This window comes from Helicobacter labacensis, assembly GCF_003660285.1.
GTDB lineage: Bacteria > Campylobacterota > Campylobacteria > Campylobacterales > Helicobacteraceae > Helicobacter > Helicobacter labacensis.
Window position 1 is genome coordinate 1 of sequence record NZ_QXQQ01000008.1, and the last position, 53,568, is coordinate 53,568.

General features: G+C 43.9%; 45 protein-coding genes and 1 pseudogene. 23 read left to right on the forward strand and 23 right to left on the reverse strand.

All coding sequences use genetic code 11. The annotated features are described in order from the left end of the window. Window positions 1-102: 102 nt before the first annotated feature. Complete coding sequence (locus tag EAO33_RS03730; RefSeq protein ID WP_235853039.1) at window positions 103-447, forward strand: hypothetical protein; 345 nt, start codon at window positions 103-105, stop codon at window positions 445-447. On the opposite strand, the gene EAO33_RS03735 is transcribed toward EAO33_RS03730, so the two are convergent. The 4 genes from EAO33_RS03735 to eno are packed head-to-tail and all read right to left on the reverse strand — an operon-like array spanning window position 444 to window position 4,927. Further along, window positions 444-1,652: an acetate kinase gene (locus EAO33_RS03735; protein ID WP_120945137.1), complete on the reverse strand. Its 1,209-nt coding sequence runs from the start codon at window positions 1,650-1,652 to the stop codon at window positions 444-446. The two genes, EAO33_RS03730 and EAO33_RS03735, sit on opposite strands and share 4 nt — an antisense overlap. Window positions 1,653-1,655: 3 nt before the next feature. Then, a complete protein-coding gene (gene pta / locus EAO33_RS03740) occupies window positions 1,656-3,143 on the reverse strand; it encodes a phosphate acetyltransferase (protein WP_120945139.1) in 1,488 nt (495 codons plus the stop codon). Between the two features lie 36 nt (window positions 3,144-3,179). Then, a complete protein-coding gene (locus EAO33_RS03745; protein WP_120945141.1) occupies window positions 3,180-3,662 on the reverse strand; it encodes a shikimate kinase in 483 nt (160 codons plus the stop codon). Further along, window positions 3,659-4,927 carry a phosphopyruvate hydratase gene (eno, locus tag EAO33_RS03750; protein WP_120945143.1) on the reverse strand — a complete coding sequence of 423 codons (1,269 nt, stop codon included), beginning with the start codon at window positions 4,925-4,927 and terminating at the stop codon, window positions 3,659-3,661. The genes EAO33_RS03745 and eno overlap by 4 nt, the downstream gene beginning before the upstream one ends. A 207-nt stretch (window positions 4,928-5,134) precedes the next feature. Between eno and EAO33_RS03755 the strand changes: the two genes are divergently transcribed. The 7 genes from EAO33_RS03755 to EAO33_RS03785 all read left to right on the forward strand — a co-directional run bounded on the left by EAO33_RS03755 (window position 5,135) and on the right by EAO33_RS03785 (window position 14,562). Beyond that, on the forward strand, window positions 5,135-6,310 hold the full coding sequence (locus EAO33_RS03755) for a thiolase family protein (RefSeq protein WP_120945145.1): 1,176 nt from the start codon (window positions 5,135-5,137) through the stop codon (window positions 6,308-6,310). Between the two features lie 19 nt (window positions 6,311-6,329). Then, window positions 6,330-7,022 carry a CoA transferase subunit A gene (locus EAO33_RS03760; protein ID WP_120945147.1) on the forward strand — a complete coding sequence of 231 codons (693 nt, stop codon included), beginning with the start codon at window positions 6,330-6,332 and terminating at the stop codon, window positions 7,020-7,022. After that, entirely contained in the window at window positions 7,022-7,639 is a 618-nt protein-coding gene (locus EAO33_RS03765) for a 3-oxoacid CoA-transferase subunit B (RefSeq protein ID WP_120945149.1), read from the forward strand. The genes EAO33_RS03760 and EAO33_RS03765 overlap by 1 nt, the downstream gene beginning before the upstream one ends. Window positions 7,640-7,704: 65 nt before the next feature. Continuing rightward, window positions 7,705-9,615, forward strand: a complete 1,911-nt coding sequence (locus EAO33_RS03770; protein ID WP_120945152.1) for a hydantoinase/oxoprolinase family protein — start codon at window positions 7,705-7,707, stop codon at window positions 9,613-9,615. Window positions 9,616-9,624: 9 nt separating this feature from the next. Then, window positions 9,625-10,044, forward strand: a complete 420-nt coding sequence (locus EAO33_RS03775; RefSeq protein WP_120945154.1) for an acetone carboxylase subunit gamma — start codon at window positions 9,625-9,627, stop codon at window positions 10,042-10,044. 9 nt (window positions 10,045-10,053) lie between these two features. Beyond that, window positions 10,054-12,195 (forward strand): hydantoinase/oxoprolinase family protein, encoded by a 2,142-nt coding sequence (locus EAO33_RS03780; RefSeq protein WP_120945156.1) that lies wholly within the window; start codon window positions 10,054-10,056, stop codon window positions 12,193-12,195. Between the two features lie 9 nt (window positions 12,196-12,204). Continuing rightward, complete coding sequence (locus tag EAO33_RS03785; protein WP_120945158.1) at window positions 12,205-14,562, forward strand: hydantoinase B/oxoprolinase family protein; 2,358 nt, start codon at window positions 12,205-12,207, stop codon at window positions 14,560-14,562. A 365-nt stretch (window positions 14,563-14,927) separates the two neighbouring features. Here the strand turns inward: EAO33_RS03785 and EAO33_RS03790 are convergent, their stop codons facing one another. Continuing rightward, complete coding sequence (locus EAO33_RS03790; RefSeq protein WP_120945160.1) at window positions 14,928-16,232, reverse strand: replication initiation protein; 1,305 nt, start codon at window positions 16,230-16,232, stop codon at window positions 14,928-14,930. 1,174 nt (window positions 16,233-17,406) lie between these two features. Between EAO33_RS03790 and EAO33_RS03800 the strand changes: the two genes are divergently transcribed. From EAO33_RS03800 to EAO33_RS03835, 9 genes are all read left to right on the forward strand, one after another. Continuing rightward, window positions 17,407-18,273 carry a Fic family protein gene (locus EAO33_RS03800; RefSeq protein WP_235853040.1) on the forward strand — a complete coding sequence of 289 codons (867 nt, stop codon included), beginning with the start codon at window positions 17,407-17,409 and terminating at the stop codon, window positions 18,271-18,273. Window positions 18,274-18,371: 98 nt separating this feature from the next. After that, window positions 18,372-19,283, forward strand: coding sequence for a HipA domain-containing protein (locus EAO33_RS03805; RefSeq protein ID WP_120945163.1), 912 nt, complete (start codon window positions 18,372-18,374; stop codon window positions 19,281-19,283). Window positions 19,284-19,430: 147 nt separating this feature from the next. Then, window positions 19,431-19,790 carry a hypothetical protein gene (locus tag EAO33_RS03810; RefSeq protein WP_162982198.1) on the forward strand — a complete coding sequence of 120 codons (360 nt, stop codon included), beginning with the start codon at window positions 19,431-19,433 and terminating at the stop codon, window positions 19,788-19,790. A 54-nt stretch (window positions 19,791-19,844) separates the two neighbouring features. Then, entirely contained in the window at window positions 19,845-20,135 is a 291-nt protein-coding gene (locus EAO33_RS03815) for a hypothetical protein (protein ID WP_120945167.1), read from the forward strand. 23 nt (window positions 20,136-20,158) lie between these two features. Beyond that, window positions 20,159-22,792 (forward strand): Z1 domain-containing protein, encoded by a 2,634-nt coding sequence (locus tag EAO33_RS03820; RefSeq protein ID WP_120945169.1) that lies wholly within the window; start codon window positions 20,159-20,161, stop codon window positions 22,790-22,792. Next, entirely contained in the window at window positions 22,779-23,522 is a 744-nt protein-coding gene (locus tag EAO33_RS03825) for a PD-(D/E)XK motif protein (RefSeq protein ID WP_162982199.1), read from the forward strand. The genes EAO33_RS03820 and EAO33_RS03825 overlap by 14 nt, the downstream gene beginning before the upstream one ends. An 8-nt stretch (window positions 23,523-23,530) precedes the next feature. Then, a complete protein-coding gene (locus EAO33_RS09045; protein WP_162982200.1) occupies window positions 23,531-23,680 on the forward strand; it encodes a hypothetical protein in 150 nt (49 codons plus the stop codon). Beyond that, window positions 23,662-24,138 (forward strand): hypothetical protein, encoded by a 477-nt coding sequence (locus EAO33_RS03830; protein WP_407920463.1) that lies wholly within the window; start codon window positions 23,662-23,664, stop codon window positions 24,136-24,138. The genes EAO33_RS09045 and EAO33_RS03830 overlap by 19 nt, the downstream gene beginning before the upstream one ends. Before the next feature lie 61 nt (window positions 24,139-24,199). Then, window positions 24,200-25,282 carry an AIPR family protein gene (locus EAO33_RS03835; RefSeq protein ID WP_268877460.1) on the forward strand — a complete coding sequence of 361 codons (1,083 nt, stop codon included), beginning with the start codon at window positions 24,200-24,202 and terminating at the stop codon, window positions 25,280-25,282. A 139-nt stretch (window positions 25,283-25,421) separates the two neighbouring features. Here EAO33_RS03835 and EAO33_RS03840 read toward each other — a convergent pair whose 3' ends face one another. Then, window positions 25,422-26,108, reverse strand: a complete 687-nt coding sequence (locus tag EAO33_RS03840) for a hypothetical protein (protein WP_205589493.1) — start codon at window positions 26,106-26,108, stop codon at window positions 25,422-25,424. A gap of 339 nt (window positions 26,109-26,447) precedes the next feature. Between EAO33_RS03840 and EAO33_RS03845 the strand changes: the two genes are divergently transcribed. The 5 genes from EAO33_RS03845 (at window position 26,448) to EAO33_RS03860 (ending at window position 33,561) form a co-directional block, all read left to right on the forward strand. Further along, window positions 26,448-27,185, forward strand: a complete 738-nt coding sequence (locus EAO33_RS03845; protein ID WP_235853041.1) for a hypothetical protein — start codon at window positions 26,448-26,450, stop codon at window positions 27,183-27,185. A 309-nt stretch (window positions 27,186-27,494) separates the two neighbouring features. Further along, complete coding sequence (locus EAO33_RS03850) at window positions 27,495-29,147, forward strand: type I restriction-modification system subunit M (RefSeq protein WP_328590014.1); 1,653 nt, start codon at window positions 27,495-27,497, stop codon at window positions 29,145-29,147. Between the two features lie 106 nt (window positions 29,148-29,253). Beyond that, window positions 29,254-29,385, forward strand: coding sequence for a hypothetical protein (locus EAO33_RS09815; protein WP_328590015.1), 132 nt, complete (start codon window positions 29,254-29,256; stop codon window positions 29,383-29,385). After that, the gene (locus tag EAO33_RS03855) at window positions 29,382-30,674 is read left to right on the forward strand and encodes a restriction endonuclease subunit S (protein WP_120945179.1); all 1,293 of its coding nucleotides are present in this window, start codon (window positions 29,382-29,384) and stop codon (window positions 30,672-30,674) included. Before EAO33_RS09815 ends, EAO33_RS03855 begins: the two co-directional genes overlap by 4 nt. Next, the gene (locus tag EAO33_RS03860; protein ID WP_120945182.1) at window positions 30,658-33,561 is read left to right on the forward strand and encodes a type I restriction endonuclease subunit R; all 2,904 of its coding nucleotides are present in this window, start codon (window positions 30,658-30,660) and stop codon (window positions 33,559-33,561) included. Before EAO33_RS03855 ends, EAO33_RS03860 begins: the two co-directional genes overlap by 17 nt. A 158-nt stretch (window positions 33,562-33,719) precedes the next feature. Here EAO33_RS03860 and EAO33_RS03865 read toward each other — a convergent pair whose 3' ends face one another. The 4 genes from EAO33_RS03865 to EAO33_RS09435 form a co-directional block, all read right to left on the reverse strand. After that, window positions 33,720-34,448, reverse strand: coding sequence for a hypothetical protein (locus EAO33_RS03865; protein WP_162982201.1), 729 nt, complete (start codon window positions 34,446-34,448; stop codon window positions 33,720-33,722). Window positions 34,449-35,438: 990 nt separating this feature from the next. After that, the gene (locus EAO33_RS09710) at window positions 35,439-35,570 is read right to left on the reverse strand and encodes a helix-turn-helix domain-containing protein (RefSeq protein ID WP_268877458.1); all 132 of its coding nucleotides are present in this window, start codon (window positions 35,568-35,570) and stop codon (window positions 35,439-35,441) included. Between the two features lie 848 nt (window positions 35,571-36,418). Continuing rightward, a complete protein-coding gene (locus EAO33_RS03885; protein ID WP_120945190.1) occupies window positions 36,419-37,516 on the reverse strand; it encodes a Fic family protein in 1,098 nt (365 codons plus the stop codon). A 1,018-nt stretch (window positions 37,517-38,534) separates the two neighbouring features. After that, the gene (locus EAO33_RS09435) at window positions 38,535-38,693 is read right to left on the reverse strand and encodes a helix-turn-helix domain-containing protein (RefSeq protein WP_235853042.1); all 159 of its coding nucleotides are present in this window, start codon (window positions 38,691-38,693) and stop codon (window positions 38,535-38,537) included. Window positions 38,694-38,840: 147 nt separating this feature from the next. Here EAO33_RS09435 and EAO33_RS03900 point away from each other — a divergent pair, with 147 nt between their 5' ends. Further along, the gene (locus tag EAO33_RS03900) at window positions 38,841-39,695 is read left to right on the forward strand and encodes a coiled-coil domain-containing protein (RefSeq protein WP_120945192.1); all 855 of its coding nucleotides are present in this window, start codon (window positions 38,841-38,843) and stop codon (window positions 39,693-39,695) included. Window positions 39,696-39,949: 254 nt separating this feature from the next. Here EAO33_RS03900 and EAO33_RS03905 read toward each other — a convergent pair whose 3' ends face one another. The 13 genes and pseudogenes from EAO33_RS03905 to EAO33_RS03955 form a co-directional block, all read right to left on the reverse strand. Continuing rightward, on the reverse strand, window positions 39,950-40,168 hold the full coding sequence (locus EAO33_RS03905) for a hypothetical protein (RefSeq protein WP_120945194.1): 219 nt from the start codon (window positions 40,166-40,168) through the stop codon (window positions 39,950-39,952). A gap of 117 nt (window positions 40,169-40,285) precedes the next feature. Next, entirely contained in the window at window positions 40,286-41,461 is a 1,176-nt protein-coding gene (locus tag EAO33_RS09210; RefSeq protein ID WP_205589494.1) for a hypothetical protein, read from the reverse strand. Between the two features lie 953 nt (window positions 41,462-42,414). Next, window positions 42,415-43,320 carry a tetratricopeptide repeat protein gene (locus tag EAO33_RS03915; protein ID WP_120945196.1) on the reverse strand — a complete coding sequence of 302 codons (906 nt, stop codon included), beginning with the start codon at window positions 43,318-43,320 and terminating at the stop codon, window positions 42,415-42,417. An 85-nt stretch (window positions 43,321-43,405) separates the two neighbouring features. After that, window positions 43,406-43,843, reverse strand: a complete 438-nt coding sequence (locus EAO33_RS03920; RefSeq protein ID WP_120945198.1) for a hypothetical protein — start codon at window positions 43,841-43,843, stop codon at window positions 43,406-43,408. 309 nt (window positions 43,844-44,152) lie between these two features. Then, on the reverse strand, window positions 44,153-44,986 hold the full coding sequence (locus tag EAO33_RS03925; protein WP_120945200.1) for a replication initiation protein: 834 nt from the start codon (window positions 44,984-44,986) through the stop codon (window positions 44,153-44,155). Between the two features lie 594 nt (window positions 44,987-45,580). Next, window positions 45,581-46,623 (reverse strand): annotated as a pseudogene (locus tag EAO33_RS03930) (DNA adenine methylase). Then, window positions 46,616-46,963: an AlwI family type II restriction endonuclease gene (locus tag EAO33_RS09440; RefSeq protein WP_235853044.1), complete on the reverse strand. Its 348-nt coding sequence runs from the start codon at window positions 46,961-46,963 to the stop codon at window positions 46,616-46,618. The pseudogene EAO33_RS03930 and the gene EAO33_RS09440 overlap by 8 nt, the downstream one beginning before the upstream one ends. Further along, entirely contained in the window at window positions 46,870-48,189 is a 1,320-nt protein-coding gene (locus tag EAO33_RS03935; RefSeq protein WP_235853045.1) for an AlwI family type II restriction endonuclease, read from the reverse strand. The genes EAO33_RS09440 and EAO33_RS03935 overlap by 94 nt, the downstream gene beginning before the upstream one ends. Then, window positions 48,182-49,024, reverse strand: coding sequence for a DNA adenine methylase (locus EAO33_RS03940; protein ID WP_235853046.1), 843 nt, complete (start codon window positions 49,022-49,024; stop codon window positions 48,182-48,184). Before EAO33_RS03940 ends, EAO33_RS03935 begins: the two co-directional genes overlap by 8 nt. Window positions 49,025-49,299: 275 nt before the next feature. Next, window positions 49,300-50,451 (reverse strand): hypothetical protein, encoded by a 1,152-nt coding sequence (locus EAO33_RS03945; protein ID WP_120945204.1) that lies wholly within the window; start codon window positions 50,449-50,451, stop codon window positions 49,300-49,302. Window positions 50,452-50,478: 27 nt separating this feature from the next. Beyond that, entirely contained in the window at window positions 50,479-52,239 is a 1,761-nt protein-coding gene (locus tag EAO33_RS09215; protein WP_205589495.1) for a coiled-coil domain-containing protein, read from the reverse strand. A 165-nt stretch (window positions 52,240-52,404) separates the two neighbouring features. Beyond that, window positions 52,405-52,560 carry a hypothetical protein gene (locus EAO33_RS09050; protein WP_162982202.1) on the reverse strand — a complete coding sequence of 52 codons (156 nt, stop codon included), beginning with the start codon at window positions 52,558-52,560 and terminating at the stop codon, window positions 52,405-52,407. Between the two features lie 201 nt (window positions 52,561-52,761). Continuing rightward, window positions 52,762-53,325, reverse strand: coding sequence for a hypothetical protein (locus tag EAO33_RS03955; protein ID WP_120945207.1), 564 nt, complete (start codon window positions 53,323-53,325; stop codon window positions 52,762-52,764). Window positions 53,326-53,568 lie beyond the last annotated feature (243 nt).

Consider the following 53,568-nt stretch of genomic DNA (forward strand, 5'->3'; position numbering starts at 1 on the left):
ATGTTTACAAAGCCTATAAGCGGGCTAAAAGAGATTTAGACGCGTTGGCTAGTGATCCCAAATACCAAAATCGCGATGTGTAGTCTTAAGTGCGCCTTATTTGTGTTCTTGTGCAATGTGGGGGGGGCTGGTGGGGTGGCTTATGGCTGGGGGGCTGTGGGTTTACTCAATTTTGAAGGGGCGTTTATAGGCTTTTTACTGGTCTTGCTCACAGGATACCAAAAACTCAAAAACGCCTTGCAAAACCCCACGCAAAAAATCCCTTCTAAATTTGTGCTGGGCATGGAATTGGGCTTGAGCTGGGGCAAGATCGGAGCATACATGTTACTCTTGGGCGCGCTCTTGGCTCTCATGCGCTTTGGACTCTTTGTTCCCCTCCCCTATCTTTTGGGGCTTGGGGTGTGTTTGGGGAGCGCGCTAGGTCTTTGCCTGCTTAAAAAACCCTAGGCTTGTTTGAGCTTTTGGACGATCTGAGAAGTTTGCCTAGCGATCGCCCACTCTTCATTGGTTGGCACGCGCAAAATCTGCACGGCTGTGTTGGGTTGGCTTAGATTCACCACGCCCTTGGGCAAATTTTCATTGAGTTGCGCATCGAGTGCCATGCCAAAGTTCTCTAAATTGGCGCAAACGGCTTTGCGTAGGCGCGCGCAATTTTCCCCCACCCCTCCCGTGAAGATCAACGCATCAATTCTGCCTAGGGCTAATAAGTAAGACCCGATGTATTTGCGGATACGATAGGCATACATTTCAAAGGCAAGTTTGGCTTTTTCATCGCCTTGTTCGATCAACGCCTCCACGCTACGCATATCGCTTTTACCACACAAGCCCTTTAACCCGCTTTCTTTGTTCAACACATCATTAACCTCTTGTAAGCTCTTGCCCTGAATTTGCATGATATAGCCTAGTAAAGCCGGATCCAAATCCCCCGAGCGCGTCCCCATAATGAGCCCCTCTAAGGGAGTCAATCCCATAGAGGTGTCTACACTCTTGCCCTCTTTAATGGCGCACACACTTGCCCCATTGCCTAAGTGCAAAGAGATGGCGTTGAACTGATCGTAGGGGATGTTTAAAAACTTGGCTGCTTCCATCGCCACGAAGTGGTGTGAAGTGCCATGGAAGCCATAGCGGCGCAATTTGTAGGTTTCATAGAGATCATGGGGCAGGGCGTAGGTGAAGGCATGGGGGGGGATGCTTTGGTGGAACGCGGTATCAAAAACAGCCACTTGGGGGATGTGGGGGGCGCGTTTTTTCAGGGCTTGGATCCCCCTTAAGTGCGCAGGATTGTGTAGGGGGGCTAGGAAAGCGAGTTTTTCAATGTGGGCGATCACCCCCTCATCAATCAGTGTGGGTTCAATGAATAAATCCCCCCCATGCACCACGCGATGCCCCACTCCATCTACATGCCCCAAACTCTTTAACACCTCTAGATGTGCCAAAGTGTCCTCTATGTGTTGCAAACCGGCATCGTAGGTAGGGATGTCCAAACATTCCTTACTAATCTGGGCGTGCCCTTGGTGGGTATAAATTTGGGCTTGCGAACACTCCCCGCCAATCTGCTCTACAATGCCCTTAGCCAGCACGCTTTTTTTCTCCATGTGGAACAACTGGAATTTAATAGAGGAACTCCCTAGATTTAAGACGAGAATACGCATGCTCTACCCCTGTGCTTGGATAGCGGTGATAATGATCGTGTTGATCACATCTTCTACCAAACAGCCCCGACTCAAATCATTGACCGGTTTTTTAAGCCCTTGCAATACAGGACCGATGGCTAGAGTTTTTGCGGTGCGTTGCACGGCTTTATAGGCGATATTGCCCGCGTCTAAATCCGGGAAAATAAAGACATTGGCTTGTCCGGCTACAGGGCTTCCGGGCATTTTCTTAGCCCCTGTTTTAGCATCGATAGCCGCATCAAATTGCAAGGGACCATCAATGAGAAGATTCTCATCTAAATGGCGCGCGATCTCCAAAGCCTCACGCACCTTATCTACATCAGGACCCTTGCCAGAAGTGCCCGTAGAATAAGAGAGCATGGCAATTTTGGGCTCGATACCAAAACTCTTAGCCGTGCGCGCGGAACTAAGAGCGATATGGGCTAACTCTTGCGCGCTGGGGTTGGGGTTGATCGCGCAATCAGCAAAGACTAGCACACGCGTATCCAAGCACATGAAAAACACACTAGACACCAAACTCACACCCGTGTGGAGTTTGATAGTTTGCAAGGCAGGGCGCACGGTGTCTGCTGTAGTGTGCGTGGCTCCTGAAACCATACCATCGGCATGCGCGCTATAAACCAACATGGTCCCAAAATAAGTCGGGGTTTTGACTAACTCTTGGGCTTCTTGTAGGCTTAACCCCTTGCTTTGGCGCAAAGCATAGAGGGTGTTAGCAAAATTGTCTAAATACTCAGAGGTATTAGGGTCTATGATCGTGCACGCTTGCAAATCAAGCCCTAAGTCTTTGGCATCTTGGGCGATCTTGCCAGCTTGACCCAGCAAGATGATCTTAGCGGCTTGGCTTTGGGTGATCGCTTGGGCAGCTTGCAGGATTCTAGGGTCTTGACTCTCGGGCAAAACAATGGTCTTGAGCGCGCCTCTAGCGCGCCTAAGCAACTCGGCTTGGAAGCGCACCGGGCTTAGGATCGCGCTCTTGCTTTGCTGGATGGCTTGTAGTGCTGGGCTTAAATCTTGTGGCAGGGCATCTAAATCCAAGACAAGGTGGTTGGTCTCACTCTTGTGATACCCCTGCGTCAAACTCAGCGGGTTAACAAGCCCAGCACGCACCAAGCTAGAGTGGGCTAGCGCGCACGCATGCGCGTCCCCTTGTAAAGCATTGATCACCACCAAATTCAGATGTTGGGCGAGTTTGGTAGCGATATTGGGGTCTAAGGCTTGCAAATTCTCCAACGCGCTAGAGCGCAACAGGAGATAATCCTGCTTGGCTAGTTGATCTTGATAGGCTTGTAGCCAAGGCGCAAAATCCCCTTTTTCTAACAAGGCGATGAGCCTAGGCACGGTCAGACCTAAGGTGGCTTCTACAACCTTAAAACTCTTAGGTTGCGTGGCGAACATGCCCTCTAAACAGGCTAAACTCTTTTCTTCTAGCGCGCCACTTGGCGCGATCAACAATATCCCATAACCCATTGGTCGTCCTTTATGTAAAGATAGTGTTATTATAACTTACTCTTGATCCAAGAGCTTTAAAATTTGCGCGACCACTTGGGGGGGGGGTTGGTTGGCGTTGATAATGTGTTGGGCTAGGCGCGCATACAAAGGGGCGCGCGCTACATAGAGCTCATAAAGGGCTTGTTGGCTTGTAAATAAGGGGCGTTTTGGGCTATCTTGTAACAACCGTGCGTGTAGAACTTCAAAATCGGCTTGCAAATAGCACACCACCCCGCTCCCTAGAGTATTATAAAGGGGCATACCCCCCCCAGTAGCTACCACGCAATTAGAGAGCCCGTTGAGGCGCGCGATGCATTGGGCTTCTAAATGCCTAAAATGCGCATCCCCATAGAGGGAGAAAATTTCCCCCACACTCAACCCCACTTCTTGGCAAATCGCCACATCGCTATCCACAAAGCCATAACCCAAATGTGTGGCTAGCAACTCCCCCACACAACTCTTCCCACTCCCCATAAACCCAATGAGCCACACCTTCATGCAAAGAGTTTGCTACCCAAAAATTCCCCTTGCATTTCTTGGGCGATCTCTAATAAGCGGTTGTATTTGGCGGTGCGCTCCCCCCTAGCTGGCGCGCCTGTCTTAATCTGGGCGGTATTAAGCCCCACAGCAAAATCCGCGATAAAACTATCCTCACTCTCTGCGCTACGGTGGCTCATCACACAGGCATAGCCCGCACGCTGGGCGCATTGGATTGTCTCTAAAGTCTGGGAGAGCGTGCCAATTTGGTTGGGCTTGATGAGAATCGCGTTGGCTAATTTGCGCGCGATACCTTGTTCTAAAAGGGCTTTATTGGTTACAAAGAGATCATCGCCCACAAGCTGGATTTTATTCCCCAAAGTGCTGGTGAGTTGCGCCCAGCCTTCGTAATCCTCCTCACCTAGAGCGTCCTCAATAGACACAATGGGGTATTGGCGGCACAGCACACTGTAATGTTCAATGAGCTCCTCACTCTCTAATTCCTTGTCCTCGCTATTGAGGGTGTAACGCCCTTGGGGGTTTAGCAGTCCACTACTAGCGATGTCTAAAGCCAGCGCGATCTGCGCGCCCGGCTTATAGCCTGCCTTTTCAATGGCTTTGAGCAACCACTCTAGGGGTTCTGTGTTGTTTTTAAAATCGGGCGCAAACCCCCCCTCATCGCCCACCCCCACGCTATAGCCCGCCTCAGACAACATCGCTTTGAGATGGTGGTAAACCTCCACACCCGCGCGCAAGGCTTCAGAAAAGTCTTCAAACCCTAAGGGCATGATCATATACTCTTGGAAGTCTAGGCAATTATTGGCATGCGCCCCTCCATTGATGACATTGAGCATGGGCACGGGCAAGATACGCGCGTTTAACCCCCCTAAGTAACGATAAAGAGGCAGGTGCAAGGACTGCGCGCTGGCGCGCGCCAATGCCATAGACACCCCTAAAACCGCGTTTGCGCCTAAATGCGCGTAATTGGGGGTATTATCTAGAGCTAGCATGAGCGCGTCTGCCCCAGCTTGATCATAGGGGTCTTTGCCCTGTAAAGCGGCGTTGATGTGCTGGTTGACAAAATTGCACGCTTGCAAAACCCCCTTGCCTAAAAACTTAGAAGAATCCCCATCTCTTAGTTCTAGCGCCTCTTTCTTGCCCGTGCTAGCCCCGCTAGGCACGATCGCCACACCCACACTCCCATCGCTAAGAACTACCTTGGCTTTTAGCGTGGGTTGGGCGCGGCTGTCTAGGACTTGGCTGGCATAAATTTGTGCAATATGCATTCTATTTTCCTTAAATGGTGTGGAAGGATTTTAGCAGAGTATTGTTAGATTTGGACGATCAAAGCCAAAATCCTAAAATGTGCCTATTACGCGTTAGTGTTACTAAATGTAAGTCGCGCCACACCTAATTTATAACATTCAAGGTTTATTAACTAAACGCTTATTTTAGTGCACGACAATGCTCGGTAAATCTTTCAAGGGGATGAGATGGCAGAACAAGCGGAAGTTTATATTTACAGCGCGAAACGAAGTCCTATAGGGTCGTTTAATGGGAGTTTGTCTAGCGTGCCGGCCACAACTTTGGGGAGTGTGGTGGGCGCACAAGCCCTAGAGGCTAGCGGGTTTGATTCTAGCTTGGTAGATACCTGCATTGTGGGCAATGTGATCAGCGCTGGACTCAAGCAAGCCCCCGCTAGGCAAGTTGCCCTCAATGCTAATTTGCCTAAGTCTGTGGGCTGTTTTTTGGTGAATGAAGCTTGTGGCTCGGGCTTGCGCGCGGTGATGTTAGGGGCTAATGCCATCGCCCTAGGGCGATCCCAAGTGGTTTTAGCAGGGGGGATAGAAAACATGAGCCTAGCCCCGCATTTGCTCATGGGGAGCAGGGGGGGGTTTAAGATGGGCGATGCCAAGTTAGAAGATAGCTTGTTTAAAGATGGTTTGCTAGATGCTTACCAACATGCCTTAATGGGGGACTTTGCCGAAGGGTGCGCTAAGGATCACAAGCTGAGTAGGGAAGAACAAGATGGCTTTGCCAAACACAGCTATGAAAAAGCCCTCAAGGCGCTTGAAACGAAGGCTTTTGATTTGGAGATCGTGCCCATTAGCGTTAAAGGCAAAAAGGGGGAGGTGCTGGTGAGCCTAGATGAGGAGCCGGGTAAGGTAGATTTTGACAAGGGCTTGAAACTCAAGCCTGCCTTTGATAAGGAGGGGACGATCACCGCCTTTAATGCCAGCAAGATTAGCGATGGGGCGAGCATGTTAGTCATTGCTAGCCAAGAGCTAGCAAAAGACACTTCTACTAAACCCTTAGCTAAAATCCTAGATTACAATTCTTTCAGCCACGATCCCCATCTCTTCCCCATTGCCCCTGCTCCGGCTATCAAAGAACTTTTAAAACGCAACCACAAACAAGTGGGCGACATCGATCTCTATGAGATCAGCGAGGCTTTTGCGGTGGTGGGGCTTTTAACCCAAAGAGAATTGGGGCTCAAAGATACACAGGTAAATGTGCATGGGGGCGCGATTGCTTTAGGGCATCCCATCGGGGCGAGTGGGGCTAGAATTTTAACGACTCTAGTCCATGCCCTGCATACCCACAACAAGCATTTAGGCGTGGCGTGTCTGTGTGTGGGGGGGGGGCGAAGCGGTGGCGATGTTGGTTGAGAGATTATAGGGAGCGCAGATGAAGGTGGTTAGCAGTATTGAGCAAGCCATTGCGGGCGTGCAAGATGGCATGACGATCATGTTTGGAGGCTTTGGGCTGTGTGGCATTCCAGAAAATGCCATTTTAGCCCTAAGCAAAAGCGGAGTTAAAAACATCACTTGTATTTCTAATAACCCCGGGGTGGATGACTTTGGGCTGGGCTTGTTAGTGAGAAACAAGCAAATTAAAAAGATGATTGCTAGCTATGTGGGCGAAAACGCCACCTTTGAGCAGCAATTTTTAGCCGGCGAAGTAGAGGTAGAATTTAATCCTCAAGGCACTTTAGCCGAGCGCATTAGAGCCGGGGGGGCGGGCATTCCGGGCTTTTACACCCCCACCGGGGTAGGCACGATCATTGCTCAGGGCAAGGAGCACAAAGAATTTAACGGGCGCACCTACATTTTAGAAACCGCACTTAAAGCGGATTTTGCTTTTATTAAAGCCCAAAAGGCAGACAGCTATGGCAATCTGATTTTCAATAAAACCGCGATGAATTTTAATCCCATGATGGCTAAAGCGGCTAGGGTGAGCGTGGTAGAGGTAGAAGAGATTGTGGAGCTAGGCGCGTTAGATCCTAATTTTATCCATGTCCCCGGGGTGTATATCGATCGCATTTTCAAGGGGAGCTTTGAAAAGCGCATCGAACAACTCACACTCAAAAAGGGAGAATGATGGATTATAGCAACATGGGTTGGAGTCGCCAGCAAATGGCGCAAAAGGCGGTGGAGGATATTAAAGACGGGTATTCCATCAATCTAGGCATTGGCATCCCCACTTTGGTAGCCGATTTCATCCCCAAAAATATCCGGGTGATGTTGCAAAGCGAAAATGGGATGCTTGGCATGGGACCCTTTCCCACACAAGAGCAGGTCGATCCCGATCTCATCAACGCGGGCAAGCAAACCATCACGCAAGGGATTGGGGCGAGTTATTTTAGCTCTGCTGAGAGTTTTGCGATGATTAGAGGGCAACACATTGATTTGACGATTCTAGGGGCAATGGAGGTTTCAGCAAATGGGGATTTAGCCAGCTGGATGGTGCCCGGTAAGCTAGTGAAGGGCATGGGGGGGGCGATGGATCTAGTGGCAAGCGCGAAAAAAGTCATTGTGCTCATGCAACACACCGATAAAAAGGGTAATTGTAAGTTAGTCAAGGAGTGTAGCCTGCCCCTCACAGGTCCTAAGTGTGTTTCTAAGGTGATTACCAATTTGGGGGTGTTTGCGATCAAAAAGGGCAAGTTCATCCCCCTAGAGTTAGCCCCGGGGGTGGATCAAGCCCCATTACCTTAAAAGGAGGTGCTAGAACATCATCATGCCTTATGTCATCACAATCCAAAAAACAGCAAAGGACGGACATGAAATACCTAGTCAATTTAGATAATGGCGGGACTCTCACAGATATTTGTGTGGTGCGCGGTTCAGAGGTGCGTTACACCAAAACTCTAACAACCCCCGTGGATTTATCTGAGTGCTTTTTTAAAGGCATCACAAAAGCCAGTGAGGAGATTTATGGCGCAGGTGGTTTTATCAAGCTATTGCACACCACTGAGCTGATTCGCTACTCCTCCACCCAAGGGACAAATGCCCTAGTGGAGCGCAAGGGACCCAAGCTAGGTTTGATCACCGATGATCCCCACTTGCATGCCAAACTCACCCAAAGCGCGAATCAAAAAGACCTCTTTGAAAGTTTGGTTGGCACGCGTTTAGCGCTCTTGGGTCATATCCACGATCCCCATAAAATAGAGAGTGAGTTGGTGAGCGCGGTTAACACCTTGACTAATAAGGGCGCAGAACGCTTGGTGGTGGCTATAAAGGATAAGGACACCGAAAGGGAGTTCAAGCATGTTTTTTTACTGCAATTCCCTAGGCACTTGCTAGGCTCTGTGCCCGTGCTCTTTTCATGGGAGTTTACTAATGACACGAGTCGCACTAGACGCATTTGGTCAGCGTTGCTTAATAGCTTTTTACACCCCACGATGGAGCGTTTTTTATACTCTGCTGAACACCGCCTCAAAGCCCATAAGGTGAAAAATCCCTTGCTCATTTACCGCAATGATGGCGCGTCCTCGCGGGTGGCTAAATCTGTCGCGCTTAAAACCTATTCCTCAGGTCCTAGGGGGGGGATTGAGGGCACAAAAGCCTTAGCTAAAGCCTATGGTTTTAACCATGTTTTGATGGTGGATGTGGGGGGCACCACTTCAGATGTGGGCGAAGTGGAAGCGCACAAGATCAAGACTGAAAGACGCGGATCTGTGGAGGGCATTCAAATTTCTTTTGAGCTGAGCGATGTGAAATCTTTTGGGGTGGGAGGTGGATCAATTTTGCGCGTGGATGATAAGGGTAGTATCACCGTGGGACCAGATAGCGTAGGGGCAGCCCCCGGACCGGCTTGCTTTGGCTTTGGGGGCAAGGAGGCGACCATGACCGATGTCAATGTGGCTTTAGGGATCATCGATCCAGACACCTATTTGAATGGACAACAAAAACTAGACAAAGAGCGCGCCATTCAGGCGATCAGCGAGAAGATCGCCAAGCCCTTGGGCGTGAGTTTAGAAAAAGCCCTATTTGCCATACAAGAAGCCTACGCCCAAAAATTAGCCGCATGTTTGAGCGCGCATGTGCAAAAGGACACGGTGCTAGCAGCCTTTGGGGGCGGGGGACCTATGAGCGCGTGTTTGGCTGCAAAAAAAGCGGGCATCAAGCGCGTGATTGTGCCTAAATTGGCTGCGGTGTTCTCTGCTTATGGGATCAGTTTCTCAGATGTCGCCCAAACTTTTGAGCGCGACATCACGGACTTGAGCAAGTCTGAGATTGAAACAATCCAAGCGCAAATGCATGAACAAGCCAAACGCCACATGTTCCAAGAGGGTTATAATTGGAGCGAGTGCAAGCATGAATGGAAAGTGGTGGTAGAAAACGCCGATGGGTCTGAAGACCATGTTACCCACTTGGGGGACACCGCCCAAATCAATGTGGATCAAAGGCGCATTTTGGCATGCCATGTGCGCTATGAACTCTCCCACCCTAGTTTGCGCGCCAGCTTACCCAAACCTAAAACCAGTGCCAAAGTGAGCGGTAGCCGTGAGGTGCTACAAGAGGAGGGGAAACGCCCAACCCCTGTGGTGATCTTGCTAGACCAACAAGCCGGCGCGCACATGGATGGTCCTGCCATTGTGGAGGGTCCCTATTTCACTACAAGAGTGCCTGAGGGGTGGAGTTTGCTCATCACCGACAATGGCGATTTGATTTTAGAAGACAAAGCTTAAGGAGAAACCATGCGCGTTCCAATGACTGAATACCTGATGATCGATCTCAATAGTGAAAGGTGGCTGTGCCGTGTGTGTGGGCATGACTTTGGGGATGCTAGAGACACTTACAAAAAAGGCACGCTCATTTACGATCGCAACCCCGAGGAGATCCACCCCCCCATTTTAGACCCCAAACGCTACCAGTACACCTTTTCTCCCGATCCTAAATTTTGCCGGATCTATGAGTACTACTGCCCCACCTGTGGGACCCAGATTGAAACCGAGTATGTCCCCCCCCATTACCCCCCCACCATTGACATGCTTTGGGACATTGATGACTTAAAAAGGCGTTGGCAAGAGATTGGGGAGGACCCAGAAACCAGCGTGCATTATGGTCCGGGGGAAAACGCCCAAGCGGATTTGCGCGCCAAATTTGACAAAAAATAAGGAGCTGGCATGAAACGCATTTCTGTAGACATTGGCGGGACTTTCACGGATTGCTTTTTTGCATGGGATGGGACTTACATTGAATCTAAATCCCTAACCACGCACCATAACCTCTCTTTGGGCTTTAATGCCGCGCTAGATAACGCCTGCAAGATGGCGGGACTTACCCGTGAGCAGGTGTTAAAAGAGGTGGATAGCGTGCGTTATGCCACCACTTTAGGCACAAACGCCCTCATTGAGGGCAAGGGTCCTAGAGTGGGAGCCATTGTTACGCATGGCTTTGAGGATACCATCCACCTTTCAAGAGGCAAGGGCTATGGGGAGGGGCTAGATGTTACCGAGCAGGGCAATATGCCCAATGCCCAACGCCCTGACCCTATCGTGCCAAGGCGTATGGTGCGCTCTGTCAAAGAGCGCGTAGATAGCGTGGGCGAAATTTTAGTCCCCCTGCAAAAAGAGGATGTGCGCAAGCAGGTGCGCGATTTGGTGGATAATGGCGCACAAGCCATTGTAGTCGCGCTCACCAATGCCACAGAGAATCCTAGCCATGAGCAATTGGTGTTAGAAACCATCTTAGAAGAATACCCCGCCCACGAACTAGGAGCGATCCCGGTGATTTTAAGCTCCCAAGTCTCAGGGCGCAAGGGCGAGTATGTGCGCGCCAATACGACTATCATTGACGCATTTCTCTATGAAATCATGTTCCATGCCCTGAGCCAACTCAGCTCTAACTTGCGTGATAGCGGGTATGGCAAACCCATGCTGGTGATTCACAATAGCGGAGGGATGGCACAGAGCAATTCCACAGATAGCTTGCAAACCATCCACTCTGGACCTGTGAGTGGGGTGAGTGCTTCCCAGCACCTCTCAGAAACTACAGATATTGGCAATGTGGTTTGCATGGACATGGGCGGGACTTCCTTTGACATTGGGATTTTACCCAAGGGCGGGGTCAAGCACTACGACTTCCAGCCCGTGATCTGCCGCTGGCTCGTAACTTTGCCCATGATTCACTTAAACACACTAGGAGCGGGGGGAGGATCGATTGCCACCTACGATCGCATCCACAAGGCGGTTAAGGTGGGTCCAGAAAGTGCGGGCTCTGATCCCGGACCTGCTTGCTACGATCGCGGGGGGCTTAATCCTACGGTAACCGATGCGGATTTGCTCCTAGGCTATTTGGATCCGGAGAATTACGCCAATGGGGTGATCCCTCTCAACCCCAAACGATCCAAATTTGTCATTGAGGACAAGCTTTGTGATGCGCTGGATTTAGATGTGATCGAGGTAGCAAAGGTCATCAAGCGCACGGTGGATGAGCAGATGGCAATTGGCATTGAAATGGAGCTTAGAAAAAACGGGGGCAATGTGGATGAATTTACCATGGTGGCTTATGGGGGCAATGGACCCCTGCATGCCTGTGGGATTGCCTACCATGCTGGGATTAATAAAATTCTCTTCCCCCCCTTTGCATCCGTGTTTTCGGCTTTGGGAGCGGGCAATATGAAGCCTTTACACATCCACGAGCGCAGTGGCTACATCGTGCTTTACGAGCCCATTGAGCGCAAGCTCTTTGATGAATACGAGCGCATGAACGAGTATATCGAGGAGCTAGAAAGACGGGGCAAGGAGGATTTACGCCGTCAAGGTTATGACATCTCTGGCGTGCAGCACCGCTTAGAGATGGATATGCGCTATGGCAACCAACGGGTTACTACCTCTGTGGTGCTGGACATCAACCGCTTTAATCATGTGGGCGATGTGTTGCGCGCGATTCGCACTTTCTCAGATGTCTATGCTAAGCGCTATGGCAAGGGGGTAGAAGCCCCAGAGGCCGGAGTGCGCGTGCAAACCGTGCGGGTAGCAACCTTCATTGAAACCGATGTGGTGCATTTTAAAGAGCTCTACAGCGATCACAAGCGCACAATCCCTAGCGCTAAGAGCCACCGCAAGGTGTATTATGTGGATGAAAAAGAACCCATTGAAACCCCTATTTACGATGAAAGCGTGTTGAACGCTAACTATGTCATCCACGGACCTGCCATCATCACCACCAAGAGCACCACCTACTTGATTGAGAAAAATTGGCGCGTAGAACCCACGCCTCAAGGTGCTGCTTGGCTTTTAAAAGACGGAGTAGATTCTAAATAAGGAGAGAACATGCAAAACCAAGGAACCCATGTGCAAGCCCACAAACACCCCCATGCCCACAGCCACCACGAACACGCCCCCAAAAAGGAGCTCAGCGCGGAGGAACAAGCGTGGGTGGATGATTTTATGAACGAAACCACCCTCTTTTTAGGTCCCGATCCAGCCATCATGCGCCACCACTCTATTGCTAAACGCACTCCCCTAGAAGAGGAGGTGCTTAAAAAAGGGGGTAATCCTCTGCTCTATGATAGGATTCGCCGCCGCCTAAGTGGCTCTTTAGATGAAGCCTTTGAGATGTGTGAGAGCATGGGGGCAGCTCCGGGGGCAAAATGGGCGGATTTGTCCGTAGCGGTCTATACTTCTAGCGGGGATGTGTGCTATATGTCTAATCGGGGTGTGATCGCCTTTGCCGCCGTCTTGCACCACCCGATTCGCTACATCATGAAGTATTGGAAGGACGAGCCCACCGTGGGGATTCATCCCGGGGATGGTTTTTTCCACAATGACGCGCGCTTTGGGTGCGTGCATAACACCGATCAATCCATGCTCACTCCGGTAATTCGCAATGGAGAGATCATCGCTTGGGTGGGCGCGACCATCCACGAGGGCGAAAATGGGGCATGTGAGCCCGGGGGGATGCCCTCTGGCTCTGAAACCCCCTTTGATGATGGCTTGCGCGGGAGTCCTATGAAAATTGTTGAGCGGGGCAAATTGCGCCGGGATTTGCTCACCTTTTTGCAACACTCCACGCGCGATCCTAAGTTGATGCTCGCCGACATTAAGGTCAAAATGGGAGCAGTGCGCCGGGTGATGGACATTGTGGATCGCATGATCGATGAATATGGCATCGATGCCTTTGTGGGGGCAATTCGCATGACTGTGGAGGATGTGGAAAACGAAGTGCGCCGCCGTATCGCTGCCATGCCCGATGGCATGGTAACCGTGGAGCAATTTGTCGACTCCACACTCAAAGAAAATATCTTGATCAAATTTGCCTGCAAGATCACAGTCAAGGGCGATCACATGACTGTGGATTTGAGAGGCTCTGGCAAGGAGATCATCAACCGCGCCATCAATTCTCCCCTAGCCTCCACGAAGGCGTTCTTTGCCCAAGCGATTTTAAATCACTGGTGGCCCGATCTGCCCCGCTCTACAGGGGCGCTCTCACCCATTGAGATCATCTCCGATGAGGGCACTTGGGGGGATTGCTCTTATGACGCGCCCAATGGGCAAAATTTGCAAGCCTCCTTTAGGGCATTTAGCGCTTTGCAGATCGCTTATGCCAAATTGCAATTCTCCATGCACACCAAATACGCCAATGTCCTAGCCCCTTGGTTTAACCAAATCAACGACTTTTTATGGGGTGGGGAGACTCAACATGGCGAGCAGGTGGGCAACTTGTGCGCGGATTTGAATGGCATGGGCGGGGGGGCAAAAGCCTTTAGAGATGGCGAGGATGCAGTCGCGCCCTTGTTCTGTGCGATGGCAGACATTGGCGAACAAGAGGTGATGGAAGAAGAAGTGCCCTTCTTGCAACTAGTGAGCAAGCGCGTGGTGCGCGACAATCAGGGCTTTGGCAAGTATAGAGGGGGCATGGGCTATGAAATGATTGTGGCTGCGCGCAACACACCCGAATGGGGCTTTATGACCGTAACTTCGGGGGCGAAATTCTCTAGTGTGCCCGGGCTCTTTGGGGGCTATGGGTGTGCGACTTACCCCCTAGCGATGGTCAAGGGGATCAATATCTTTGAGATCATTAAGAAAAACCCCGAAGAGTTTGACCTCTCTATGGAGCGCGTGATGAATGAACGCCCCTTTAAAGGGGGGGTTTATACCACCTACCACATGGGCTTGCAATTTGACCGCTCCCAAGAGGGCGAGCTTTACATGATCGCCCAAGGCTGTGGGGGGGGTTATGGGGATGTGCTCGAGCGCGATCCTGAGATGGTGATGGAGGATTTACAAATCGGGCGCATCTCTGAACATGTCGCCTCCAACATCTACAAAGTGGTTTGGGACAAAGAGACTTTTGTCGTGGATGAGCAAGCCACCGCCCAGCTGCGCGCCAATGAGCGCAAAGCCCGCTTAAAAAGGGGACTGCCTTACGATGAGTTTGTCAAAAAACATGTCAAGGACGAACCGCCCAAGGACCTTTACTACTATGGCTCCTGGGGCGAGGACAACCCTGAAGAGTTGATTGCCACCGTGTGGGATCACCACGGACCCAAACGCATTAAAGGCAAGCTCAAAGACATCCCCCTAGTGGTGATGCCCAACCGCCATGTCGTCAAAATCGCCCAGCTAGAAAAACGGGTTGAGGAGTTAGAGATCAAATACGAGGGGGGCGTGCGGCCTAAATTGGTTTAGGCTACAGCTAGATTGGGCACGCACAGCGTGCCCTCTTAAACTCCAAAAGCCTCTCTCAACACCCGATCAAAAGAGCCAAACACATTGCCTAAATCGATAAAGAAAAAGCGCGCACGCACACAAGTGCGCTCCCCCTAAGCCCAAAAAAGATTAAACACTTGGCACACATTAAAAAACTTGACAAATTAACTAAAAAATGCCTAAAATGCGCCCAGCTTGAAAGTTCTTTGACTTATCAGTGTTGCAACAATGACATAGAGTGCGCCAGTGCACGCCTAGAGAGATGTCCTTACACATATTCTTTAGCGCGCGGGTATTCCCTATTTTAGGGCGTGCGTGTTCTTAAGGGAGTTGGGGGGGTTCCTTTACAAAATGAGTTTTTGATTGGGTATCGCCACGCTTTTTTCTTGAAATTCTTTGTCATCTCTGTAGTATTTTGCTACAACCTTGTAACCCTCTTGCTCGCGTTGTATGTTCTCAATCACAAAAAAGACATTGGGCTCTTTAGGTTTGCAAAACGCCATGCCTAGAGTTTGCATCATCGCCTCATCTTGTTTGGTTTGTTTGCGTTGTTTGATGGATTTCTTGATCTCTTTGATAGTTTGTTTGCTTGTAATCTCCCATGCAATGGTTCTCAAATCTCTTTGGGCTTGTTCTTTGTCCTTGCTTGTCTTAGTGAGTGGTTGGAAGTAGAATTGGATATGGGTGATGCGATTGCCCATGCCCTTAGTTTTTAGTTTCTCATAGCAAAGATTTTCAAAGTGGGGGAGCTTGTGGAGCTCTTTGAGAGCGGGTTTGAGGATAGCGCGTTCAACTACTTCAAGTAACTTGACACTTGCAGGTATCCCCATCAACTCCCTAAACTCACTCCACTCTCTCTTAGGAGGCACTCCCGTGCTTTTCCATTGCTTGAGTAGTCTATAAAGAGTCTTGGCGTATTTGCTACGGATACCCTGAAACTCTAAGAGCTCAAATGAAGTGAAGTTAGCGTTTAAGAAGTTGAGCAAGTAACCAAAGTAAGGCATATTCACTTGGATTTCTATGCTCTTGACTTGAGTCTTTTGGGTGTCGTGGTAGTTAATGCGAAACTTCCTAAAGAGCATAATGCTCTCTTCAGCACGGGGGTAGAGTATCCAAAAGTTAGCTAGTCTAATATTTTTCCAAAGTCTTTTGACAACACCGCTCAACTCATTTTTACTGATTTTAACCGCATGCACCATTGCTTTAATTTCATCAATATTAAACACCAAGAGATCATCTTGCTTATCCTTGAGCTTTTGAAAGATCGCAAAGAGCAAGTTTGTTTCTAATGCGCTCAGTCTACCTAGAGACACAGAATTGACATCGTTATGAAAAGTAACATACTTCTCAGCAATGGGGTTATGGAGTGTGGGTTGGGACTGGGTGATAACTGGGGTTGCTGGGGATTGTAGGGATTGGGCTTCTTGGTGGGTGGATAGTTGTGTAGCGACTTCTGAGTTTGTCTGCGATGTTATAGTTTGCTGGCTTGATCTGTGTTGTGTGAGTGTGTCTTTGGACTGAGTTTGATCTAGAAGTTGGGTGGTAGGAGGAGTTTGTCTGGTTAACTCTACTAACTTTTTGAGGCAGTCGGTCTTTTCTCTTTCCAAGGATTGTTTGTAAGCTGTGTTTGTTTCATCATCAATCAACATTTACAGATCATTGAGCGTTGCATTAAGGTTTGTTTTTGTCCCTGCCCTCCCATTGCTATCTGTCCTCATCTATAAATTTATGCGGTATTGTATGGATTAAAAATTTAATTATGCCTATTAGTGTGGATTTTACTGCCTATTACTCTCCACGAGCTCCGCGGGGGGTCTAAAAGGTTAAAAAAGCGAAGCTTTTTAAAAAGGTTAAAAACCTGCGCATGCATGCATGCGCGCGCATGGCGCGGGCGCGCATAATGCGCGGGACTCGCGCGCGCATGCGCGAGCTTTGCTTAAAAAAAAACGAGAAATTTTGCTAGATCGTGGTGAATCGCTAGGTAAGCCAAGCTTGCGCTTGGCATTCATATTGCTATTGGGGGCAAGCCCCCAAACCCCCAAGAGAGGGCTTTTGAAGTGAGGAGAAAGGGTAGATAGCAGGATGGATGATTCAAGAGTTTTTGGGAGAAACGCGGTTTGTGAAAAGAGGGGTAGAGCAGATATAGCGTTTAAAAGCCCGTACAACGCTTTGGAGAGGTTAAAGAGTAGGGGAAAATAAGTTAGTGGTATTGTTGCGATTGTAGAGCCTCCTAGGGGGCTAGAAAGGGCATTCAAGTGAATGCGGAGAGATGACAAAAACGATTTACGCCTAGAAATCGCTCAAAAAATGGCTTTTTGGGTCTTGCATTGAGAGTTTTTAGAGCTTTGAGAAGTAGATGGGATTGTTTGTTTAGAGTGCTTGGAGTTTTTGGGTAAAAGTGCCTGTTTTTGTCTTGTCAAGCAAGTGAAGCAAAGCCCTAAATCAAATATAGCGTTTAGAGCGATTTTAAGGGGTCATAGAGCGCAAGGTTAGGGGTTAGGAGTATCAAACTATGGTTTGGTGGTTGGAAGCGATTGTAGTGGCTTGTATGTAAAAAAAGATCAACACGGTGTATGAGAGCAAAAAGTTTGTATCAACATCTTAGATATTGCGCTCCACCACATTCTGCCCTCTGATTATTCACACCTGACCTTTTAAGCAAAAGACTTTAAGTGTGTCGGTGCTGTTTAGCTGTCTGTTTCAAACTATAGCGTTTTTAGTGTATTTAAAGGTTCGTAGAGCGAAAAGTTAGTTCGTAGAGCGAAAAGTTAGGGGGGTGCGTCTGTATTCTTTTTGTTCAAAAGCGATTGTAGAGCCGTTAAAATGGCTAGAAACACGATGTACCCTATTTTAGGCGGTTGGCAAGGGCTAGAATGTGGCAGAAAAGCCGATAGCGTGGGTGTTTGCGGGGGTTTAAAGATTGGGCAAGGTAGGGTTGGGTATAGTTTTGGCACAAATGGCACACAAACTAAGTGGCTTGTCTTTGCTCCAAAGGGAGCACTTTTTAGAACCTTGCGTGTTACGCTCACGCACCACAGCAACGCTATAGAGGGTTTAAGTTTACAATTAGGCGAAACCAAGCAACTTTTAGAAAAGGGTTTAACCGCTCCCAACAAGCCCCTACACGAACAGCTTGTTATTTTGGGGTTTGCCAATGCCTATGACTTGGTTGTGCGTGAGGCTAGCAACAAAGACACGCTTTTAACCACAGATTTTATTAAGGATTTGCACTACTTGTTGTTTAAGATGGCTTTAGACATAACCCCGCAATTTGTTTCAGTGCCCATCGGCACTTACCGCACAGCTGAAGTTAGCATTGCGGGTGCAAAGTTTAACACCACCCCTCCCCATCTTGTTTCTCAAAAGTTAGAAAACTTGTTGTTTCAACACCCAAGCAATGCCCTTAACCTAGCCAAAATTGCTATGTTTCATGCCGAATATGAGCGTATCCACCCTTTCATTGATGGCAATGGGCGCACGGGTCGGTTGATTATGGCGTTTCAAGCTATCCAAAACAACTTAACTCCACCTTTGATTATGGACAACCAACGGAACGAATATTTAAGTCTTTTGGAAAATTGCCAAACGGATAGCGATTATGTGTCGTTTGTCCATTTTTTAGAGCGTTGCCAAGAGCAAAGCTTAGAACATGTGAAACAAAATACTTTAAGCCACAAATATAGGCTTTAGCAGATGGCGGACACTAGCATTCACACATAGGGTGGGTGAAGTGGGAATGGCTTAGAATTTTTGAACATCACGCAACTGACGCAAAAAGGAAAAAGGGCATGTTGGATTTTTCACAATGCCAAGTGGATATTACTAAGATTTATGGTGGCGCAAAGGGCAAGAAAAAGGCGATAATGTGGAAAGGTGCGCGCTTCATGTTGAAGTTTCCGCCCCCAGCAAGCAAAAACCCAGAGATGTCTTATGCCAATAGTTGCATAAGCGAATATGTGGCGTGTCATATCGTGGAAAGTTTGGGATTGTTAGTGCAAGAAACCCATTTGGGCATGTATGGCGATAAGGTGGTGGTGGCGTGTAAGGACTTTACAGCGAATAATTGCGAGTTTGTGGACTTTATTGCCTTGAAAAACAGCGTGTTAGAAGTGGAGCGGAGTGGTGGCGACACAGGACTAAGCGAAACATTGATAGTGTTGGAGAAACAACAGATTGTAGATGTTTTGACACTCAAGCGGTTCTTTTGGGATATGTTTGTGGCGGACACCTTGTTAGGCAACTTCGATCGTCATAATGGCAACTTTGGTTTTCTCAAAGACCTCCAATACAACAGCTATAAGATCGCACCCATTTTTGATTGTGGCTCGTGTTTATTCCCGCAAGCGGACACGCAGATCATGCAAAAAGTTTTGGACGATCCCAAAGAGTTGGAAAAACGCGTGTTTACCTATCCTCTATCTGCTCTCAAAGACGATAAGGACAAAAAAATCAATCCCTACAATTTTTTAATGACGACAGACAATATAGATTGTCTAAATGCCCTTGTGCGCGTAACTCCAAGAATAGACATGGCTAAAATTTGCGCCATTGTTGATGAGACACCAGCAATCACACAAACCCAAAGAGAGTTCCTAAAAACTATCGTTCAGGCAAGAAAGGATTGCATCTTAGACCCAGCCTACACTAGGGCTTTGGACAAGACATGCCAAAACACTTTAAGCCACACATACAGGCTTTAGCAAGTTGTGTGCCTATTTTGCGTGTGTGTGAGATCAAACTCCTCGCCGTTTGCACCACTTGAGAAACCCCCAAAGAAACTCAAAATATTTATCAACAACACCCCTATTAAACCCTTTAACCCGTTTAACCCCGATCACCCAGCGACCTTGAAGAAAGAGGCAGAGGTCATTACCTACAATGAAAAACAGATCAAAGTTACCCCCTTTATTCTGCCGCACCATTCTAAGGTTTCTCAAAGTGAGTGGGAGAAGTATGGGGGCAGCGATGGCTATGTCAAATCCCAAGGGTTTTATTTGTATCGGGCGCATAGATTGCTCGTTTATGGGAAATGGTGGGGGCTTCTTAAGACGAGCGAGGCAACTAAACTTGTGCGCATTAAAATTGAAATTTCTAACGATCAAGACGATCTTTGGAGCATCGATGTGAAAAAATCTATGGCAAACCCAACTACAGGGATCAAAAATGAGTTAAAACGGATTATGCTCTGTTCTATCAGAAGATGGTAAAAAGCCTTTTTCTGCGCGTGGGCGCAAGATTGAGGATAAAAGCGTAGTGCGATTTTGGGACTTCATGCGTGTAAATCCTCCAATGCATTTGCGATCAACAAAGACCATCCTTATAAAAACTTAATAGACGCACTGGAAGATTCGCAAAAGAAACTTTTAAATCTCTATCTCAAATCGCTCCAAGCCTATCTCCCCCTAGAGGCGATCCAAATCCAAGTACAACAAAACCTCCACGCTTTTTTGCAAGAAGAAACTATTTCTGAAACTGAAAGAAAAGAAATGCTAGAATGGGCTGAAAAATTGGGCTTGAGCCCAGAAGGAAATCGCCCACATCGGTGGCTTTAAAAAACGAGAGTAGAGGAGTTGTTATGGATAGTTTTTGTGAAAGAATTTTAGACATGGCTAAAGGAAATCTGCAAAATAAGAAAATTAAGAAAAGAGAGAATGGCGAAGACTTGAAAAAGGAAGACATAGATCAGGAAATCAAATACATTGAGGATCATTTTGATGCATACCGTATCAGTCTTCATAGCGACAGAGATTCCTTGGGAGATAATTGTAAAGCGCAATTACGATTGGATTTAGAAGAATTTTTTGGTGTTGGTATTCAAGAGCCAAGTCTAGGTATTCAAGAGGAAGAGCAAAGAGAGCGCGACACATCGTGGTATAGTAAAAATTTGGAGACCAACCCGGATCGATTCTTTTGGGATAAGCAGAAAAAATTTCTTGAAACAGACAAAGAAGAAAGTGTGCCTTTAGATGTGATTGGGGGTATTGATGAGGATACAGATTGGATCATGAATCGACTCGGTGATCCCAAACAAAAAGAAATTTTTAAAATTTATGGTTTGGTGGTGGGGCATGTGCAGTCAGGAAAAACAAAAAATTACATTTCCCTGATCGGAAAAGCAGTGGATGCAGGTTATAAATTCATCATTGTTATAGGAGGTCATACTGACCTATTAAGAAACCAAACACAAGGGCGTACCGATCGGATGTTTGTAGAATTGCAAGGAAATAATAAAAAGGTAGGCAGGCTTACAACAGAGGTAAAAGATTTTGATGAAAACATTGCTGATGCAGTTCTTAAATCGATTGAAGCTAATGCGACCATTCTCTTGGTAATCAAAAAAAATTCACAAATACTTGAAAAGATTGTAGATTGGATCACACAACAAAAGGATAAAAAATTTGATGAGTATGCAATGTTGCTCATTGATGACGAGTCAGATTGGGGATCGAGCAATACAAACAAAACCGACGACAAACGAACAGCAATTAATGGGTGGATTAGGGAGGTTTTAAGTTTTTTTAAGAAAAGTTCTTATGTTGCCTATACGGCTACCCCATTTGCCAATATTTTCATCAATCACAGAATAGATGGGGATTTGTTTCCAAGAAATTTTATTTACAAGCTTAAAACTCCCAGTAATTATTGTGGGGCTCAAGAAATTTTTATAGACAACCCAGAGCAGTATTTGGTGGAGATTGACGACTATAAGAGTGCGTTTCCGTCCAAAAAATCAAAAACCCATCAAATTTTAGAATTGCCAAAAAGTTTATTAGAGGCAGTTCATGTATTTTTTATCAATATCGCCATTAGGTATCTGAGGGGGCAAGAAAAGCCCAATAGCATGTTAGTCAATGTAGGCATTCCGATAGAAAGACACATGCGTATGACCGATCTAATCGGTAACTATATCGATCCTCTTAAAAAAGCAGTGTTGGGATACGCCAAACTTCCAAACCCCGAAGAGCAAAGCCCCTTAATTGCCAAGATGCAACAAATTTTTCAAAACAAAATCAAACAAGATGGCTGGCATGTTGAATTTTCTTGGCCGCAAATTTTAGAAAAGTTATCTACAATCATCAAGGATGAGGATATTGTAGTTAGAGAAATCCATGGAGAAGCTAGACAACACTTCAAACTCTGTAACTACGAAGAAACGAAAAATGTCATTGCTGTGGGGGGATTAAGTTTAGGGCGCGGATTTACCTTAGAAGGCTTGAGTGTGAGCTATCTTATCCGTAAGTCGCAACATTACGATACTCTCATGCAAATGGGGCGTTGGTTTGGTTATAGGAGGGGCTATCAAGACCTCTGTAAAATTTACATGCCAAGAGGAGCACAAGAGGATTTTACTTCTATTACCAACAATATAAATGAATTCATGGCACTATTACAGAAAATGAATGAGGAGGGAAAAACTCCAAATGACTTTGGGTTGGCTATTAAAGCAGATTCAAAGAGGAAACTACGCCCAACAGCCCCCAATAAAAGCAGGCATGCTAGAGCAAGACGGCAGAAAGAAGAAGAACTATTTGAAACTAGCAGATTTAGTACGAATAAGAGTGTACATGAGAAAAACTTTGACTATCTAGTGGATTTTGTCAAATCACTCGAGGGCTATCGTTGTAAAAATCCCAAGGAACTCGAGTATAACAATGTAGGTAAAAATACTCTCTATCTTGATGTTGATAAAAATGAAGTGCTAGCTTTTATCAAAAAGTTTATCACCGATGAACAAGATGTGATTAGAAAAGGTCTAGAATATCTTGAAAGTAGCGATGAGGCGTGGGATGTGGCTTTATGCAGTGGTAGTGATAAAGAAGTAGAGAAATTAAAGGAAGTGGGATTGCAATGTAGAGCTGTTTCGCGCAAACATGGAAAATATGTGGGTGATGGGCACATAGCCCCCTCACATAGGATATCCCAGGCCTACCCATATAAGGTTTTTGTCAAGAGAAAATATAAAAAAGGGATAGATAATGCTTCTAGCTTACGAAAAGAATTGGCAAGACCGACCCTCATGTTGCATGTTTTAAACATAAAAAAAGACGACAAGGGAGAACCGTATAATAATGTACCTGCCTATGGTTTGTGTTTCCCTAATAGGGGTGAGAGGGATTATTCTTCAATACTTTTCGAAAATACGGTGTCCCAAGATCAAATCGATGGAAAGCATGGGCATGGTTTAGAAGAGGATGATGACGATGAATAATCCTTGGCAGGATATGCCAAAAAACACCCAAAGACGGGTTAAGAGCGATTGCGTGCACGACCTCTTTTGGATGGTGGATTTAGAGGGGCGGTATATGCTGAGTATTGGCGTGGCTGTCAAAACAAAGCCTTGTAAGAGTGTCGCATTTGAGGGTTTAAGTTTTCATGTGGCAAATCAAGAACATATCACGCAATTTTATGTGACTCTTAACAACCACGCAAATTGGCAGTTCTTTAAACTTGTTTGCGAGGACTTGATCGCCCTTTTAGATGACAACGCAATCACTCAAAACATCGCCCCACAGATCACGCAACGGCTCTTAAAGTGGAAAAAGTTATTTGCAAGCAAAGAGGACTTTGGGTTAGAAAAACAAATGGGTTTATTTGGAGAACTGCACTTTTTAAAAGAAGCGATGGGGTGTTTAGGGATTAAAGAAGCTTTGGATGCTTGGGTGTTTGACACGCAAGACTTTTTATTTGACAATATGGCTGTGGAGATCAAAGCACACCCCTCTTCAAAACCCCCAAAAGTGACCATCTCATCTGCCGAACAATTGGAGAGCAGTAAAGAAAAATTATATTTAATCGCCTATGCGCTTACACAAAGCACCTATGGGGATAGCGTGGAAGACTTAGCAAAAGACATTGAGGGGTGTATAGAGGATAAAACACATATTGAATTGTTCTATACAAAACTATTTGAATGGGGTTATAAACAAAACCCCGATTAAGGCAAGTCTTGTTTAATTTAGAAGAGTTCCACCAAGATTTTATGCAAGGGGTTGCGGTTGAAACGCAAAGCCGTGGAATGAGTAGGCACGAAGCCTTTGTTGAATCTATTTGTGATTTGCTTGTGGAGGATGGCAAACTATCCAAAGACTATCACTAGCCGAGCACAGCAAAAAAGACATGGAAGTCTGTGGCTATAGTTTCGATGAGGGAGTGCTTAGCCTATTGGTGTCTTGTTTTTTCCAAAGCAATGCACTCCAAACGCTCACAAAAGCCCAAATAGACTCTAAATTCAAAAAACTCAAAACATTTTTCATTAAAACTGCGGAAGAGGGGTTTTCTCACCACTCTATGGCATACAACATCTACACCTACCTCTCTAAAAACATGATCGAAAAAGTGCGCCTCGTCCTCATCACAGACGGGAAGGTAACTAAAAACTTGCTTTCTATTCCCAATGAAACCATGTCTTCTATAGAGATTGAACACCGCATTATAGACATGGAATATTTGCATAGGATGTATAAACTGGGTGATTCTGACAATGGTTTTGAGATTGAGGTGATTTGCCTGTCTTGGTCATCAAAACGCCCACAGAGGAATACAGCGCATATCTAAGCGTGGTAAATGGCGCAACCCTTGCAAAGATCTATGGGGATTATGGATCACGGGGGTCTATATCCAAATGAAACTCTCTGTGGTCACTCAAAAGTCCAAACAAGACACTTTTGTTTTTAAAGCGAGCGAATATGCCAACACACAAAACAAGGTCAATAAATCCGACTTCTTTTCAAACAGCCCTTTCCATAGAGATTTTAAAGAGTACTCAAAGAAAATTTTAGCTCCAGCCCTAGATGGCACACAAATCAGGACGCATTGGTTTTACGAACGCGTGCGGGGCGAATATTTAACCGCACAAATGTATTTGAATCCCTCAGAGAAAAACAGATTTTTAAAGGAAAACCCCAAAAAAAAGCTAGTGAGTAAGACACTCTTAGCTAAAAGCGAAGTGGCGTGGTTGCAAGAACCTAATGTTGTTTCTAACGGGGCACAAGACAGCTTTATGAGGTTTGCAAGACACATCAGCGAAAAACTAGAAAAAGATAGCCTTAGCATTACAGAAAACTACTTTAAAGAAGCGATCGCTCGCACTATCATGTTTAGACAAACAGAAAAAATCGTTTTTGGAGCAAGTTGGTATGCAAGTGGGTATCGAACGCCGTGTATAGCTTACACCCTTGCTTACCTCTCGCACTATTTAGAGCAAAAAGCCTTATTCTTAAATTTTGCAAAGATTTGGAAAGAGCAAAAGGTGCCCGCCCCTCTTCAAGAAATGTTAGCCGTCATCGCTCAAAATGTCTATACCCACATCACAAATCCCCCAGCAGGCAACACAAATGCCTTGCAATGGTGTAGAACCAAGCTGTGTTTTGAGTACATCAAAAACGATGATTTTCATTTGGAAATCGATGAAAGTATTTTAACCAGCGCAGAGGAGCAAAAATATATCAACAAAGAGGCAAAAAAAGATAAAAAGCACACAACAGACATGGAAAAATGGATATTCGTTACTAATTTCAAGTATTGGCCTCAAGTCTTGGCATACTACCAAAGAGAGGATTTAGCGGGGCAACTTTCTGATAAACAAATGGATATTTTATCTAAAATGGTTGCAGGGACTTTATATCCTCCCTCAGAGAAACAAGCAAAAATCCTTTACGAACTTTATAAAAATGCCATAAACGAAGGTCTTGTAATCTAGTGCTGTCTAAATGATTATATGGATGTTGATGAAATCAAAAAAGCTAAAGTAAGCAATGTTTTTTTACCAAATGGATGGTATTTGCGGAATTTTATTGGAATTTGCATTACTTGTTGTAGAACCCATTGAACTTATATCTCTAGTTATTATTTGTTTTTTTTTCTTGCGCCTTTAGAAACTTTAAAAGATGATCAGTAGCTTCTTGTGGCAAGGAAACCTTTGGTGTGCTCGCATGGGGCGTAATCGCAAACGCCAAATCCCCATCTACGCTATAAATTTCTAGTTGGCAAAAAACCTTTTGTAACTCAAAGCTGTTGTTTTTAAAAGCCCCTAATAAATCCTGCTTAAAAGCTTCAAAAGAGATTTTAAGATCGCCAAATAACCCCCCATAGCCCCCTCTTAAATACCGCTTTACCACATAATGAGCGATTGCCTTAGAAGAGAAACACCGATACAAAAAATCTTTGATTTGGCAGGGCTTGGTAAAAGTGTGCTTGCAATCCATGCTTTGGCGTTCTTTGCAAATTTGGGGGAAAAACCAATACGCCCCACAATCTTTTGCAATTTGGCTAAAGTCAATCTTAACAACTTCTTTTTGCTCCCCTTCTTTAGGGAAAGCGTAAGCATCCACACCCGCTATTCTGCCCTGCTTTTTCAACAAGGTCTTGGCATAGGCTTGGCGTTCTTGCTCAAAATCAAAAGCATAACTTTTAGGCAACAAGCCATAATCATTAAAAATGCGCTTACTGATGCGTTTTTCCAAATCACAGCGCACACCTTTTCGGATAAGAAACTCTTTTAAGCCGTAGTAACCCACTTCTTGCATCGTTATCCTTTCAGTTTTTATTAAGATTAACTGCGCAAACGCAAGCATGTTAAACAAACACCGCTTACAATTACCTTAAGTGTATAAACAATTAATTATTTTCATTTGAGCTTGTGGAGAACTTGATCTTTTTCATCCTTTTCTGTATAAACATTTCAAAAAATTAAAAAAGGTCTGTTTTTGTCAAAAAGAATGCCACCACGCCAAAAACCTAAACCTGCTTTATCTGTGATTGTATGCAGGGGGCGTAATAGAAACTACCCTGAAGAGCCAAAAGTAAATGCAGATCATAGATTTGATCTTTTCACACCCCCACCTTTAAAAAGACACCCATTAGGTTTGTTTAGCTCTATGGGTCTAAGACGCTTTGAGAGACTTTATCACCAAGCCCAAGAGCGCAAAGCCCGCAGGCAAAAAAGAGCTAGAGGGTTTTTTCCCCTAAGGGATAACACGCTTTTGAAAATGGTGTTTAATGTCTATGAACACACCACTCATAACCAAATCATCCGCCTTATAGGCAAGATTGCCCGTTGCACGGGTTTTACTCTCTTAGAATACACCCTAATTACACCTAGTGCTTATGAAGTGTGGTTTTTCACTCTAGACCCTAAGAGTGGCAAACAATTAGCCAGATACTCCGAAGCTCTAAGTAAAGAAAATGTCATGCGCTTTCAGACTTTCATTTATGAGATTTTAGAGCCACAGACAGAAGTGCCTGAGCAAGGGATGTTTATCTCTAACAATGAATATTTAAAGCTCATGCAAATCAAGCAAGAACACCAAGACTTACAAACTAAGCTCAAAGAGATTGAGAAAGACACAACTAAATTTATTGATGCCCTTGAGAGTTGGTTTTTTTACTGCACTACACAGCTTGAGCCTGATTTAGAGTATCTCTCTTGTTTCTGTGAAGAGGCTAATCCCTTTATGAAAAAGTATTTTGGGACTTTGATCGGGATTAAGGAGTTTGGGGGGCAGAGGGCTATCAACTATCCTCATTTGAGCGTGCAAGAGTTGGAGCGGATAAAAAGGGGGAGGGGGGGGGTTTATTTGGCTAAAACACCGGCGACTAACTGAAAAATGCCACATAAAATGGGTTAGATGACAAGCCTAGTGCTAGGCATTTATCTATCTTTTCTTTTTGTCCCTCTTTTGGCATAGCAAAGCGGAGTATACGGGGTTTTAGGGTCTGTGTTGCTTTCTTTTTTCTGCTCATGCAACCTAGTATATTCTTGTTTTGTTTTTTGATTTCAAATTACAAACCAAGCAAATATTTAGCCACACACAAAACACAAGCTAAAACATCCACAAGAAAATACCCCACCAAAACGCCCATACATGCGGCATTTGTGCTAAAATGCGCGCATTTACTAGGCGGAGAATGGCATGGACGGCACACAATTCCAACCCATTGTCAATTTTATTTGGAGCATTGCAGATTTACTTAGGGATCGCTATAAAAGGGGCAAGTACCGCGATGTGATTTTGCCCATGACCTTGATTGGGCGCTTAGATGCCGTGCTAGAGCCCACCAAAGAAAAGGTTTTGGCTTGTAAGACACAAAATGAGGATTTAAGTCCTGAGGGTTTAACCCCCCTCTTGTGCCATGCCAGTGGGTTTGAGTTTTACAACGCTTCTAACTTCACCCTCAAGGAACTTTTAAACAACCCTGCAGAAATTAAAGAGAATTTTAGAAACTACCTGCATGGCTTTAGCCCGAATATCAGGGACATTTTAGAGAAGTTCAAATTTGAAGCCCAGCTAGACACCTTAGCAGGGAGCAATATTTTATATGCACTCGTGCAAGAGTTTTGCAGCAAAAAGGTAAATTTCTCTATCAATGACATTAAGGACGATCAAGGCAGGGTGATCCAAAAAGGCTTAAGCAATTTGGGGATGGGTTATGTCTTTGAGGAGTTGATCCGCCAATTCAATGAGGAGAACAACGAGGAGGCAGGCGAACACTTCACCCCAAGGGAGGTCATACGCTTAATGGCAGAGCTTGTCTTTAGACCCGTGCAAAAACAAATCCAAAAGGGGGCTTTTACGATTTATGACAATGCCTGTGGGAGTGGGGGCATGCTCACCGAGTCTAAAGCCTTTCTTGAAGATGTGTTGCAATCTAGGGCAACTTTTGAATTGTGCGGGCAAGAAGTCAATGACGAAACCTACGCCCTTTGCAAGGCGGACATGCTCATCAAGGGCGAGAACCCAGAGAACATTAAATTTGGCTCCACTCTAAGCCAAGATGGATTTAAGGGCGAAAAATTTAACTTCATGCTCACTAACCCCCCCTTTGGCAAGGCATGGGGGAGCGAACAAACAAAATGCAAAAGCGATCCGCGCTTTAATGTTGGTGTTACAGGAGCAGATGATGGGCAAATGATGTTTTTACTTAATATGCTTAGCAAAATGAAAGACACTAAGCAAGGCTCTAGGCTTGCCTCTGTGCATAATGGGAGCGCGCTTTTTAACAGCGATAGCGGGCAAGTCGCCATTAGAAGCCATATCATCAAAAACGACTATTTAGAAGCCATAATCGCCCTGCCTTTAGATTTGTTCTACAACACAGGGATTCCTACTTTCATTTGGATTTTAAGCAACCGCAAACCAGCACATAGACAAGGAAAAGTCCAGCTCATAGACGCCACTAGCTATTTTGAACCCATGCAAAAGTCTTTAGGCAGTAAGCGCAACCACCTAACCCCCACCCACATTGAAACACTTGTTAAGCTTTTCTTAGAACAGCCCAAGAGCCCGCATAGTGTGATCGTAGAAAATGATGACTTGGGCTATGCTAAATTTAGCGTGTTCTCTTTAAAGCCAGCCCAAGAACTCTTAGAGGAGGATAGCTTTAATGCCCTCTGCAACCATCAAGCCATTTTAAAGAGATTACAAGAGTTAGAGAGCAGCCCCCCCCAAGCTAAAACCCACCTACAAAACCCCCAAAGAGTTTTTAGAGGTTTTAGACCTCCCCATCCCCAAACTCAAAACCAAAGAGGGGCTAGAGATCCCAGCTCCCCTAAGCGTACTTTTTGACAAACAAGAAGAAAAAATCCCCCTCAAAGAGGACACAGAGGGCTACTTTTATAAAGAGATCCAGCCCTTCACGCCCCTAAGCTTTATAGAGGCTAAAAGCGTGAAAGTGGGCTATGAAATCTTATTCAACCAATATTTTTACACCCCAAGCGCGCAAAAATCCTTAGTCCAAATCCAACAAGAAATTACACAAACAGAGGGGGAGATACAGACCTTACTGCGTGAGATTTGGGCATGAAAGGGTTTAAAAAGATAGAGGGGGTGGGGCAAATCCCGGAGCATTGGGGGGCAGTGAAACTTAAATACCTTGCTAAAAAAATCAAGAGTGGAGGCACACCCTCTACACACATGCCTAAATTTTATGCTTCTACAAAAGAAAACGGGTATTTGTGGGTAGCCATTGAGGACATGAAAAGCTCTACTATCACGGACACAAAACGCTATATCACACAAGAGGGGCTTAAAGCCTCATCAGCGCATTTAGTGCCCCCTTTTTCTGTCTTATACGCAATTTATGGGGCATCGCTTGGCAAAGTCGCCTATACCGATAAAACACTAACCACTAATCAAGGGATTCTTGCTATACAGCCAAACAACAAATGCTTTTATAAATTTTTATTCTATTACTTTTGTGCGATAGAGCCAAATATTAAATCATTATCTACCATAACAACACAAAATAACCTAAGCCTAAATATTGTTAAAAACCTTAAAATCCCCCTCCCGCCCCTAGAGGAGCAACACGCCATCGCTGCCTTTTTAGAGGACAAAACCGCTAAAATTCAAGAGTGCATCACCAAAAAGACGCGCATGCTAGAACTTTTAAAGCAATACAAACAAGCCTTAATCGCCCAAATGACCACCAAGGGGCTAGACCCACAAGCCCGCTTGAAGCCCAGTGGGGTGGCGTGGCTAGGGGACATCCCAGAGGGGTGGGGGGTTAAGAAAATCAAGTATGTTTGTCAAGTCAATCCAAAGGCGCGTGCCAAATTGCCCGATGAATTTACCTACATTGACTTAGAAAGCGTGAAAAGTGGAGCTTTACTCAAAGAACAGCGCATGCAAAAGGCAAAAGCCCCGAGTCGAGCGCAACGCTTACTAAAGAGGGGGGACATTTTATACCAACGGGTTCGCCCTTACCAAAAGAATAACTTTTTCTTTGACAGAGAGGGCGATTATGTCGCCTCCACAGGCTACGCCCAACTAAGAACACAACAAAACCCCAAATTCATTTACTACGCCTTGCATGAAGAGTCTTTTGTTAATGAAGTCGTGCATAAATGCACGGGTACAGGTTACCCCGAAATCTCTAACAATGATTTAAAAGACCTTTTTATCCCCCTCCCTCCCCTGCCCGAACAACATGCCATCGCTGCCTTTTTAGAGGAGAAAACCACCAAGATAGATCGCCTGCGCACCAAACTACAAGCCCAAATCCAAGCCCTAAAAGACTACAAAAGCGCGCTTATTAGTGCGGGCGTGTTAGGGCAAATCCCCCTAAAGGACAAACATGAAAAAATACACTGAAAAAGACCTTGAAAACTTGATAGAAGCGCATTTGCTCAAAAGCGACTACACCCAGCGCGCCCCACAAAGCTACAACAAAGAATTATGCCTAGATGTGGATTTGCTATGGGGCTTTTTAGAGCGCACACAAAGCCCAGAGCTCCAAAAGCTCAAAGAGAGGGGGCAAGATAGAGAGAGCCTTTTAAAGCGTTTAAAAGAGCAAATAGAACAACAAGGCATGCTACAACTCTTGCAAGGGGGGTTTAGCCATTATGGGGTAAGCTTTAAACTTGCCTACAACAAACCTGCCAATAGCAAAAACCCCCAAAGTTTAGAACGCTACCAAAACAATGTCTTTTCTATCGTGCGCCAGTTGCGCTATAGCACCAAAAACAATAATTCTTTAGACTTGCTGATCTGTTTAAATGGCTTACCCCTTTTTAGCTTTGAGCTCAAACACCCCCTTACAGGGCAGAGTGTAGAAAATGCCATGCGCCAATACAAAGAGGATCGCAGCCCTTATGAACCCCTATTCAAACACACCTTAGCGCATTTTGCCCTAGATAGCGACCTTGTCTATATGACCACTAAGCTAGAGGGGAAAAAGACGCGCTTTATCCCCTTTAATAAGGGCTTAAATGATGGGAGCGGAGCACTGGGGCTAGAGTGTGGGGCGCTCAACCCCCCAAACCCACAAGGACTAAAAAGCGCGTATCTGTGGGAAAGCGTGTTGCAAAAGGACAGCTTGCTAAACCTGCTTTTTGATTTTTTAAAACCGGGGGCAAAGCCTAGCGATCCGGTGATCTTCCCTAGATACCACCAATTAGATGTCGTGGGGAAATTGTGCCGTGCTGTCCAACAAGAGGGCGTGGGGGGGCGTTATTTGATCATGCACAGTGCGGGCAGTGGCAAGAGTAACTCCATTGCGTGGTTAGCCTGCGCTTTGGTGGGGCTTAGTGTGGGTGAAAAAGTGCTTTTTGATAGCGTGTTGGTGGTTACAGATCGAATCATCTTGGATCGCCAATTACAAGATAAAATTGAAGCCTTTTGCCCCATTAAGGGCGTGCTAGAGGCGATCACAGAGGGGAGCAAACAACTTAGGGAGGCTTTAGCCCAGGGCAAAAAAATCATCATCACCACGATTCAAAAGTTCCCCTACATTTTAGAGGACATCCCTAACATGCGTGCTAAGAAGTTTGCCATTATCATTGATGAGGCGCACTCTTCTCAGGGGGGCAAGCATGCCCAAAGTCTTAGCCAAGCCACTGGGCAGGGCGCACTAGAGGGCTTAGACGCTGAAGAGTTTTTATTGCAAGCCATCCAAGCCAAGCAATTTCAGCCCAATGCCTCTTATTTTGCTTTCAGCGCGACTCCTAAGCCCCAAACTTTAGAGCTTTTTGGGACACAGACTACAGAGGGGGGCTTTATCCCTTTTCATTTGTACTCCATGAAACAAGCCATTGAAGAAGGCTTTATTTTAGATGTTTTAAAATCTTACACCACCTACACGCACTACGCTAATTTGGTGGCTAAAGTCCTAGATGATCCACTCTATGAGAGAGACCCCGCCTTTAAAAAGCTTAAAACCTATGTCAAAGAGCACCCTAAAAGCATTGAGGAAAAAACAAAAGTGATGCTAGGGCATTTTTACACCACCACGCACACCAAGATCGAAGGCAGGGCTAAGGCAATGGTAGTAACCAGCTCACGCCAAGCCGCTATGCGCTATTTTCAAGCCTTTCGGGCACAACTAGAAAAACGCCCCCATAGGGTCTTGGTTGCCTTTTCTGGAGATGTCAAGAGCGGGGGGCAGATTTATAGCGAAGCGGGCTTAAATGGCTTTTCTGAGTCGCAACTACCCGTCCATTTTGAAAAGGATGCATACCGCTTTTTGATCGTAGCAGACAAATACCAAACAGGCTTTGACCAGCCTCTACTACACACGATGTATGTGGATAAAGCCTTAAGCGGTGTGGCGTGCGTGCAGACTTTATCACGCTTAAACCGCACACATCCGGACAAAATAGACACTTGCATTTTAGATTTTGCCAACAATGCTCAAGACATCGCTAAAGCCTTTGAGCCCTACTACAAGCAAACTTCTCTAACAGAGCCTAGCGACCCTAATAAACTCTATGACTTAAAAAGCCATTTAGACAGCTATGGGGTGTATACACTAGAGGAAGTAGAAAACTTTAATGACGCTCTTTTAAATCAAGCCCCCTTGCCCCAAATCCATGCCATGCTAGATGTGATGGTGGAGCGTTACAACGCTTTAGAACCAAATAAGCAACAAGAGTTTTATAGCAAGGCAAAAAGCTATCTTAAAAATTACGCCTTTTTGGTGCAAATTTTGTCCTATCAAGATGTGTCCTTAGAAAAACTTTGTAGATTGCTTGCCCACCTGCTTAAAAAACTCGCCCCATTGAGGGGGGATTTTGATGCGGACATCACTAGAGCCGTAGAACTTGAGAATTACCGCCTACAAATCGCGCAACAAGATGTGGGCATTGCCCTTGAGGGGCAAGCAGAGTTATACCCTTCTAAAGCGGATGGCTCTAGCCAAATGCCCCAAAGCGAGTTAGAAAAACTCTCTGCAATCTTGGAGGAATTTGCTGAAAAGTATGGGACCCATTTAGCCAAACAAGCCTCTCAAGCTCTAAAAGAGGCTACCGACCATATGTTGGACGATCTCATATTCATGGAAAAATACGACAACTCTGATCAAGACAATAAACAGGCTTGTGTTAAAAAGTATTTTGAACAAAATGAATTGCTTAACTTAGTTGCCAACCATAGAGAATTTTATCGCGAATTAACACAAAATGAAGATTTTAAAAATCTCATCATGCACACACTCTATGAAATTGTGGCACAAGGAGTTCAGAATGGCGACAAAAGGTTCTAAAGAGTGGATCGAAACATGAAGGGATAGATACTTTACCAACCGCGCCGTAAAGCCCCTAGCTTTAGCTATGGGGAGTATGTCAAGCTACAATGCTCCAACAAAGAGAGACAAGGGGTAAGAAACTCTGGAGGCATTGGGTACAAATAACTAACAGGCAACTAAAAAACCATCTCCCCACATCCAAACCTTAAGTTCAAAAAGCACTCTAAACTTCCACAACCAGTTTCTTTGAGATTGAAGTCCAAGCGTAAAAGCAGAATTTCTAAATCTCTTTGGAATTTGATATTCGTGGGTTTATTATGAAAAATGTCATTTCTAGCGCGACGGATTCGATCGATGGTGTCAATGACTTTTCGTTTCGTTCCATAAACAGGCAAAAGTTCGGCAAAGTGTCTTTTCTCCGCACTAAAAATAGGTTCAAAATAAACATAATAATCTTCCAAAATTTGTTGCAGATCGCTCAAATAGAGAAAGTCAAAAACATCAAAGGTGCTTGTAGGAAATTCCCTAATATTTTTACGCTGTCTGTGTAAAATTTGACGGATTCTAGCTTGTAAGCATCTCTGGACTCCGTCCTTTGGGGTCTGCCAAAACCAATCATCCTTGTTTGTGTTGAAAGTATTGGCAAGGATGGTTGCCATAGTGCTGCGCAAAGCGTTCTCAAAACATTGTAAGAGAAAAAATTTCGCTTGGTGCTGGTTACGTTTTTTGTTGTAAATATTTACAATCGCATCCAATAAACCACTCTTAATTTCTCCTCTTTTGTCTAGCAAAGCCCCCACCTCTTTGCATGCTCCCCATAAATACTTATGGTGGAACACACAAACTTTCTCTTTGAATCGCTCTTTAAACTCAGGGGTCAGCAAGTGATCATGCTTTTCGAGCAACCCCCGTACTTTTTGGTAAAAATCTTCCTGCACATTATACATTTAGCAGAATTTTAACAGAAAAAAGTTAGAATCGCCATAATTTAGGGGTCTTACTGCTTTGAATAGCGGGTGCTCTTGTGTAGAGAGGATGCCCTAAATTCCATCTTCTATAACCTCCAACTTCGCAATGTGCTATCATCTATCCAAAGTTGTCGGTATTTTTGTAGCGATCTGTTTTTTACAGGTTGTCTTAACTGTGTACCTCGAATTTACACTGATCAGGCATTTATCTGTAATCTGTAGAACAGGATTCCTTAAAACATAAAAAGAGTAAAATGAAACAGATAAATTCTCCGGGCAAAGAGAAATACTAGGCAAAGATAACGAAAATCAATAAAGACCAAGCCGCCCTAAATAAGCAGATAAAGAGTCTCAAGATGATGAGGAACCAAGTACTAGGTCCAAAGCAAGAAAGAGCATTAAAGACGGTCGGCTAAAAACCCACAATCCATCCAAGAAAATACATAGCCATTCCAGCCACATAGATAGGTCATACAGCATTACTTAGACCAAAACCAACTAGATACCCCCAGCACCCAATGCGTTAAAACTGATTTTTGAGCTATTTTATCAATTGAGTTATGATCTCACTTTCTTACAGCCAAAAATGCGTACGCACAAACGCGAGTCTTTAGCCAATACTACTTGAAACTTGAAGACGAGGATAATCTACGCTAAAAACAAGCCCTTATGGTGATTGAGTAGCAAACTTAGCGGGCTTGCAAGTGACACCCTCCCAAGAATAGGAAATTTGCTCACAACCTTGCTCAAGCTCAATTTTGTATCCTCGAGCGGTGAATTAATCTCAATACATAGAGCTTTTGGGCTTTAGGTGGTGCGACATTTTAGCATCTCTTCTAAGGACTGCGAGCAAAAACCTAATTTCTTTAAACTCTTGCAAACTCAAGAACATTTCCCCCAAAAGGGAGTAAGTCGATGCCTTTAGACTTACATCACTTTCAAGGCATCTTTAAACTCTGCCATATTGCCACCCTCTAAAACGGCACTAAGGTAGCCTAAGCGTACTTGTTCAGAGTCCAAAAACTCAGTTGCATCAAAAGGTCTTAGGATAACCTTCATGGTAATTCCTTCAAAATTTCCTACACTCTAATTATATACTTTTGTGGCGTACTTTTATCGCCTCCACAAAGCAAAATCACCAAGGTCTCGCCCCATTTAGCAACATACAACTGATGCCCGGGACCCGTGTGTATGCATAATTCAAAAATCGTATCACCGATGTGCTTATGGCTACCAAAGTGCCTGCCATTTTTTTAAGTTCTGTATGTGGCGTGTGATCATACCTTAAACACTCGTACTCTGTACTGTATTTCTATACTCCATTTTAACGCAAAAACGCCTACTTATGGGCTTTAAAGCCACATAAGAGTAACATTTTAAACTCCTACATCTAGGGTAAATCATTAGACACTTGGGATTCTAAGCTTAGATGATTAGTATTCACAAGTATTCACAAGTATGACTGATAATCTTTAAAAATTCTGTTTTGTCAGGGAAGGGAATATCAAAAACACGGGTGTAAATCTCTAGCTCTTTGGGAATGTTGGGTGTACCCAGATAGCTAGAGAAAATAAAATAAAGATAATTGCGCTGTAAACTCCTTTGGTAAGAATATCGCGTGCCATGCATTGCAAGGGGGCGACGACTTTAGACTCTTGTGCAAGTTGTTAAAAGTGTCTCTTCTTAAAGTCCGTATAGACATTAATTCTCTCACAACAGGCACTAGATTGAGCATATCCGCGTTCAAAAATTAGATATGCTTACCCAATGAAACACAACACCAACATAGAAACCCTATACGCACAGGTTCAAGCTTTCAAAAGAAACACTAGAAACCTCATATCTGTTGAACGACTAGCATCCCATCTAATTAAATCCTCTTAGAGTTCACATTTGTTTGGATCTTCTTAAAAGACGGAGAAATCTAGCTCAAACCTCAAATTTTTAAAAGAGGAGTTAGAAACTTGTTTGAGAACACCTAAATCTTTTAGATGCAAAATGTCTTTATCTATCTCTTGTCGTTTGATCTTAAGTGCCACACTCGTATTCCCCCCTCTCGAGTTCTCCAAGTGCCTATCAAACAACTTGTTAATAATGCGTACCTGGTTCTCGTTAAGAACCGGGGTTAAACGATCAAAAATGTTAGTCTTTATAACAATCAGGGCAATCTGTTTGAGAAGTAAATCAATACCAATTTCCAAGCTAGTAACCCCATACTCAACCCATTTGGTGATATTGTTATGCTGTTGCTTGCATATATTCTCCAAAGTAGCGTAATAATCTCTACGCGTCAAATACACACCTGTGGAAACAGAGAAGTAGTCATTGTTAAATAATTTCGTTTTTGCCAAGAGGTTATCGTTGATAATCCTAGCTATTCTGCCATTGCCATCATCTAGAGGATGGATCAGAACAAAAATTAAGTGGGAAATAAACGCATGGGCGATCTTGTCCTCTTTAGTTAGCACCTCGCTGTTGACATAAGCATAGAAATTATCCATTAACTTTTCTAAATCGCTAGCATGAGGGGCGATATAATGAATCTTTTCTCTGCCCATGTGTCCTGATACAATTCTCATACGTCCGTCTAAATCTCCTCTATAAGAGCCGACATTGACTCTTTGCATAAGAGATTTAGGTCTATTAAAGAATAAAGCTCTGTGATAATCAAGTAAGCGTTCTTTATTCCACTGGCCAAAGTCTTCTCGTACCTCTTTTAGCAATATAGCTAAATTATCTCCCCATTCCGTCCATTTATAACTTTGCTCCACATTAAGATTAAAAACTTTGCTCACAGAAGAATAGACAGAATCTCGATTTAGAACTTCAGACTCAATCAAAAATGAATAGATCAATTCATCGCTCAAAATTTCCACCTTAATATTGTCGTTAGAACCAACTTTATTGAGACCATCTATTTTTTTGGACAAGCTAGACATATCCACAGGATCGTAGGTGAAGTTCAAGTGCTCGAAGAAATCGTTTTCCCAAATCCACCTTTTCATAAATTTCCGTCGCTGGTATTTTGTTGCTTTCCATTATACCAAATCTATTACACGACTTTTACTACATGTAGTTGATATACTTCCCCTAGCTAAAAGCTAGGGGATTTTGAGATCATCAAGATTAGCTTATTAAGTGGGTCTTACAATTTTCATTTCAAGAGTTAAAAGAGTTAAATCTGCTCTTTGTGAATATTTCATACCTGCATTTAATTAGCTTTACATCATAAGATTAGCATTGGTAGCCTTTCTCTTTTTCAAGTTCAATTCTTGCATAAAACCCTTATTAAACATTCCTAAGAGCCCTACAATCGTTTTAACCCCAAAACAATGTTTTCTTACCACTAACCCCCGATCTGTCGCTCTACAAGCCTCCTAGAGCATCTAAATGCTATATTTGAATTCAAGCTCTCCCAACCTGTCTAAATCCCAGTTTCACTCTATTCAAAACCCCAAGACATTCTACTTTTTGGTTCTTTACCCAAATTCGACCTCTTTTGAGGTCAAATTCCACAGATTCAGGGCACAAAAGACAACAATCCAAACACCCCCAACCCATTCAAAATCAAACATAGCGTTTCTAGCCCTGTAAAGGGGTCATACAGCGCAATTTAGACAAAAACCATACTAAGAGCTACCCCCAACCCCATAAAAGCACTTAGAAAGCGATTCTGAGCGTTTTAGAGCATATAGCCCAAAACTCTTTACTCACCGAGTTCATCTAGCTGTTAAATTCCCCAGTGTGTTGTCTAACCCCACACTGACTGTTAAGTCTCTTGGCATCTCATCTCAAAGCCCATCCAAAACCGCTCAGCTACTAGAAATCACTGAGCTTCACCAACCTCATTCCACACCTTCAAAGCACACTTCCTCTCTCCTCCACATGTAAGAGCTTTGTAGAACTTTTTAAAAATCCACATAATTTCGTAGATTTTAGGCGGTGCGACATTTTAACATCTCTAAGGACTGCAAACAAAAGCCTAATTTCTTTAGAACTTTCACGAACTCGAGAACATCCCCATTAAAAACGGGCAAGTCGATACCTTTTAGACTCGGCAATATGCATGAGTACACGCTTAAGCTCCGCCATGTCGCCGTCCTCTAAAACAGCGTTAAGATAAGCCAAACGCCGTCCTTCTGTGTTTAAAGTTTTAGGGATACTAAAGGGTTTAAAAGCCATGCTAAAATTCCTGCTCTAAGATTTTTTGCGCCTTAATTATATCCTTTTGTTGCGTGCTTTTGTCGCCTCCGCAAAGTAAAATTACCAAAGCTCTGCTCCGTTTAGCCACATACAGCCCAAGCACAAATCAAAGACTTACAAGCAAGCGTGGAGAATACACAAACAGAGTTGCATACCCTACAACAAGAAAAAACAACGCTAGAGCAAGCCAACAATACTTTAAGACAAGAAAATACAGAACTTAAAAATTTAAACGCCACACAAGAACACACACACCAACAAACTTTAAAAAACAAAGAGCAGGAGCATCAGCAAGTCTTAAAGCTAAAGGATGAAAGTATCCATGCACTTAATAGCAAGAACACCACTCTCACCCAAGAATACCAAGAACTCAAAGACAACCAAATAGAGCTAGAGAGCATACTCATAGACCTTGCTATGCTTGCGATGCCACAAGACAAGCAAGATAAGAGACTGAGCATTAAAGAAGCCAAACCCTTGTTAGAGAGTGTGAGAAAACAAATGATTGCCATTAATCAGGGTTTAGGTGATCTCAAACTCTTCACACAAGAGGACTACAGAGCTTTAAGAGCATTAAAAGATGAAGGACTTAGCATTGCTGGCTTAAAGAAGCGTATTGGCATAATAGAACAAGAAGCTAAAGCATACTATGAGAAATTACAAGAACAATACAAAGACCACTTGAGCCCCAGTACCGTACAAAAGCTCAAGCAAGAACACGCTCAAGCACTTGAGATGAAAGAGCAAAGCCATGCTAAGACTTTAGAAACCAAAAAACACAGAACATGCCAAAGCCTTACAAGAAAAACAAAAGAGATAGATGCCCTTAAGAACGAGAATATCCAAAAGGATGAAAGCATTAATAGTTTAAAGGGACAGATTACTCAACATACACAAGAGTTTGCCACACTCAAAGCCAACACCAATGCCTTGCAACAACAAAGCAATACACAAGCACAAGAAAATAAAGGGGTTTGCTGAACTGAAAAGAAGCTCAACGAGGATGAGAGTTTAACAGCCAAAAACTTATATTAACATCACTAGACAGGGTTTTTATACAGATTTGGTCTTAAAGAACACTACAACAATAGTAAAACTATCAAAACACAATCTTTTTAGTAAAACTTCTTAATCCCTATCAAACGCGTTTTAACGAAAAAAGGGGGGTGATGGATGCTGATAATAGTGGGGGAGCTTAAGGGGTCTTAGGGTGGACAGAGGTTTTGTTTTCCTCATTAATCATTTTTGTGCTTTTGGCTTGTTGTTTTTTTGGTGCTGGCGGTTTTCATTTGCACTCTAAGTTCTTTATTTTCTTGGGTTACAAGTTTGACTTGCATGTAAAGGTCGTGTGCGATTTCTTGGTGTTCGATAGCCCTAAGTCCTTGTTCTGTGTCATGCGCTAATTTGTCCGTGAAACGCTGTTGAGGTATAAGTTGAACCCCCCCATCGCACACTCCCAGCCACTCGCTTATTTTTTTATTATAAAACCTAAGATTGCCCCTAAAATCCCCACTAACCCTTGTTCTTTAAACTCTATGGGGGGGGGTTGTCTTGTTGCTGTTTAAGATAGTCTAGGATTTCTTGGATAATCTGTCGGTTCTGTTCGATACGGGACGGGCTATAAGCATGTTGATGATCTCTTGGTTTCTTAGCCACTCTGCTTGTTGCCTCATGCGTTGGTTATCATAGGCAATACAAGTGCTAATAAGTTTCTCTCGGCTGTAAGCTTGCAAAAATTGGTGTGTATTGGATTTAGGGGCTTGGCGGTCTAGCAGGTCTTGTTGGCTCTTAACTTTTTCCTTTAGTTCTTGGGTTTGTTGTTCGAGCTCTTGGTTTTGTTGTTGGCGGTCTTGGGCTTGCTGTTCTAGTTTGGCAATTTTGTTTTTCAATTCCTCAATGCTAGAACCCTCGTGTTTTAGAGCCCATAGGGCGGTGTAGTCCTCTTTGGTATAAAGCTTGCTGTTCCCTAATGCCTTGTTAATCCCTACCCACTCTTGCACCTTGTCCTTGATGAATTGTAGTGCCTCTTTGGGGTTTAGGGGCTGGGATTGGGGGGCTATCTCATTGCAGATGTCGTTTAAGGTTTGGTGTTCTTGTTCTTGGGTTTCTTTGAGCTGGGCGATTTCGGCTCTTAAAGGTCTAGCGTCTTTTTGCATTATCTTTGCATACACTCTAGGTTCAATGCGTTTTTGGTATGCCCCTTTGCGGATCAGGTTACCCTCTTTGTCGTATTTGTTGTTCTTATACCGCCCCCGCTCCATGCCCAAAATCTGGGCAACTTCGGTCTGTATGTTTTCAAAAGCCTCCCTATCGCTCTTAAAAGACACACCATCTTTGCTGATCTTACGCATTTGGCTTTTGCCCGTTTCTGGGTGCAGTGTTACAAACTCCATGTAGGCATGATGATTAAGGATTGTTTCGCCCGTTCTTTCGTCTATATGTCCCTCATCTCTGTGTATGGCGAGTTTTTGCAGATCTGCCATTGTGGTGGTTTCTTTGATGTTAACGACTGCGCTACGCAGATAGTCTGTGGCTTTAAAAGGTTGATTAAACGCCCGTCTATAGTTTTCTTTGGCTTGGGCGATGAGCTGTTCTCTTAGAGCGAGAGCCTCTTTGGCATTTAGCGTGCATTCTATGTCCTCTATCCCTTTATTAACCAGCAAGTAAGTGGGTTTGCGGGTGCGGTCGTTGTGTTCTAGCTGGATTGCATTAGTGGGTTTAAAGTTGATAGAGGCGATGTTTCCCATAAGCACATCATAGCGAAGGTTGCCTAAATATGATTTAAGGATAACGGGTTTTATATAAAGAGAGAAAATAAGCGGGGGTGTGTGTGAGATGGACATGAAATTAGGACTATTTTGTAGCTTTTTAAGTTACTTTTTAGTATTTTTGGTGTGAATATGAAACACATTGAATTAAAATTGATTTAGCTTTGATTACTTAAGAGTTCATTAAAAGTTTTTATTCCTTGGTTGTGAGGGCTAATGGTATGTGTTGGTGTGTCCTTGATTGTCTTTTTTAAACCCCATAGGCACAGACCCTTAGATACAACAAACCTCCTAGACAAAAAACCTCCACTCCACTTAGCCCGTGTTCTTAATGACAGAGCCCTTTAAATCTCGCTGTATAGGGCAAGAGATGAAAAAATAATTATGCCGTGAGAGAGCCCTTAATTTGTGTTTGCAAACTAGACAGATGAAAAATTAAGACTAAATGAGAGATGAGCCTATAAGGGCAGTAATGTAGTTTGAGAGATGAGCCAAAGACAACATAGGGCAAGACAGATGTATTCAAAAATCCTAAAAACCCTTGTGAGAGATTAAGCCTTAATTGCCAAAATGCCAAAGACAGATATTTGCGTAAAATGCAAAAAGGTAACTTAGACAGACCGCCTTTACAAATTAGGCAAAGCGTAGCGTCCCCCCTTGTGGGGGTCGCCTAATTTGCCACTCAATCGCCGTGGGGGCTTTAAGACTAGGTGTGTAGCTATGCTAAGTGAGAGTATTTGACTGGGTGAAGTAAAGGTTTTTTTCATCTCTAACAATGGCGGGTAATGCGAAATAACGCTCCCTATTCACAGCACTTGGATAATCCAATATTTGTCTGCAACTTTGATAAAGCCCTCCTCAAAACGCACATAGCGCACTCCCTAATGTGCCTTCAATTTTTGTCCTACTTCTCGTTGGCTGTATTGGATTTTTCAGAAAATCATCCTAAGACCTATCAACACTAAAAAAAATGTTAGAATTTTCCAATTTTCCGATAAAAAGCCTGTAATTCGTTGCCACCAAGTTAGCTTGCAAGCTTTCTTATACCCCATATCACAAGCTTTATCATAGTATTTTCGTGCCATCTTCTCATCTTTGACTGTGCCCTTACCATACTTGTATAAGTTGGCTAAGTTATTAGAAGCTGTGGCATTTCCCATCTCTGTCGCTTTCTTATAATACTGAAAAGCTTGAGAGTAATCTTTAGTAACGCCCTCTTCATACTCATACATCACACCCAAGTTATTGTAAGCCAAAGAACGGACGCTGTCATCTTTAGTATCTGTGGCGTTTTGATAGTATTCCAAAGCTTTTTGATAATTTTTAGGGACACCATGCCCATTGTTATACATGAGAGCTAAATTAAAATAGCCCCAAGCCTCTCCCATATCTGCTGCCTTGTGGTAGTATTCTAGGGCTTTAGAATAGTCTTGGCGGACATAATCACCATTCTCATACATGTTCCCTAAATTAGCATAGGCTTTAGCATTTCCCATCTCCATAGCCTTTTTATAGTATTGAAAAGCCATTTGCTTATCTTGTCCCACACCATCGCCATTATCATACATAACTCCCAACCCATTATACCCCCTAGAGTCTCCCATATCTGCAAGTTTTTTATAGTATTCAAATTCTTTTTTATAATCTTTATCTTTGTACGCTTCTTTAGCTTTAGAATAATCACGATCTGCTTCTTTTTTAGCTGTAGTTTCTATGGAGTCGGTGCTCACTAATGGATCTGTTAATTTGATTTTAGAGTGTATGAAATACCATATTAAGGACACTCCCAAAAATAAAAACACCAATACAAACCAAAACCGCCAATCGCTTTTATTCAAAATTTCACCTTACTATTGAATGGTATATTCTACAATTTGAGGATTAAATATTGTTTTGGTTTCTCTCTTGCCTTTAGTATAGCCCTCACTCCACATACTTCCTAAACCAATTCTCAAAGTGTTGGGCACTATCAAAGCTAAAAGGCTTTAAAGACTTGTGGGGTTTATCCACATCTTGGATATCCACTTGGATTTGTCCGCTCTCTAGTGTAGAGATGTGTTTGATTTTGAGATAAGAGGGGATAGCATTGGTGTTCATGTAGAGAGTCCGCCCAATGTAGCTTCCAAAGATGTCTTTGTAGTGTGGGTGTTGTTGTGGCGGTATTGGTTGTTGGAATGTGGGTTGCTCTTGTGTTTTCTGTGCTTGTGGTGCGTGTTGCTGGTATGGGTTGGGTAATGGGTAGTCTGCTATCTTTAAAAAATTCACACTGGCGATTTTCTCTAAAAGCTCTTCTTTGTTGGGGAAAACTCCGTGTTGTTCGTATTCTGTAAGCTCTTGTCCTTGATTGTAGTATTTGAGCACAAACTCATACCCCTTTAACGGGCTGGATGTGATCAATGATGAGTGTGATGTGGGGTTTTGGGGATTTTGGAAGGTATGCCCTAGTATCTCCATTACTGACTCATCTTGTTTGGATTGCTTTGCTTTCTTGCTAGAGCGTTGAATTTCCTTAATCGTGCGCTCACTTCTAATTTTCCATGCAATGTTCTTAGATCGTGCCCAGCTTGCTCCCTGTCTTTGCTAGTCTTGGTAACAGGTTGGAAGTAGAATTGGATGTGGGTGATGCGATTGCCCATGCCTTTGTTTTTTATTTTTTCATAGTAAAGGTTTTCAAAGAGGCACGCTTGTGCTTTTCCATTGCTTGAGTAGTCTGTAGAGAGTCTTGGCATACTTGCCATTAATATTTTGGAACTCCAAGAGTTCAAAAGAAGTGAAGTGGGCATTGAGAAAGTTAAGTAGATAGCCAAAATAAGGCATATTCACTTGGATTTCCATGTTTTTGACTTGAGTCTTTTGGGTGTCATGGTAGTTAATGCGAAACTTCCTAAAGAGCATAATACTCTCTTTAGCACGGGGGTAGAGAATCCAAAAGTTAGCCACTCTGATGTTTTTCCAAAGTCTTTTAACAACACCGCCAAGATCGCTGTGGCTGATTTTAACGGCGTGGGTCATTTTTTTAATCTCATCAAGCTCAAACACCAAGAGCTCATCTTCTCTGTCTTTGAGCTTATGGAATATGGCAAAGAGCAAATTGGCTTCTAATGTGCCTAGCTTGCCTAGAGATACAGAGTTCACATCGTTGTGGAAGGTTACATACTTTTCAGCGATGGCGTTAGGGATTGTGGGGGCGCTTTGGGTGATGACTTCGGTTGTTATGGGTTGTTGGGCTGTTAGTTGGTCTTGGTCTTGTTTGGGGGTTTCTGTGGTTGTAGGTGGGATTGTTGGTTGCTGTTCTAGGGTGTTTGTGATGTTTGTTTGATCTTGTGTAGAGCTTGGAAGTTGGGGGGGTGGGGTTTGTGTATTCAACTCTACCAGCTTTTTAAGGCAGTCAGCCTTTTCTTTTTCCAAAGATTGTCTATAGGCGATGTTTGTTTCGGCATCAATAAGCATTTGTAGATCGCTAAGTTGTTGCATTAAAAATTGCTTCTGTTCTTGCTGGTTCATTGTGTTTGCCTTTGTTTTACATCTAGCCCATTATAGTTATATTGTGCATATTTAAATAGTAATTATGCCTATTAGTGCGGATTTTACTGCCTATTACTCTCCACGAACCCCCTCCCACACGAGCCCCGCGGGGGGATCTAAAAGGTTAAAAAAGCTACGCTTTTTAAAAGGGTTAAAAACCTGCGCGCGAGAAAAACTTAAAAATGGCGAAATTTGGCAAAAAGTGGTGTGTGGAGCTTAGAAAAATGTGAAAAATTGGATGTGGAGGCATGAATCGGTAAGCCAAGCTGACGCTTGGCATCTATATTGCTTTTGGGGGCAAGCCCCCAACCCCCAAGAGAGGGTTTTGAAGTGAGAGTTTTATGCTTAGTTGGGAATATCCACCCCTATGGAGATTTCAATAAATCTTGGCAAGAGAGTAAAAACAATCAAACAGAGCCAGCATGTCTTTGGATCATCAAATAAACAAATGCCATAAACCAAAATATAGCGTTAAATGGCTTTAAATGGCTCGTAAATTGTAAGGTTATGGGTTAAGAGTATCAAACATAGTTTTATGGTTGAAAGCGATTGTGGTGGATTTAAACACAAAAATCATCCAATGACACACACAAAAACAAATTCTTTGTGAGATTCAAGCTTTGTTTTGCCCGCACTAAAGGCTTTAAATGGGATTTCGTGGATTGTAAGTGTGCCATAATCTTGCAAAATTGTGTTGATCTCCTGAAGTGTGATTTTATTTTGGCTTGAGCTAGATTTTGAGGTGTAGGTGTTGTTATAAGTTACAATAAGAGCTTTACTCTTGGAGGACAAGGCGTTGATTAGGTCTTTAAAGGCATGCTTTGCACCCACCTTACAATAGTCGCTCATATTCTCAGGCTGTGGCTTGAGAGCTTTCCCATAGAGTGTGGGTTGATCGTTTTTGGTGATTGTTTCTAGCAAGTGGTAAAACCTCGAGTATTGCCTTGAATTATAAGGCGGATCGATAAAAGCTATGTCAATGGGCGTTTTTAGGCTTTTGGCTAGGGCATTAGTGTCTTTTTGGTTGATGTCTATGGTGTGTGGGGTTTGTAGGGGCTGTATCAGTGTAAATTTAAACCTGTCTTGTAAGATACTCTTTTGCCTGTAGGCATCGTAATGCCCCACAGTGTTGGCGATTTTATCTGCACTAAAGAGCAAGCTAGCGAGCAAAATATAAAATTCTTTGGCGTTGATCGCCCTTTTTTGCAATAAAGCATCGATCTCTGTGCGGATTGCCCCTATTTTACGGGCATCTAATGGGCTAAAAAACTTGTCCCCAAAGTGCTTAGAGTAGTAGTTATCTGGGGGGTTGTCTAGGGTGTTGTAGTGGGCACATAGGGTGTTTAAAAGGGTTTGGTTATAGCTCTCTTGAGCCAAGAAGGCTTGATAAATGGCGTGGTTTGCATGCAAGAAGTCGTTAATGATAAAATGTGTGAAAGCCCCTTGCTTGATAAACCACTCGCTCACCACACCCGTCCCCCCAAAGGCATCCAAAAACACCTTTTCTTTCTTATTTTAAGGTTTTCAAGGTTTAAGATGTCTGCCACAATGGCATTGATTTGGCTTAAGATTTTGGTTTTAGCTCCTGTATAACGGCGATTGGATAGGTTAAACATGCAAGAGCTCGGCAATGTTTGTAGTGTTTTGTAGCCCCCTAATGAAATGCTGGATGTCTAGGTTGCAAATCTCTAGGTCTTCATCGTGTTTGACAAAACGGGCGTATCGTTGGCAATCTTCGTGGATTTTGGGGGCGATAAAAAGGGCGAAATTATGTTGCTGTTGGTGCTGTTTCTTTTCATCGGCTAAATGCCTTGCTATAGGGATGAGTTCGCTTGCAAGTTGTGCTCGCCCACATAACAGACTCACCTCTGTAATGGCATGTGTGTTTGTGTCATGGCACACAATATCGGGCTTACCCCCACTGGCATGGTTCGTAGGCAAACCCTCATCATCCACGCTGTAATTTGGCAAAACTTCCAAAGTTTATAAGCTTGCTTTAGGGCAATGCTTGTAAGAAACTCTAGTCTTGTTGGCTCAGGGATGATTTTAAAAAGGGTGTCTTTGCTTGATTCTTTTTTGTTGGTTAGGATTTTAAGCTCGTGAAAAATTTGTTCTTGTGTGTAGGCATTGGCAAAGCTGTTCAGTTTGTCGTGTTTGACACTCTCTTTGGTCGCAGAATCTGTGCTTGTGGGGATGTCTAGGATCAAGCCATCGATTGTCCCCATGTAGTTGAAATAGGAGAGGCGATCTTTGTACTTGGGGTAGTTTGTGTAGTTTTGGATGACATAGTCGGCCTTTGCACTCTCAAAAGTGTTGATGTCAATGAAAAACCCACCACCCCTTAAGGTTATGAGTTGTGTCATCCGCATTTTGCGGATGTAATCATCCACACCCTCCACACAGACTTGTACTTTTTTAAAGCGATTGGTGTTGGTGCTTTCTAAGAGTTTTAGAGCTTTTTCGTAGATAAGATCATCGCTGTATTGGAAATGCGGATACGCCTGCCTAAAGTCTAGGATATAGTCAGCCAAAGCTAAGTGGTCATTATCTTGCCAGCACAGCAAAAAAGGGATTTCTTGGATATGGATTTTAGAATCACCTATTTTTTCTTTAAGCGTGCATATAGTGTTTAGTAATAATGGCAAAGGGGCGTTTTCGTTGCGCACACGCCTAAAGGGGTTGTTTCTTTGGTATTTCATCAGGGCATTGAGAAACACCCCAGCTACACGCACGCCATCTGCTCCCTCTGTCTGCACGGCGTTGATAAGAATATGCCCCACATTGGAGATAAGTAGGGGTTTGTCCCTTTCGTAGTAGCAAAAACCAAATTCTTTAGAGAGTTTATACCAAGTATCAAAACGGCTCTCCCATCCATGCATAAAGCCCGCTTCTTTGTGCTCTTGTGGGGAGTTGTTGATGATAACTTGGAGCTCAGTTTGACTAAATGCCAAGCCATCTTTTAAGTGTTTTTTATAAAATTTTTTCTCATATTCGGTTGCATAAAGCCTTTCTTGGATCAAAATAGCGACAATCTCCATGATCAAGGCGTGCGTTAGGGTGCGGTTTTCAAAGCGTGCAAGCACTTCTAAAAACTCCGCCATGCGTTTAGGGTTACGCATCGTGGTGCTGAAGGATAGGATTTTATACTTGTATTTCTTAGGTGTCTTTGGTTTATTAGACATTGGTGATGAATACCTCTTTTGAGTCTTTTTTTAGGCTATTATCCTTAAAGCTGATGTAATTGCTTTGGATGTCAAAGGTTTTATAATTTTTGGCAAACTCAAGCAAATAGGGGTTTTCTTGTCCTTTGTGGGTTACAAGATTAGAGAGCCCCCAAGCGACACCCCTAGTGTCTAAATCGTGTAAAAAGGCGTATAAATCCTTTTCTTGTGCTGTGCCCCACAGCTTGTTATACTCGCTCCCACTGATGAGATAGGGCGGGTCGCAATAGATAAAGTCGCCCTCTTGAAACGCCATCTGTCCTAGAAACTCTCTAAAATCTAGGCAAGAGAATTGGATTTTTTGCGATTTCGTGCGCTCAAAGTAGGTTTTTAAAGCCCCCACAACATTGCGGTTAAAATCCACATTGCCCACAGGCAAATTAAACTCTCCCTTAGAGTTGAAACGCAACATGTGATTAAAACCATAGATTAGGAGCAAGTAGAGTGCATCTAGGTCTTGTTTATGGGCATTAAAGTCTGCTCTTAGGTGTGCATAAGCGTGCTTGTTGTAGCGGGCAAAGTAGGTCTTTTTATGGGCTTGTCTTAGGGCAAGGGGGGGTATGTGGTCTTTAAATGAGCAAGAAAGCCCATAGGCTTTGATTTTTACAAGCATTTTTTCCAAGAAGTCTTCAAAGTCTTGGGCAATGAGAGCTTGGTGCAAGTGGATGAGATGGGGGCTGATGTCGTTGAGTAGGTATTCTTGGGCTTGTGTGTTTAAAAATGCACTCCCCCCGCCTGTAAAAGGCTCAATAAAGCGTTTGATTTTTGGCAAGAATAGGGGTTTTAATTGGGGCATGAGCTTGTATTTATCCCCCACATAAAAAAACGGAGAGCGTAGGGTTGGTGAGGAGCAAGCCGAAGTCTTGCGATCTAAGAATAGCTTTTTTGGTGGGCTTTGATATTTTGTGGCAGTTTTCATGTTTGTGGCTCTCGTGTAGGGTCAAGGGTAGATTTTAACACAAATACCATTTAAGTTTTTGGCTTTTTATGTTGGGTTATTTTCCCCATGCTTAAGTTTTAATTCTATGGATTTATGCTTTTTTGCCTCAAAAAATACTTATCACTATCCATTCAAATCCCCTTCCCCCTACCTTGTTGGCTTGCTAAAGATTTTTCTAAATCTGTCTTTAGCTGTGTAGTTATGGCAACTTGCTCACTCAACTGTGTTTGCACATTTGTCAGCTCTGTTTGCAATCTATCCTTTTCGCTTTGTAGGGTATCTCTTTGGGCTTGCAAGCCCTCCACTTGGCTCTCAAGCTTGGCAATTTTGGTTTTCTGTGCATTGTTTTCTAAGTGTAGGTCGGTGTTTCTAAGCTTGGTGTTCTCCTTCTCTAAGCTCTCAATCCTTTTCTCCTTGTCTTCTAGCTGTGTTGTCAGCCTTAAGGTTTTGCCCTTATAGTATTGGGCATCCCCTTTGACTGTCTCTAGCATTTGCCCGTATGCATTGCTATTCTTAAACTCTGTAGCTAGCTTGCCCATGCCATTCTCTAGCCCTCTAATCCCCTCTAGCAAGTCTTTATGTTCCCACTCCCTAGCTTTCTCTATTGTGGCAAGAATAGGCTTGAGCTCTTTAGCTAGGCTTGTCTCAATCTCGCTGATGTGTTGTTTTAAAAACTTATTCCGCCTACTTTTGGCAATGTGCTCAAAGTATTTCGGACTCGCATCTTTAACCCCCTTGCCCATTAGTAAAGCCATCGCGTTCATCTTTGGGAATTTGCTTGCAAGCAAATTATCTGCAAGGGCTGCTAGATAGGCGTGGTATTCTGCTTTCTTTCCCTCATTATCTTTTTTCCATTGGATTATGTCTTGCATCTCTGTGGCTTTCTTGGTTTGGAGTTTCTTTAGCATGGGGTGAATGGTTTGTTTAATAAACCCTTGCAATAGGGCTTTTACCTTGTCTGCATACTCTTGTAATTTGGCTTCTTTGTCAAGCTTGCTTGTTGCCCTGTCTAGTTCTTTGGCGTGCTGTGTTTGTAGTGTCTCTAGTGCTTTGGCGTGCTCTATGTCTTTTGTTTCTAATGCCCTATCTTTATCCCCTAACGCTTTGCTTAAGTCCTGCACCTGCTTGTCTTTGGCTTCTAGCTCTTGCGCCACTTTTTCTAAGGTCTTATCTTTCTCTTTTAATGCTCTAGCATGTTCTATGTCCTTTTCTTGCAAAGCTTTGGCGTGGCTTTGCTCTCTAATCTCAAGCTCTTTGTTGTGCTCTTGCTTGAGTTCTTGCACCTGTTCAGGGCTTAGATAGTCCTTGTATTACTCTTGCAAGGCTTGGTAACGCTCTTTGGCTTCTTTCTCTATCGTAGCAATGCGCTTCTTTAGGTCAGCAATACTTAAGCCCTCATCTTTCAAGGCTCGCAAAGCTTTGTAATCCTCTTGTGTAAAGAGTTTGAGATCACCTAAGCCTTGATTAATAGCAATCATTTGCTTACGCACACTCTCTATGAGTGGCTTGACTTCTTTGATAGTGAGCTTTTTGTCTTGCTTATCTTGTGGAGCAAAGATGGTAGCAAGGTCTATGAGCGTGCTCTCTAGCTCTATTTGGTTGTCTTTGAGTTCTTGGTATTCTTGGGTTAAAGAATTGTTTTCACTATCAAGCGCACGGATACTTGAATCTTTTAACTCTAAAGTTTGCTGATACTCTTGCTCTTTGGTTTGTAAAGTTTCGTGTTCTATTTTCAGTTTTGCTAAAGCAGTTTCTACCTCTTTGAGCTTCTCAAGCTCTTGCCCTGCCTTTACATTCTGTTGCGTGAGCTCTACGATCTGTTTGTCTTTTAGCGCATTGTCTGCTTGACTAACACTTAGTTGGGTTTTCAAGTCTGCTAAGGCTCTCTGCTGATCTGCCAAACGCTTGGTAGCCTTGTTAGCTATCTCTTTCACACCACTCTCTAGGTTATCTGCACCTAAAGCTCTAAGGCTTGCATAGTCCTCCTTAGTGAATAGCTTTTCCTCACCACTCAAAAGGTTATTAACCACTATCATCTGCTTACGGGCTTGCTCTTTTAACGCCTTGAGTTCTTTAGAGGTGAGCTTCTTGTCTGTGGGTGCAACAATGGCTATGAGTTCGTTTAACTGAGTGGTGAGTTCTGTGTTAGAAGTTTCAAGCTGTTTAATAGTGGCTTCTAGTTCTGTGTTGTGTCCTTGAAGTGTTTGCTTCTCTTGGGTTAGAGTGGCGTTAGTGCTCTGTAGCGTGGTGTTTTCTTGCTGGGCGGTGTTTAACTGCTGTTGGGTGTTTCCTAATTGGTCTTGCACCTCTCTAGCTTTTTCTGTGAGAAGTTTAATACTGCCCGTGTAGTGCATTTTTCCTTTGGGTATCCAAGCGGATAGAATAGCGTTGAGGGTGTCGCAAAATCTAAACAATTCTCTTGCGATGGCTTCCCAACTCTGGCTTTCTCCCCTAATCTCAATCTGCTTAGCTCTTTCTTGTTCCATCAACTTGCCATAAGCTCTAGGCTCAATGCGTTTAGCTCCGCTCTTTCTTACATCAACACCTCTTTGCATGCCTAAGATGTCAGCGGTCTCTGTTTGGATTTGTCTTAAAGCTCTTGGGGTCGTTTTTCTAAACAAACTCTTGCCCGTGTGCTCATCTAACATAACAAACTCTAAATGAGCGTGGTGATTGATACGAGTATTGCCTTCATCATCTACATGTCCCTCATCTCTGTGGATAGCGATTTGGTAGCATTGAAAGCCGTATTTGGTTTTGAAGTGAGTGGCTAGTTTCTCTAAGTCCTGCATGGTTGTGTCGGGCTTGATATTGACAACGGCACTCCAAAGATAGCTCTTAGCCTGAAACCTCTGCCCTACATGCTCTTGGTAGTCTTGCATGGCTTTAGAAACAATGGCATTCTTTAAAGCCTCTGCCTGATCTGCATTCCTATTAACCTCTATGCCACCACCCACCTTTGCAACATCAACCTTTGGCAGTAAGTAGCTAGGTTCTATCGTGCGGTCGTTATGTTGCGCTTGGACTTTGTTTTTTGTTTGCTTGAAGTGGATTGAGGATATACCGCCCATCGCTCACCACTTGCAAACTTACTTCTTTTGTGTCTGTGGTTTTCTTAGACTTAAAGCTTTGATTAATTCTTGTTCTTGTACTTCTGTTGCTTTAAGGCGTTCCATAACTTTTGCAAGTCTATCATTCAACTTCACCGCCTTCGTTTCAATTTTAGCTTTTTGTTCCTAAACATGATTAAGCTTCTTTTGCAATTCTCTTGCAGTCATAGTGGTTAAAGGCTTTGGTGTCTTTTTGCCTGACGAAACACTAACGGGCTGTAAAGTCTGTTCGTTAATAGGTTGCGCTTCACTATCAAGCTGTGGGTTACTTTGTGCTGTCATCATAAATCCTTGTGTTGAATTGTGCTATTATAGCAAGTCTTTAAGCCTCTATGGCGTTTGAGTAGCAAACTATCAAGCGAACTTGTGAGCGACCCGTAAGGGTGGTTAGTTTGCAAACTAACCACCTCTAAAGAGGACACGGCGCAAGCTTGTTTGGTTAGTTTGCCCTACGGGGCTAATGCGTTTTTGTCTGTCCTCACTTCAAATAACATATCCTTCAGGCGATGCTTCACACATCTCAAACGCCATTATACTGCTCACATCTTCATCGGGTGCTTGCCAGTCATCAGGTACAAAAGTCTCTTGCGGTTCACCAAAGAGGGTCAGGCCATAGTCCGTTGGCACTTCCTCATCTGCACCTAAGAGAGAAAGGGCTATTAGCTGTTGGTCTTGTGTTGGTTGTTCCTCTTGTGGTTTGTTTAGTTTGGCTTCTAGTTTGGCTAATCTTTTTTCCACTGGCGCTTCTAGCGACTTACCCAAACCTGAATGTGCTAGCGTGTCCTCCTCATCGCCACTAAGCTTAAAGGTTTTCTCAATGGCATGATCTACCACATCATCATGCAAAAACACACTCTCATCTCCGCTAGCGTAGGTGTCAAGGGCATAGGCATAGCACATCTTGGCAATGAGCCATATTCTGTAATTGTAGGGCGTGTCCTCCTGTAGCGCCTGCCAAAGTGGGTCATCATAGGGGACAAAGCCGCCGTTCTTTCTATGATCTGCAAGGGTTTCAGGGTCAAACGCCTTTTTGAAATAGTCAAGCACCTTTTCTAAGTAAAGATAGGGATTTTTGCTTTAGTCGGCTGTTGCGCTGGCTCTATAAAGAAGTTTTATCAATGCTTGGCTATTTAGTGGTTGCCATGTTAGGGTATTGTTGAATACATTGATACCATTAAACTCACTCCCCATACTTCTTAAACCAATTCTCAAAATGCTTCACGCTTTTAAACACAAAAGGTTCTAAAGCTTTTCTTGGTTTGTCTATGTCTTTGACATCCACTTGGATTT

Bases quoted from the DNA above. Each gene is read 5' to 3' on its own strand.
- EAO33_RS03735 (WP_120945137.1), bottom strand. From the start codon at position 1,652: ATGCGTATTCTCGTCTTAAATCTAGGGAGTTCCTCTATTAAATTCCAG.
- pta (WP_120945139.1), bottom strand. From the start codon at position 3,143: ATGGGTTATGGGATATTGTTGATCGCGCCAAGTGGCGCGCTAGAAGAA.
- EAO33_RS03745 (WP_120945141.1), bottom strand. From the start codon at position 3,662: ATGAAGGTGTGGCTCATTGGGTTTATGGGGAGTGGGAAGAGTTGTGTG.
- eno (WP_120945143.1), bottom strand. From the start codon at position 4,927: ATGCATATTGCACAAATTTATGCCAGCCAAGTCCTAGACAGCCGCGCC.
- EAO33_RS03755 (WP_120945145.1), top strand. From the start codon at position 5,135: ATGGCAGAACAAGCGGAAGTTTATATTTACAGCGCGAAACGAAGTCCT.
- EAO33_RS03760 (WP_120945147.1), top strand. From the start codon at position 6,330: ATGAAGGTGGTTAGCAGTATTGAGCAAGCCATTGCGGGCGTGCAAGAT.
- EAO33_RS03765 (WP_120945149.1), top strand. From the start codon at position 7,022: ATGGATTATAGCAACATGGGTTGGAGTCGCCAGCAAATGGCGCAAAAG.
- EAO33_RS03770 (WP_120945152.1), top strand. From the start codon at position 7,705: ATGAAATACCTAGTCAATTTAGATAATGGCGGGACTCTCACAGATATT.
- EAO33_RS03775 (WP_120945154.1), top strand. From the start codon at position 9,625: ATGCGCGTTCCAATGACTGAATACCTGATGATCGATCTCAATAGTGAA.
- EAO33_RS03780 (WP_120945156.1), top strand. From the start codon at position 10,054: ATGAAACGCATTTCTGTAGACATTGGCGGGACTTTCACGGATTGCTTT.
- EAO33_RS03785 (WP_120945158.1), top strand. From the start codon at position 12,205: ATGCAAAACCAAGGAACCCATGTGCAAGCCCACAAACACCCCCATGCC.
- EAO33_RS03790 (WP_120945160.1), bottom strand. From the start codon at position 16,232: ATGTTGATTGATGATGAAACAAACACAGCTTACAAACAATCCTTGGAA.
- EAO33_RS03800 (WP_235853040.1), top strand. From the start codon at position 17,407: ATGGCTAGAAACACGATGTACCCTATTTTAGGCGGTTGGCAAGGGCTA.
- EAO33_RS03805 (WP_120945163.1), top strand. From the start codon at position 18,372: ATGTTGGATTTTTCACAATGCCAAGTGGATATTACTAAGATTTATGGT.
- EAO33_RS03820 (WP_120945169.1), top strand. From the start codon at position 20,159: ATGGATAGTTTTTGTGAAAGAATTTTAGACATGGCTAAAGGAAATCTG.
- EAO33_RS03825 (WP_162982199.1), top strand. From the start codon at position 22,779: ATGACGATGAATAATCCTTGGCAGGATATGCCAAAAAACACCCAAAGA.
- EAO33_RS03840 (WP_205589493.1), bottom strand. From the start codon at position 26,108: ATGCAAGAAGTGGGTTACTACGGCTTAAAAGAGTTTCTTATCCGAAAA.
- EAO33_RS03850 (WP_328590014.1), top strand. From the start codon at position 27,495: ATGGACGGCACACAATTCCAACCCATTGTCAATTTTATTTGGAGCATT.
- EAO33_RS03855 (WP_120945179.1), top strand. From the start codon at position 29,382: ATGAAAGGGTTTAAAAAGATAGAGGGGGTGGGGCAAATCCCGGAGCAT.
- EAO33_RS03860 (WP_120945182.1), top strand. From the start codon at position 30,658: ATGAAAAAATACACTGAAAAAGACCTTGAAAACTTGATAGAAGCGCAT.
- EAO33_RS09710 (WP_268877458.1), bottom strand. From the start codon at position 35,570: ATGAAGGTTATCCTAAGACCTTTTGATGCAACTGAGTTTTTGGACTCT.
- EAO33_RS03885 (WP_120945190.1), bottom strand. From the start codon at position 37,516: ATGAAAAGGTGGATTTGGGAAAACGATTTCTTCGAGCACTTGAACTTC.
- EAO33_RS09435 (WP_235853042.1), bottom strand. From the start codon at position 38,693: ATGGCTTTTAAACCCTTTAGTATCCCTAAAACTTTAAACACAGAAGGA.
- EAO33_RS09210 (WP_205589494.1), bottom strand. From the start codon at position 41,461: ATGGGAAACATCGCCTCTATCAACTTTAAACCCACTAATGCAATCCAG.
- EAO33_RS03925 (WP_120945200.1), bottom strand. From the start codon at position 44,986: ATGAACCAGCAAGAACAGAAGCAATTTTTAATGCAACAACTTAGCGAT.
- EAO33_RS03935 (WP_235853045.1), bottom strand. From the start codon at position 48,189: ATGTCTAATAAACCAAAGACACCTAAGAAATACAAGTATAAAATCCTA.
- EAO33_RS03940 (WP_235853046.1), bottom strand. From the start codon at position 49,024: ATGCCCCAATTAAAACCCCTATTCTTGCCAAAAATCAAACGCTTTATT.
- EAO33_RS09215 (WP_205589495.1), bottom strand. From the start codon at position 52,239: ATGGGCGGTATATCCTCAATCCACTTCAAGCAAACAAAAAACAAAGTC.
- EAO33_RS09050 (WP_162982202.1), bottom strand. From the start codon at position 52,560: ATGACAGCACAAAGTAACCCACAGCTTGATAGTGAAGCGCAACCTATT.